The organism is Sphingobacterium sp. B29, assembly GCF_001952815.1.
Taxonomy (GTDB): domain Bacteria; phylum Bacteroidota; class Bacteroidia; order Sphingobacteriales; family Sphingobacteriaceae; genus Sphingobacterium; species Sphingobacterium siyangense.
Genome location: NZ_CP019158.1, coordinates 1,499,456 through 1,557,126 on the forward strand (window position 1 = coordinate 1,499,456; position 57,671 = coordinate 1,557,126).

The 57,671-nt window shown below is 39.8% G+C and carries 50 protein-coding genes and 1 pseudogene (2 of these 51 running past the window's edge); 26 read left to right on the forward strand and 25 right to left on the reverse strand.

What is annotated here, in order from left to right; all coding sequences use genetic code 11:
• The 9 genes from BV902_RS06295 to BV902_RS06335 form a co-directional block, all read right to left on the reverse strand.
• A protein-coding gene (locus tag BV902_RS06295) for a hypothetical protein (RefSeq protein ID WP_075991199.1) crosses the window boundary here: on the reverse strand, positions 1 to 607 show its start. The gene continues 686 nt to the left of window position 1, outside the view; the window shows 607 of its 1,293 coding nt (coding positions 1-607); its start codon is at positions 605 to 607; its stop codon lies off the left edge, out of view.
• Positions 608 to 875: 268 nt separating this feature from the next.
• On the reverse strand, positions 876 to 1,769 hold the full coding sequence (locus BV902_RS06300) for a discoidin domain-containing protein (protein WP_075991200.1): 894 nt from the start codon (positions 1,767 to 1,769) through the stop codon (positions 876 to 878).
• Between the two features lie 22 nt (positions 1,770 to 1,791).
• The gene (locus BV902_RS06305; protein WP_075991201.1) at positions 1,792 to 3,624 is read right to left on the reverse strand and encodes a RagB/SusD family nutrient uptake outer membrane protein; all 1,833 of its coding nucleotides are present in this window, start codon (positions 3,622 to 3,624) and stop codon (positions 1,792 to 1,794) included.
• Positions 3,625 to 3,674: 50 nt separating this feature from the next.
• Positions 3,675 to 6,674 (reverse strand): SusC/RagA family TonB-linked outer membrane protein, encoded by a 3,000-nt coding sequence (locus BV902_RS06310; RefSeq protein ID WP_075991202.1) that lies wholly within the window; start codon positions 6,672 to 6,674, stop codon positions 3,675 to 3,677.
• 10 nt (positions 6,675 to 6,684) lie between these two features.
• Entirely contained in the window at positions 6,685 to 7,050 is a 366-nt protein-coding gene (locus BV902_RS06315) for an STN domain-containing protein (RefSeq protein ID WP_075991203.1), read from the reverse strand.
• A gap of 217 nt (positions 7,051 to 7,267) precedes the next feature.
• Positions 7,268 to 8,413 (reverse strand): FecR family protein, encoded by a 1,146-nt coding sequence (locus BV902_RS06320; protein ID WP_075991204.1) that lies wholly within the window; start codon positions 8,411 to 8,413, stop codon positions 7,268 to 7,270.
• A 149-nt stretch (positions 8,414 to 8,562) separates the two neighbouring features.
• Positions 8,563 to 9,165: an RNA polymerase sigma factor gene (locus tag BV902_RS06325; RefSeq protein WP_075991205.1), complete on the reverse strand. Its 603-nt coding sequence runs from the start codon at positions 9,163 to 9,165 to the stop codon at positions 8,563 to 8,565.
• 463 nt (positions 9,166 to 9,628) lie between these two features.
• On the reverse strand, positions 9,629 to 11,032 hold the full coding sequence (locus BV902_RS06330; protein ID WP_075991206.1) for a M56 family metallopeptidase: 1,404 nt from the start codon (positions 11,030 to 11,032) through the stop codon (positions 9,629 to 9,631).
• Positions 11,029 to 11,403 carry a BlaI/MecI/CopY family transcriptional regulator gene (locus BV902_RS06335; protein WP_070564700.1) on the reverse strand — a complete coding sequence of 125 codons (375 nt, stop codon included), beginning with the start codon at positions 11,401 to 11,403 and terminating at the stop codon, positions 11,029 to 11,031. The genes BV902_RS06330 and BV902_RS06335 overlap by 4 nt, the downstream gene beginning before the upstream one ends.
• A 392-nt stretch (positions 11,404 to 11,795) precedes the next feature.
• Between BV902_RS06335 and BV902_RS06340 the strand changes: the two are divergent.
• Positions 11,796 to 12,350, forward strand: a pseudogene (locus tag BV902_RS06340) (2,3-bisphosphoglycerate-dependent phosphoglycerate mutase); the annotation flags it as partial.
• A gap of 195 nt (positions 12,351 to 12,545) precedes the next feature.
• Here the strand turns inward: BV902_RS06340 and BV902_RS06345 are convergent.
• Entirely contained in the window at positions 12,546 to 13,205 is a 660-nt protein-coding gene (locus BV902_RS06345) for a metal-dependent transcriptional regulator (RefSeq protein WP_075991207.1), read from the reverse strand.
• 116 nt (positions 13,206 to 13,321) lie between these two features.
• Between BV902_RS06345 and BV902_RS06350 the strand changes: the two genes are divergently transcribed.
• A complete protein-coding gene (locus BV902_RS06350; RefSeq protein ID WP_216640437.1) occupies positions 13,322 to 15,637 on the forward strand; it encodes a TonB-dependent receptor in 2,316 nt (771 codons plus the stop codon).
• 67 nt (positions 15,638 to 15,704) lie between these two features.
• Here BV902_RS06350 and BV902_RS06355 read toward each other — a convergent pair whose 3' ends face one another.
• Positions 15,705 to 16,229, reverse strand: coding sequence for a hypothetical protein (locus BV902_RS06355; protein WP_070564708.1), 525 nt, complete (start codon positions 16,227 to 16,229; stop codon positions 15,705 to 15,707).
• Positions 16,230 to 16,553: 324 nt separating this feature from the next.
• Between BV902_RS06355 and BV902_RS06360 the strand changes: the two genes are divergently transcribed.
• Together BV902_RS06360 and BV902_RS06365 are read left to right on the forward strand one after the other, a co-directional pair.
• Positions 16,554 to 16,793, forward strand: coding sequence for a hypothetical protein (locus BV902_RS06360; RefSeq protein WP_070564711.1), 240 nt, complete (start codon positions 16,554 to 16,556; stop codon positions 16,791 to 16,793).
• Entirely contained in the window at positions 16,771 to 17,067 is a 297-nt protein-coding gene (locus BV902_RS06365; RefSeq protein WP_070564714.1) for a hypothetical protein, read from the forward strand. Before BV902_RS06360 ends, BV902_RS06365 begins: the two co-directional genes overlap by 23 nt.
• A gap of 36 nt (positions 17,068 to 17,103) precedes the next feature.
• Here BV902_RS06365 and BV902_RS06370 read toward each other — a convergent pair whose 3' ends face one another.
• Positions 17,104 to 17,469 (reverse strand): response regulator transcription factor, encoded by a 366-nt coding sequence (locus BV902_RS06370; protein WP_075991208.1) that lies wholly within the window; start codon positions 17,467 to 17,469, stop codon positions 17,104 to 17,106.
• A gap of 489 nt (positions 17,470 to 17,958) precedes the next feature.
• On the opposite strand from BV902_RS06370, the gene BV902_RS27995 reads away from it, so the two are divergent.
• Positions 17,959 to 18,975: an HAD-IC family P-type ATPase gene (locus BV902_RS27995; RefSeq protein ID WP_237241990.1), complete on the forward strand. Its 1,017-nt coding sequence runs from the start codon at positions 17,959 to 17,961 to the stop codon at positions 18,973 to 18,975.
• 20 nt (positions 18,976 to 18,995) lie between these two features.
• The gene (locus tag BV902_RS28000; protein WP_237241992.1) at positions 18,996 to 20,471 is read left to right on the forward strand and encodes a cation-translocating P-type ATPase; all 1,476 of its coding nucleotides are present in this window, start codon (positions 18,996 to 18,998) and stop codon (positions 20,469 to 20,471) included.
• Positions 20,472 to 20,532: 61 nt separating this feature from the next.
• Here BV902_RS28000 and BV902_RS06380 read toward each other — a convergent pair whose 3' ends face one another.
• The 4 genes from BV902_RS06380 to BV902_RS06395 are packed head-to-tail and all read right to left on the reverse strand — an operon-like array spanning position 20,533 to position 23,730.
• Positions 20,533 to 21,471, reverse strand: coding sequence for a glycerophosphodiester phosphodiesterase family protein (locus BV902_RS06380; RefSeq protein WP_075991209.1), 939 nt, complete (start codon positions 21,469 to 21,471; stop codon positions 20,533 to 20,535).
• A gap of 3 nt (positions 21,472 to 21,474) precedes the next feature.
• Complete coding sequence (locus BV902_RS06385; protein ID WP_075991210.1) at positions 21,475 to 21,990, reverse strand: shikimate kinase; 516 nt, start codon at positions 21,988 to 21,990, stop codon at positions 21,475 to 21,477.
• A 5-nt stretch (positions 21,991 to 21,995) separates the two neighbouring features.
• The gene (locus BV902_RS06390) at positions 21,996 to 23,180 is read right to left on the reverse strand and encodes a BT_3928 family protein (RefSeq protein WP_075991211.1); all 1,185 of its coding nucleotides are present in this window, start codon (positions 23,178 to 23,180) and stop codon (positions 21,996 to 21,998) included.
• 7 nt (positions 23,181 to 23,187) lie between these two features.
• Positions 23,188 to 23,730, reverse strand: a complete 543-nt coding sequence (locus tag BV902_RS06395) for a DUF1599 domain-containing protein (RefSeq protein ID WP_075994647.1) — start codon at positions 23,728 to 23,730, stop codon at positions 23,188 to 23,190.
• Between the two features lie 305 nt (positions 23,731 to 24,035).
• On the opposite strand from BV902_RS06395, the gene BV902_RS06400 reads away from it, so the two are divergent.
• The 4 genes from BV902_RS06400 to cysM all read left to right on the forward strand — a co-directional run bounded on the left by BV902_RS06400 (position 24,036) and on the right by cysM (position 27,003).
• On the forward strand, positions 24,036 to 24,833 hold the full coding sequence (locus BV902_RS06400; protein WP_075991212.1) for a HipA family kinase: 798 nt from the start codon (positions 24,036 to 24,038) through the stop codon (positions 24,831 to 24,833).
• Positions 24,811 to 25,194 (forward strand): DUF3037 domain-containing protein, encoded by a 384-nt coding sequence (locus BV902_RS06405; RefSeq protein ID WP_075991213.1) that lies wholly within the window; start codon positions 24,811 to 24,813, stop codon positions 25,192 to 25,194. The genes BV902_RS06400 and BV902_RS06405 overlap by 23 nt, the downstream gene beginning before the upstream one ends.
• 121 nt (positions 25,195 to 25,315) lie before the next feature.
• Entirely contained in the window at positions 25,316 to 26,125 is an 810-nt protein-coding gene (locus tag BV902_RS06410) for a serine O-acetyltransferase (RefSeq protein WP_075991214.1), read from the forward strand.
• Between the two features lie 5 nt (positions 26,126 to 26,130).
• The gene (gene cysM / locus BV902_RS06415; protein WP_075991215.1) at positions 26,131 to 27,003 is read left to right on the forward strand and encodes a cysteine synthase CysM; all 873 of its coding nucleotides are present in this window, start codon (positions 26,131 to 26,133) and stop codon (positions 27,001 to 27,003) included.
• Positions 27,004 to 27,079: 76 nt separating this feature from the next.
• On the opposite strand, the gene BV902_RS06420 is transcribed toward cysM, so the two are convergent.
• The gene (locus BV902_RS06420) at positions 27,080 to 27,439 is read right to left on the reverse strand and encodes a bleomycin resistance protein (protein ID WP_075991216.1); all 360 of its coding nucleotides are present in this window, start codon (positions 27,437 to 27,439) and stop codon (positions 27,080 to 27,082) included.
• Between the two features lie 245 nt (positions 27,440 to 27,684).
• Here BV902_RS06420 and BV902_RS06425 point away from each other — a divergent pair, with 245 nt between their 5' ends.
• A complete protein-coding gene (locus BV902_RS06425; protein WP_075991217.1) occupies positions 27,685 to 28,659 on the forward strand; it encodes a YeiH family protein in 975 nt (324 codons plus the stop codon).
• On the opposite strand, the gene BV902_RS06430 is transcribed toward BV902_RS06425, so the two are convergent.
• The 3 genes from BV902_RS06430 to BV902_RS06440 all read right to left on the reverse strand — a co-directional run bounded on the left by BV902_RS06430 (position 28,656) and on the right by BV902_RS06440 (position 30,220).
• On the reverse strand, positions 28,656 to 29,120 hold the full coding sequence (locus BV902_RS06430) for a GNAT family N-acetyltransferase (protein ID WP_075991218.1): 465 nt from the start codon (positions 29,118 to 29,120) through the stop codon (positions 28,656 to 28,658). The genes BV902_RS06425 and BV902_RS06430 overlap by 4 nt on opposite strands.
• Positions 29,121 to 29,160: 40 nt before the next feature.
• Positions 29,161 to 29,619: a MaoC family dehydratase gene (locus BV902_RS06435; protein ID WP_075991219.1), complete on the reverse strand. Its 459-nt coding sequence runs from the start codon at positions 29,617 to 29,619 to the stop codon at positions 29,161 to 29,163.
• Positions 29,620 to 29,788: 169 nt separating this feature from the next.
• Positions 29,789 to 30,220: an SRPBCC domain-containing protein gene (locus tag BV902_RS06440; protein WP_075991220.1), complete on the reverse strand. Its 432-nt coding sequence runs from the start codon at positions 30,218 to 30,220 to the stop codon at positions 29,789 to 29,791.
• 178 nt (positions 30,221 to 30,398) lie between these two features.
• On the opposite strand from BV902_RS06440, the gene BV902_RS06445 reads away from it, so the two are divergent.
• From BV902_RS06445 to BV902_RS06475, 7 genes are all read left to right on the forward strand, one after another.
• Positions 30,399 to 31,205 (forward strand): alpha/beta hydrolase, encoded by an 807-nt coding sequence (locus BV902_RS06445; RefSeq protein WP_075991221.1) that lies wholly within the window; start codon positions 30,399 to 30,401, stop codon positions 31,203 to 31,205.
• Positions 31,206 to 31,351: 146 nt separating this feature from the next.
• Complete coding sequence (locus tag BV902_RS06450) at positions 31,352 to 31,756, forward strand: hypothetical protein (protein ID WP_075991222.1); 405 nt, start codon at positions 31,352 to 31,354, stop codon at positions 31,754 to 31,756.
• A gap of 173 nt (positions 31,757 to 31,929) precedes the next feature.
• Positions 31,930 to 32,811, forward strand: a complete 882-nt coding sequence (locus tag BV902_RS06455) for a DUF3347 domain-containing protein (RefSeq protein WP_075991223.1) — start codon at positions 31,930 to 31,932, stop codon at positions 32,809 to 32,811.
• A gap of 11 nt (positions 32,812 to 32,822) precedes the next feature.
• Positions 32,823 to 33,254: a hypothetical protein gene (locus BV902_RS06460; RefSeq protein ID WP_075991224.1), complete on the forward strand. Its 432-nt coding sequence runs from the start codon at positions 32,823 to 32,825 to the stop codon at positions 33,252 to 33,254.
• 12 nt (positions 33,255 to 33,266) lie between these two features.
• Positions 33,267 to 33,932 (forward strand): DUF3347 domain-containing protein, encoded by a 666-nt coding sequence (locus tag BV902_RS06465; protein ID WP_075991225.1) that lies wholly within the window; start codon positions 33,267 to 33,269, stop codon positions 33,930 to 33,932.
• Between the two features lie 4 nt (positions 33,933 to 33,936).
• Positions 33,937 to 34,401, forward strand: coding sequence for a DUF2231 domain-containing protein (locus BV902_RS06470; protein WP_075991226.1), 465 nt, complete (start codon positions 33,937 to 33,939; stop codon positions 34,399 to 34,401).
• Positions 34,402 to 34,411: 10 nt separating this feature from the next.
• On the forward strand, positions 34,412 to 36,688 hold the full coding sequence (locus BV902_RS06475) for a multicopper oxidase family protein (RefSeq protein ID WP_157625913.1): 2,277 nt from the start codon (positions 34,412 to 34,414) through the stop codon (positions 36,686 to 36,688).
• Positions 36,689 to 37,066: 378 nt separating this feature from the next.
• On the opposite strand, the gene BV902_RS06485 is transcribed toward BV902_RS06475, so the two are convergent.
• Complete coding sequence (locus BV902_RS06485) at positions 37,067 to 38,065, reverse strand: beta-ketoacyl-ACP synthase III (protein WP_075991229.1); 999 nt, start codon at positions 38,063 to 38,065, stop codon at positions 37,067 to 37,069.
• 303 nt (positions 38,066 to 38,368) lie between these two features.
• Positions 38,369 to 39,802 (reverse strand): MocR-like pyridoxine biosynthesis transcription factor PdxR, encoded by a 1,434-nt coding sequence (gene pdxR, locus BV902_RS06490; RefSeq protein ID WP_075991230.1) that lies wholly within the window; start codon positions 39,800 to 39,802, stop codon positions 38,369 to 38,371.
• Between the two features lie 219 nt (positions 39,803 to 40,021).
• Here pdxR and BV902_RS06495 point away from each other — a divergent pair, with 219 nt between their 5' ends.
• Both BV902_RS06495 and BV902_RS06500 read left to right on the forward strand, forming a co-directional pair.
• The gene (locus BV902_RS06495; RefSeq protein ID WP_075991231.1) at positions 40,022 to 41,179 is read left to right on the forward strand and encodes an aspartate aminotransferase family protein; all 1,158 of its coding nucleotides are present in this window, start codon (positions 40,022 to 40,024) and stop codon (positions 41,177 to 41,179) included.
• A gap of 135 nt (positions 41,180 to 41,314) precedes the next feature.
• On the forward strand, positions 41,315 to 41,728 hold the full coding sequence (locus BV902_RS06500) for an NUDIX hydrolase (protein WP_075991232.1): 414 nt from the start codon (positions 41,315 to 41,317) through the stop codon (positions 41,726 to 41,728).
• A 14-nt stretch (positions 41,729 to 41,742) separates the two neighbouring features.
• On the opposite strand, the gene BV902_RS06505 is transcribed toward BV902_RS06500, so the two are convergent.
• From BV902_RS06505 to BV902_RS06515, 3 genes are all read right to left on the reverse strand, one after another.
• Complete coding sequence (locus tag BV902_RS06505; protein WP_075991233.1) at positions 41,743 to 42,270, reverse strand: hypothetical protein; 528 nt, start codon at positions 42,268 to 42,270, stop codon at positions 41,743 to 41,745.
• 112 nt (positions 42,271 to 42,382) lie between these two features.
• Positions 42,383 to 44,161 (reverse strand): AsmA-like C-terminal region-containing protein, encoded by a 1,779-nt coding sequence (locus BV902_RS06510; protein ID WP_075991234.1) that lies wholly within the window; start codon positions 44,159 to 44,161, stop codon positions 42,383 to 42,385.
• Between the two features lie 14 nt (positions 44,162 to 44,175).
• Complete coding sequence (locus BV902_RS06515; RefSeq protein WP_172840650.1) at positions 44,176 to 45,555, reverse strand: AsmA family protein; 1,380 nt, start codon at positions 45,553 to 45,555, stop codon at positions 44,176 to 44,178.
• Between the two features lie 128 nt (positions 45,556 to 45,683).
• On the opposite strand from BV902_RS06515, the gene BV902_RS06520 reads away from it, so the two are divergent.
• The 6 genes from BV902_RS06520 to BV902_RS06545 form a co-directional block, all read left to right on the forward strand.
• On the forward strand, positions 45,684 to 47,078 hold the full coding sequence (locus BV902_RS06520) for a sensor histidine kinase (RefSeq protein WP_075991236.1): 1,395 nt from the start codon (positions 45,684 to 45,686) through the stop codon (positions 47,076 to 47,078).
• Between the two features lie 563 nt (positions 47,079 to 47,641).
• Complete coding sequence (locus tag BV902_RS06525) at positions 47,642 to 50,065, forward strand: zinc-dependent metalloprotease (protein WP_237241994.1); 2,424 nt, start codon at positions 47,642 to 47,644, stop codon at positions 50,063 to 50,065.
• Positions 50,066 to 50,084: 19 nt separating this feature from the next.
• Positions 50,085 to 53,423 carry a SusC/RagA family TonB-linked outer membrane protein gene (locus BV902_RS06530; RefSeq protein WP_075991237.1) on the forward strand — a complete coding sequence of 1,113 codons (3,339 nt, stop codon included), beginning with the start codon at positions 50,085 to 50,087 and terminating at the stop codon, positions 53,421 to 53,423.
• A 21-nt stretch (positions 53,424 to 53,444) separates the two neighbouring features.
• Positions 53,445 to 54,764 carry a RagB/SusD family nutrient uptake outer membrane protein gene (locus BV902_RS06535; RefSeq protein WP_075991238.1) on the forward strand — a complete coding sequence of 440 codons (1,320 nt, stop codon included), beginning with the start codon at positions 53,445 to 53,447 and terminating at the stop codon, positions 54,762 to 54,764.
• A 73-nt stretch (positions 54,765 to 54,837) separates the two neighbouring features.
• Positions 54,838 to 55,563, forward strand: coding sequence for a LytR/AlgR family response regulator transcription factor (locus BV902_RS06540; RefSeq protein WP_075991239.1), 726 nt, complete (start codon positions 54,838 to 54,840; stop codon positions 55,561 to 55,563).
• Between the two features lie 230 nt (positions 55,564 to 55,793).
• A protein-coding gene (locus BV902_RS06545; RefSeq protein ID WP_075991240.1) for a SusC/RagA family TonB-linked outer membrane protein crosses the window boundary here: on the forward strand, positions 55,794 to 57,671 show its 5' portion. The gene runs 1,233 nt beyond the window's last position; only the first 1,878 of its 3,111 coding nucleotides appear in the window; the start codon lies at positions 55,794 to 55,796; its stop codon lies beyond the right edge, outside the window.

Genomic DNA, 57,671 nt, shown 5'->3' on the forward strand with positions numbered 1-57,671 from the left:
TAACCAGCCAACTGTCGTGCTTACCTGTTTTTGGGGAACCATAACTGTAGCTTTTTACTTCCTTGATGGTATAGTCTTCGACAAAAATGTCGGAATCACTATTGTAATAAAATTGCGGGATGCGCGCTTTATACCCTAGATCTAAAGGTAGAGTTGAAATCAGATGGTCTGTCCAGTTAAAATCTACAAAAGGTCTAGTTGGCTGTAAGTTGATCTTTTTTTCCTTTTTAGTTTTCTTCGAATAATAATTACCTGTAATTGTTTCTGCAAAGTTGAGGTTTACTTTTGTTTCCTTGCCATCACTCGCGTAGCTGATGGACCGAAGTGTTTTTGCGTCGGCAATCGTTGTGCGGATCGAAGTCCAGGCATTGTCTTTCGGAACATAGGTATTGGTTAAGGTCAGCTGATTGTTGGCCGCTACGATATCGTAGGTCAATGATCCTTGTTTGTCCCAGGTGTTATCTTTAACATAATATACCGTATACAGTGATTTTTCTGGTTTGATATAGTTGGTATTGATATCGCTGCTACCAGGGGTGACGGTCTTTTGACATAATCCTACGGCCGGAAGTAAGCCTACTCCCAAAACAAAGGCATATAATTTCATATATGTGAACTATAGTTAATGAAAAACAAGTTGTTTTCTTGTTCGATTTATTTATCTAAGGTAATAAAAAAGTTTTTTATTTTTTGCTGGGGATAGCCTCGTCGAATAGGCTTATGCTATAGCGGAAATTTGACCTCGTATCCCTTTTGGAGCTTGTTCGAATATTGATGATATGCCGATGAAAAAATAAAACGGAGGTATTTCTACCTCCGTCGTCATGCTCTTTTGAGCACCAGTGATGATTAGAAAATAATCTTTGTGATAACAATCAATAGTTATCTTCAGCTTCTTTTTCTTTGTCAATGATAGAAGAGCGCATCCGGTAGACATTCATTTCACCTAGATGGGTGTAACTTTTTCCACCGTTTTTAAGGATCATTAGCCGGAAAAATTTGGACTTATAGTTTTTATCAAAAGCCAAACTTTGCTCTTCAGCAACATTTGATGTGGGAAGATTATCTTTTGATGTAAAAACTCTGGTCCACTGCTTGCCGTCTGAACTTATTTCTATTCCCCATTGTTTCGGACGCCCGGCTTCATCGCTATTGTTTTGTCTGAAGAAGTATTTTATGGCGCCAATCTCTTCTTCCTGAGGGAAATTGAGTTGGATCCAGTGCGGAAGCGGGGCTGTATTTGCAGACCATGCTGTATGCCAATATGTATTTTTATCACCGTCAAATAAATTCTTTTTTGGGCCCTCGCTGCTTTCCTGTGTATAGGTTTCTACCATATTATCGGTCACCTGTATTTTAGTTAACTCGTTCGGGAAATAGGTCACTTCCGAAGGCCTGACGATTGGCCTAACACTATTGCTGCTTATGATATCTCCGCCAATGCTTGTTTTCTTGTCTTGATTGAACAATTGGACGTTGAAGACATATTCATATTTATTGATCAGCCCATCTATACGCATCGTGTCGGCAAAAGAACTTATATTGATTTTATAGATTTTATCGGGATCTTTTGATCCCGCTTTTTTATATGTAATCTGTCCATAAAGATAATTGTTGTCTGAAGGAAGTTTCCATTTCAGGAGAGTCCCGCCAATACGTGGTTCTGCTTCAACCGAAACCAGTTGTGGTGGTTTGGTCATTTTTATTTCTTCTTTTTTACACGCTATTGCTAAAAAGAGTAGAGCGAATATTCCGATATTGTATTTCATCTTGTGCAATTCATTAAATTAATTAATAACCGGGATTTTGTACCAATTCCTCGTTTTTATTGATCTCTTCCTGTGGTATAGGCATTAAATAATTACGCTGACTAAAACTACGTGGAAAAACGACCGTTGTTATTTTGAAAAACTCTGTATCGGTAGCTCCTTGTATATTCATTCCTTTCGCCTGTTGGTTGAGGTATTGATCGGCGATCATCCAACGTCTTAAATCCCAGAAGCGATGGCCTTCCAAGTAAAGTTCAATGGTACGTTCTTGTCTGACGATGGAACGTAGTGTTGCCTGATTATTTGCGCCGCCAATTGGAGCCCATGCGACATCAATTGTTGGAATGCCCGCACGGACCCGAACGCGGTCAATATATTGTTTGGCAGTATTCAGATCCTGACCATATTCGATTAGCGCTTCCGCGTAGTTCAGATACAGTTCTGCTAGACGTATCACCGGCCATGGATAATTGACGGAGACCTGCAGTCTGCTTTGGTTCAATTCAGGTGCAATACCTTTTTTGTTGAGATATCCTGTTGGAGAGTAGTTATTAGACCGTCCTTGGATACCGCAATTGTCATTTTTCCTAAACTGAACAAGGATTTGATTGGCACTCCCCCTAACCACTTCATAGTAGCTGTTGTGATAGGCAATCCAGGCATTAAAGCGTGGTTCTCTGTTTAGATTTAACGATAATGTATTACCATTTGGCGTATTTGTTACGCCGTATCGGCCATTATAGTCGTAATTGGGATCTTTGTCAATCGGTAAACCATTTTTACTATAAAAGGATTCTATCAGGGTGAGGGTCGGGGATACACCATTATAGGACTCACCTTGTGCGCCACTGAGAAATGGAGTAGATTTATTTTGAAAATCGTAAAGACCTTCCCGACGTGTTTCCGCCCAAATCACTTCCTTGGTATTGGCTTTGTCAATAAAAGTAAGGCGTAAGTCCTTTTCAATAGGATTGGCTGGTAGTGCAGTATTGTAGGTACTGTTTTTATACAGCGAAGCTCCACTTTGTTCAGCTGCATCAATGGCTTCTTTAGCCGCTAGAGCTGCACGGCGCCATTTTTCTTTGTCGAAGGTTGTACTGATCAACGCTGTGCCATCCAAGTTTTTGAAATCGGCATAGAAGCTCTGTTTATCACCTCCACCACCATTAAAGAGCGGTGAAGCTGCATAAAGCAATACTCTAGCCTTTAGCGCCTTGGCAATAACCGAGGAAGCACGACCCCATTCATCCGCGGCGCGAAGAGCAGGTAACTGTCCAGCTGTCTCATCCAGCTTTTTGATAATAAAATCAATACAGGCATCATAAGTCGACCGTTTCGGATACGCTGAAGAAGGTGCGTTGACATCAAACTCTTGGTCTGCAATAACAACTGGACCGTACATGCGGACTAATAGGAAATGATAAAAGCCGATCAGGAAGTTGGCTTCAGCTTTATATTGTGCCGCCTCCTGTGGATCTATCCCGGGAACTTTATCTACATTGCGAATTAAGATATAGCATTGTCGTATTCCTTTGTAAAGGTTATCCCAGTAGGAAATGACAGGACTTGACGCTGTATATTGTCCACGGGGAAATCGAGCAAAGGTTTCATGTTCAAAAGCAGTTGTTACTTCGTCGGAAGTCATCAAATCAATGGAAGAGGTGCCTACCCGAGAATTTGGAATCCACGCATAGCAGGAATACAAATAACCTTTGGCTGAATTTGGATCACGAAAGGCGTCTGCTTCCGAAGGACGTTCATCAGGGACGATATCCAAGAATTTACTGCAGGAAGTGGTAGTCAAAAAAGTCGCGCATGCGAATAATGCAAGGTAGCCTATATATTTTCTTTTCATCTGATAAATCATTTTAAAATTCTATTGATAGTTTTAATCTCGAAGTTGTTTTAATTGAAACGAAGTTGGACTCCGAGATTGAATACTTGCTGTGTCGGATATCCCAAACCATTGCCTCCACCTTGTTCAGGATCCCAAAGTTTGAACTTAGAGAAGGTCAATAGATTATAACCACTTAGAAAAATGCGTGCAAATTTGTGCGAATATCCAATCTCAGCACTTCTGAGTTTTAGGAATGCCCCATTTCTCAGCCAATAAGAAGAAGCTTCAGTATTGTTGAGATTGTCCAATTTGCTCAGTCGTGGATAGGCTGCAAATATGTTAGGGTTTTCAGGACTCCAGCGGTCCTCGGCAATAAACTGCAATACATTGCGTACACCTTGATTTCCAAATGGATGGAAACCACTGATCATAAAAGAAGTTCTATCAACTCCCTGTAAGAGGAAAGAAAAATCAAATTTTTTGTAATTGATGGAAGTACTCAAACCATACACAATTTCAGGTGTTGTTGGATACCCCATTCGAACTCTATCATCGCTATTGATGAGATTTAGACCATCAATATCATTGGTTAGATCTTTATATTTGATGTCTCCCGGAGCGACAAAACCCCCTAGCTGTTGTAATGGACTGTTATCTATTTCGGCCTGATCAATAAATAAGCGTTCAGCAAGATAGCCTAGGTTTGTGCCAATAGAATACCCAATCTGCGAGAGGTTGCGGTATTTGGTAAAGGCTGGTTCATTATTTTTCAGTACGGTGTTATGTGCATATGTAAAGGTTCCACGCATAGATATTCCCCAATCTTTTTCACTTTTGTTCCATTCTAGGGAGAAATCAAATCCCCTATTTCTTACCTCACCAACATTGCCATACACTTTCGTTCCTGCAGTACCAAATACGTTAGGGATTGTTGCCGAACGATCAACGAAAATATTGGTTCTATCTTCCTGGTATAGGTCGAAAACAATATTGAACTTATTGTTAAGGATACCGAGGTCCACACCAATGTTTTTCTTCTCTGCAACTTCCCATGAAATCAATGGGTTTGCAAATTGTAAGTAAGTAGGTCCTGTATAATTCGTATTCTGATCGATACCTGTTGTAAACGATGCTCCGTCCAATTTGAGGTCCGAAAGATAAGGAAAACGTCCTCCGCCAATCTGATCATTACCAACCTTACCCCAGCTCCCTCTAATTTTTAAATTACTGACAGCAGGAAATAAATCTGTAAAGAACTTTTCGTTACTGAGTACATAGCCCAAACCAACGGAAGGGAAGAAGCCAAAGCGACTTCCAGTGGCAAAGTTTTCGGAACCATTGTAGCCAAAGTTGACTTCGGCAAGATATTTATTGGCGAAACCATATGTTGCACGTCCCGTAATGCCCTGGCGTCTACGCGGTAGCGAACTGATTAGATCAGCCGGATTATTGACATTGAAATCCGTGGTATTGTAAAGAAATAAACCTGATACGGTGTGATTACCAAATGTTCTATTGTATTCGATGGAGGGCTGGAAATAGATTTCGCGATCACCGCTAGTGCCCGTTTCGGTTCCCAGGGAAAGATTTTGTGGCTGCCCCACCATGACTAGATCGTAGGTATATCCACCTGCAGGATCGGGTGCATAGCTGTTAATCATGTACTGATTGTAGCCACTGGTTCTTTTTGTTGTTGTGTTGCTCCAGTTTTTAAAGGAAACCAAGGCTTTAAATTCTAGCCCTTTTGTAATGAAATCAAGTTTTTGCGCTCCATCAATTGTAGTCAGTAAGGTACTTTGGAAACCATTTTGATAGCCATTGACCATGCGGGCAAAGGGATTGATAAAACCATTGTTGACTGTACCACCAGCTTTTCCTCCGTATTGAACGTCTCTTCTGTCAGTACCGGTAAATGGAAACATAATCGGGAAGTCCACTGGATTGGCATTCATGATGTCGCCAAATACGCTTGGAGCATCTACACCGGCGCCGTAGTAGTCACGAAGTTGTGCATTGAGCTTTAAAGCTATTTTGGTGGTTGAAGTAAGGTTGACATTGATATTGTTCTGAAAGCTATACCGTTTGACAGAGACATTATTGTCAAAAGAGTTGAGGTCAAATTTACGCAATAAACCATTGCTAATGTTTCCGGTTGCACTGAGGAAATAACCTATTTTGCTGCCACCACCTTGCACATTTAGATTAAGCTCGTTGTTGATGGTATGGGACTTAAACATTTCATTATACCAGTCAACATTAGGATATACATAGGGATCCAGGCCTAATCTTGTGCCGTTTATTTTATCTTGGGAATATAAAATTTCACCAGTACCGCGACCTGTAACCGCTTCATTGAACATCTCCATATAACTTACACCATCAACAAATTTTGGGATGGAAGTAGGTCTTGAGATCTGGGATTGTGCACGTGCTGAAATACGCGGTTTATTAAGGTCTTTACCTGTTTTTGTAGTGATAATTAGGACGCCGTTTGCTCCCCTAGTACCAAATACGGCGGTGGCAGTAGCATCTTTGAGGACTGAGAAGCTTTCGATAACTTCTGGTGCCAATGCGTCCAGGTCGCCTTTGGAGATTGCTACACCATCCAATAAGATCAGGGGATTGGTGGCTCCGCTAAATGTCGATACACCACGAATGAAAAAGCTAGCCCCATCTGCACCGGGTTCGCCCGAACGTTGTACTGCGATTACCCCCGAAAGTCTTCCTCCCAATGCATTGGAGAGGTTGGCCGTTGGGATACGTAAGGTTTCTGGTTTTACTGATTCCAATGCTCCCACGACACTGGTTTTTTTCTGTGTTCCATAACCGACAACAACCACTTCACTTAAGCTCTGATCGGGACTTAGCTGCACATCAATGCGACGTTTGTCGGCAATGACAATTTCCTGATTGGCGTAGCCGACATAGGAGAATATTAGTGTCGAATTTGTGGGAACCACAAGAATGTATCTTCCATTGCCATCTGTTGTTGTACCGATTGACGGGCTGTCTTTAACCTTGACACTAATACCATAAAGATTGTTTCCATCATTTTTCACTGTACCCACGATCTCAACCTTACCGTTTTTTTGAACGGTGGGGGTGAGAGGCGTTTTTTTTTTCTCGGTCCGAAATTACAATGATGCCATTGTCAATTGTAAAGACCAAAGGCTGATGTTCCAATAATTTTTCAAGGGCCTGTTTTAGTGGCTTATTCTGGATATCTATATTTTGAATAGGCCTTACTTTGTCGAGTTGGCTTGTCTTTATGATAAAATCGACATTAGTCTGTTTTCTGATTTCTTGAAATGCTTCGGACAATGTAATCTGCTTGTGTTTAAGGGTAACATTTTGAGCAGAGGAGACATGTGTTAAAAAGATAAATGCTGTTAAGAGGACCGCAACTTTTGTAGATGTGTTGCATAATGATCCGATGTATCGCATAGCTTTAATAAAAAAGACAATGCAATACTTACTACATAAATAATAATGCATATATTTATAAATTGGTTAACTGGTTTGATGTTGAAATGAATTCTTGTTTTCCAAGTAAAAAATTAGTCGAGAGTGCTGGCAGGCATTTTCGGCTATTTTTTTGGAAGAAATGTTTAGGCTGGACTGGTTTCTTTCATAATCAGTGGTTATTAATGTGTGTTATAGTTTATTGCGATATGTACAGTTTATTGTTTCGTATGCTATACTTGATGGAACCGGAAAGCTGAAGTGCTCTTAATACATCGTTTAATCGTTTTTTTCTAGAAATTTGAGCGACATAGGTTTCCTGTGAAATGGGACCTTCAAAAATTACTTCAATGTTATACCAGCGCGAAATTTTACGCATGATTTCCTTTAAGTTGTTATTGGAAAAGTTGAAATCACCATTTTTCCAATCTAATACTTGATCCAGGTTTATTGATCTTACTGCGATATTTTGATCCGTTAACGTAGATTGTTGTCCTGGTTTTAGTAAGGTTGTATTGTTTTTGCAACTCACTCTTACAGACCCTTCTGCAAGGGATGTCTGTGTGGAAGATTCATCATCGTAGGCATTGATATTGAATTTAGTCCCTAAGACTTCGACCTTTTGAAGCGAAGTTTCGACAATAAATGGTTTTTGTTTATTTTTTGACACTTCAAAGTAGGCTTCACCCGTCAGTTCTACACGGCGTTCAGAGGTTGAAAATGCACTTGGATATTTAAGGCTGGAATTGGAATTTAGCCAAACTTTTGTGCCATCAGAAAGGGTTATCTGGAATTGCCCGCCCTTTGGTACATTCAAAAGATTCATAGCGATGCGTACATCGGTATTTCCCTCAATTTTATAATTAATTCCGCCTTTTTCTGTTTTTTCAATTGTTGTGCCGAGCTCTTCCGTTAATTTTCCATTCGCAACATCCTCCAGTACGATCGTTTTACCAGAAGAAAGCACAAGTGTTGCTTTATCGCGACCAGGTTCGATAATGGTTGCTGTATGATCATTATATGTGCTGCGGTTAAGAAATAAATAAGAGATAGAGATAATCAGTATGATGGCAGCTGCAACGCCTGTAGTTTTATACCATGTAGGACTTTTGATATTTTGTGGTTCGGTGTCAAGATCAATTTTACCAAAAACACGGTCTAAAATCATCTTGTCTATAAGTTCTTCCTTGTCCCGAGATTCAAGTTGGTTCTCGATCATCTGTTCAAGCGCCTCCTTGTTATTCGTATCCTGAAAATATTGAAATAGCTCCGCCGTCTCTTCTCTTGAAGCGTGGTTATTGAGATATCTTTCAAATAATAGTTTTATATGTTTTGAATCTTTCACTGATTGGCTATTTATATATAATACGGAAAATTAGAGCCTGTCCTCTGCTCTGATTTTAAAAAAAAAGTAAAAAAAAAGAAAAGGATTTAAAAAGGTCTGTTTGAATACCTATGGAAGTGACCTGTTTGTCGATAGAAACAGCGAGTGTCTTATTTTTGATTTAATACGGCACTGATAAGAGCAATTAACAGGGACGGTGTAATTTCCTTGCTCAAACAGAAGCTCTGAATCTGTTTTGTAGCTTTCACGATATGGTCACTGATCGTAGAAGTGGAGATACCTAAGGAACTACTGACCTCCTCATAGGTTTTCCCCTCTATTTTGCATAAGGTATAAATGAGTTTGCGTTTTGGAGATAAGTTTTCAATGGCTTGATTGACAATTTTTTTAGACTCTTTGTACGCATATTCCTCCTCAATGTGGGAATAGTCTGATGTTGAAATGGAAATAATCAACTCTTTTAGATTTCGATTTTTGATCTCTTTATGAAAGAAATCATACACGAGGTGTTTAGCAATAGTGAAGAGATAAGACTGAAAGGACTTGTCGGGGTCTATTTCACCGCGCCTCTCCCATAATTTCTGAAATACATCCTGAAGGATTTCTTCTGCACAGGCAGGTATTTTGACTAGGTTAAGTATATGACGGTAAAGTCTAGGGCTATAGCGATAGTAGAGCACCTCAAATGCCTTATGATTGCTCGACTTAAGAGCGCGCAGTAAGGCCAACTCATCATTTTTACATGCCTCCATAATTTAAACTTGTATTTAAAACCAAATTCCTCCTGATCAGAATTTAATAATTGGGTATCATACCGTATAGTAGCAGTATTATCTTAATGATAGCAGATGAATACAACAAGTATATTAGAAGTATATTGTTGGTATACTACTGGTACTCTTCTACAATGTTACCGATTTGTTATTTGGTTTTTATACAATTTTTTTACGCAAACGATTGCTTTAAAAATAAACTACAGTAGAATTTATCGTTTTTGTAAACCCGAATCCAATCCTTAATTATATTTTGGAAAATACTGATGTTTGTTTTTAACTTGATTTTAGATTATATCACTATCTATAAGAAGAGTTGGTACATTAAATTTTGAATGATCTAAACAACATTCTGGTTTATAGGTGAGTAATTGTGAGGGGTAGACATATCGCAATAAGAGGAATTGTATTCCTCTTATTGTATTCCTAAGAATTCTGCTATCTATTTTTTGTTTACAGATTTTACTTCTACTTCGGGTTTCATTTTAAGGACGATCTTTACGGGCGTTTCCTCCTTAACTTGAATATCTTTTTGATCTTGATTTGAACTGACAGTCGCATTCGCAGAAAGATTGATACGTTTTGGTTGACGCGGTTGAATATTCTCGACCTTGACTTCCTCAATTTTAGGTGCTACTTGCACTTCTTCGACTATCGGTGAAACTCTTTTTGATGGAGTAGACTCTTTTTGAGGCTCCGCAAATTTGATTCGCTCAACATGTACCTCATCGATTATTTTTGGGGAATTTTGAGGTGGAGCAGGTCTTTTCCGAGGTTCCGGGGAACGTACATTACCTTCTTGTTGGGAAGAAGACCTGCGCTGGGATATCATTGGCGGAACCATTTCTTTTGTCGGTGATTTAGGAGATCTTCCACTAGTTTTAGGAGCGTCCGGTCGCCTTGATGCAGCGGGCCTTATTGCGGTGTTGGTAGCCGCCGCTTTTTTTGTCGTGGTCGGCGTTGTTTTCTGTGCTTCCACATGTGTTGAAAACAATGTAGATATCGCTACTGTCAGTAATAAAGTAAGCCCGGGCATTAGCAAGAGTTTACTTCGGGTTGTTCTTTTTTGTAACATAATTAATCGTTTTTTTGTTGTTAAGAAATTAAAATTACTGGCCGGTAATGTGTTTATATCAGGGGTGGACATGCTCCACTCGATAATCAAATGTTGGTATCTTAACTTTTCATGAATCTTGACTACGGCATTATCTGCAAGGTATTCATGAGTTTGTCGGATCGATTTCTGAATGAGATAAATGAAGGGATTGAACCACAAAAATATACCCAAAATCTGTATGAAAAGTACATCCATCGAATGGCGTTGATTGGCATGGGCCCGTTCGTGAGTTATAATTGACTGATCAATACCGCCCTGTTGATAGGCATCTTTGGGAACATAAATTTTTTGAAAAAAGGAAAAGGGTGTTTTTAAACCATGTATACAATAAATGGACTGTTCATGGGTTGGTGTGGCACTTCGGATATAATATAGGAATTTGCGGTATAACCATACTTGTCTCAGAAGTAATGCAATGGTGACAATTACATACATCAGCAGAGCGACATCGTACCAATCGACGTGATAATTATTGAAGAGCGCTGAATCTGTTGCGGGCTGTTTAATGATCGGCCCCGCAGGGGTAACATCACTGTTTCTGTCGTTCAGTAAGTTGAAAACATCAAATGGGACAGCGATCTGTAACAATGGAATGATGACAGATAGGGGGATAATCCCGAGTAAATAACAACGGTTGAATAGCAGTAGTTTTTGGTTGCGTAGTATTGACCAATAAATAAGATAGAGTAAACCCGAACAGGCTATCAGTTTTCCAATATATAGCATCATGTCTCTTTGTTTTTAATTTCGGAATCAATTATATTTTTCAGTTCCTCCAATTGCTCTTTGCTCAGCTGAGATTGTTTAGTGAAAAAAGAAGCAAATTTTAATGCTGAATTGTCGAAGTAGCTTTCTACGATATCATTTACATGTGCTAAATAATAGCTGTCTTTATCGATTAGTGGATAATACTCTCTCGAATTTCCATAAAGCACATAAGATATCGCTCCCTTTTCAGTCATTCTCTTCAATAATGTAGCAACAGTTGTTGGCGCCGGTTTAGGTTCAGAATACGCTTCCATAAGATCTTTCATAAAAGCTTTTTTCATGTCCCAGATGTAGCCCATCAATTGTTCTTCCGTAGCTGATAATTTATTCATACTACAAATATAGAATATATTCTACATTGTGTAGAATTAAAGTATGTTAAATAATTTATTATTTTTTTATTTTGTTGATTTATAAGTGTTTATTTTTTTTTTTTTTGAGGATGTAGATAATTTTCACCGTAAAATTAGTTGCTGTTCCCAGATATAACCGATAAGCTTTTACAAATAATAGGGGAACAGAATATGTCAGTATATTGGTTTAACTAAGGGACCTGTCGTTTGATATTGACGTACTTCGATCCCAGGTTTAGATGATTAGACAAGGACTTAGTGGTATAAATAAAACAAAATAGAATGTATCGCTATTATATATGATGTTGGTGCGTAGTGAGAGACCGTTTAGAAAAACTTTGGATAAATAATGGCAAAACTTTTTTTTAGTCCGGCATGGACAGTCGCAATGGAATTTAGAAAATCGCTTTACGGGATGGCAAGATGTTGATATTACTGAATTGGGACAACAGGAAGCTCGGCAGGCAGGATTGGCTTTGGCAAATGAACCAATTGATATAGCATATACCTCGACACTTATAAGAGCGCAGCATACGTTAAGGATTATTTTGCATGAAATGGGCGATCCTCACATCCCCGTTGTTATAGACGCTGCTTTGAATGAACGAGGTTATGGAAAGCTTGAGGGCTTGAATAAGGCCGAAACAGCCGAAAAATATGGTGCTGAACAGGTGCATATCTGGCGCAGATCTTTTGATGTGCCTCCGCCTGGAGGTGAGAGCCTTAAAGATACATACGAACGTGTTATTCCATATTATGAACGTTTTATAGCACCCAAACTGAAAGAAGGTAAAAATGTACTCGTTGTTGCGCACGGCAATAGCTTAAGGGCGCTGATTATGTTTTTGGAACATCTTTCTCCGGAACAGATATTGGAACGGGAGATTGCTACCGGGCAACCGATCAAGTATCAAATTGAAGAATAAACGCTCAATTTTTACAAATTGATAGTTGAACTGTAGAGACTGATAATTTATCGTATTTCTATAGATTCTCCGGGTTTAGCATTTTAAATATTCACTTGTTTTTGTTAGTTGTGTCTAACATTTTTTTTCTTAACAAAGAGAAATAACAGTATATTTCATTTCAAAAAATAACATTTTGATCTCATTCTCTCCTAGTTAGGCGATAAGTCGTACAAGTAGTGTTGCGGTGACTTTGCTGCTTAGGACTTCTATTGGCCTGTCTTTGTATTCCACTGTGATGCTAGCATCAAACGGTTCTATTGATTTGATTGTTAAAGTCGTACCGAGCTCGAGATTTTTCGCTGTCAAATATTGTAAAAGCTCCTTAGAAGATGGCTGAACCGCCATTAATGTAACTATATCACCTACTTTACAACTATTTAGAAACACATAGTTTTCCAAAGGCATAACCCCATTAGAATCGGGAATTGGCGACCCGTGGGGATCTACCGTCGGATAACCCAATAACTCATCCATTTTACTGAAAAATTCGGGCGAATGTATATGCTCAATCTGTTCAGCAATCTGATGGACTTCATCCCAGGCAAACCCCATTTTCTCAACCAGATACATTTCAGTAAGTCGATGTTTCCGGATAATAAGGGCGGCTTCTTTCTTTCCTTCTTCAGTTAGCCGCAATGGTTTATAGCTTTCATAATGAACGAAACCTTTGTCGGCTAGTTTTTTCATCATACTATTTACTGTGGGCATCTTGATGTCGAGCCTTTTACTTATTTCATTGACATTCGCATCACCCTTTAGGTAAGTGAGGTTATACAATGCTTTTAAGTAATTCTCTTCGGTCTGTGAAATCATAAGACAAATTTATTAAATATTAGCCGTGTCTAATAATTATGTTATAATTATTTTGTTAGTATAATCTAACTTATTAGATTTGCTTATCTAAATTTATAAACATAAAAAAGCAAAACATGATGAAAGGGTACAGTGCTCATTTGACAATAGCCATGGTGCTTACAGGATTTATTTCCTTTGGACAGACAGGTAAGGTTACTGGTAAGGTTTACGATAAGAATGGTGTGCCGTTAGGAGCAGCATCCGTTGTTATTCCAAAATTACAGATAGGTACCAAGTCGAACAATTCGGGAAGGTATATCGTTGAAAGTATCCCCCATGGTACCTGGGAAGTGGAAGTAAAACACATTGGATTTAAGGAATTCCGTGATTCAGTAAAAGTCGGTCCAGGGGTATTGACCAAAGATATTCAGTTAGATGGGGCTGAACTTTTACTGGATGAAATTGTAGTAACGGGTACCAAAACATTTAAACGCAAAACAGAGAGTCCTGTAATGGTAAATGTTTTAGATAGCAAGACTTTGGACAATCTACAAGTGTGTAATCTTTCGGAGGGTTTGAAGTTTCAACCCGGATTGCGCGTAGAAACAGACTGTCAGACCTGTAACTATACGCAATTGCGGATGAATGGACTTCAGGGTGGTTATTCACAGATTCTGATTAACGGTCGGCCAATTTTCAGTCCGTTGATTGGACTCTATGGTATGGAGCAACTACCGGTCAATATGATTGAAAAAATTGAAGTCGTTCGCGGGGGTGGCTCTTCATTGTATGGTTCAAGCGCAATTGCCGGAACGGTGAATGTGATTACAAAGCTCCCACGGGCAAACAGCTATGAAATCAATTCTTTCTATCAGCGTATAGGTGGGAGGACAAATGATTTTAACCTCGGGGGTAATGCAACATTGGTCAACGAGAAAGGGAATGCCGGAACTTCATTCTTCTTTAACAAGCGGGATCGTGGTTTCTACGATGCAAATGGTGATAATTTTTCTGAAATGCCCAAAATTGAAAATACCTCTTTAGGAATTAATTCATTCTATCAGTTTTCAGATAATCAAAAATTAGAAGTCTCCTTAAGCAACCTGAATGAATATCGGTTCGGTGGTGAAATGACCGATAAACCTGCGTATTTAACACAGCAGTCAGAAGAGCGACATCATAAAATTTGGATGGGAAGCACGGATTATCAGATTAACTTCAATCAAGATAAATCGGCATTCATCGTCTATACTGCTTTTCAAAATACCAATAGAAAACATTATACCGGCGTATTTCCAGATGATCCTGAGGCGATTGAAAACCATCTCAAGCATCCACCTTATGGGGATTCTAAAACAACAACACTTCAGGGAGGTTTTCAATTGAATCATGAGATCCGCAATTTCTTTAATGGTCGTAATGTATTGACTATTGGGTCGGAGTATGTTTCTGACAAAGTTTATGACGAAATTCCGAGTTATAATTATCTCGTGGATCAGCATACCAAAGATTGGGGAAGCTTCTTTCAAAGTGATTGGGATTTGGCTGCTAAGTTTAATGTATTGTCGGGTGTTCGGGTTGACAAACATAATTTATTGCATAAAGTTGTTGTCAGTCCGCGAATAGCACTCCTTTATAAATATGCCCCTACAACACAATTTCGATTAAGCTATGGAACCGGCTTTAGAGCGCCACAGGCATTTGACACCGACCTGCATATTGCGTTTGCTGGTGGCGGCGTATCGCGTGTACAGTTATCCCCTGATTTAAGGGAGGAGCGTTCAAAAAGCCTGAGTGGTTCGATAAACTACGACAAAGCAACTGAAACGTGGATAGCAGGCTTCACCTTGGAAGGATTTTATACGCATCTGAATAATGCATTTGTACTTGAGGAAATCGGTGCAGATAATTTTGGGAAGATTTTTGAAAAGCGAAATGGAAACAATGCAACAGTAGCCGGAGGAACATTGGAATTACGTGCAAATTATGCTAAGAAGATTCAGTTGGAAACTGGATTGACAGTGCAGCAAAGCAAGTATGATAGTCCGGTGTCGTATTTGGAAGGAGTAGCTCCAATTCGATCATTTTTGCGAACACCCAACGAATATGGTTTTGCCAACCTCAATATTACAGCAAGTAAACCCTGGACAGTCAATTTAAACTATGTTTACACGGGAAATATGCGTATTGCCCATGTCGGGGGAGCAGATAATTTTCCTGACGATCAAATGGTACGGACAGGAGCCTTTTCGGAGCTCAATAGTAAAGTAGCTTATGCATTTAACTTACCGAAATACAAAAATATCATTGAGCTTTATGCAGGGGTAAAAAATATTTTTAACGCGTATCAAACTGATTTTGATACCGGGAAAAATCGCGATAGCAATTACATTTATGGGCCCAACATGCCAAGGACATACTTTGTCGGTGTAAAGATAAAAACACCTTAATGGTGAAAACAAAAAATCCTGCACACCGATGATGAGCAGGATTTTTGTTATTTGTATTCGCGTTATGCTATTTCAAAACGAATTTAAATCCTAAAGAAAAACGCGATGGCTCGAAATTAGAACCATGAGAAAGATTCCACCAAGGTTTCCAGTCGAAATGCATGGCCAATGGTGCAGAAGGTATTTTGAACTCTAGACCCAAAGCTGGACGGATCGCAAAATCAGTATGTGTTTTTCCATCTTTCCAATGGTAGTCGTCATACCAGTCGTCGTGCCATTTACCATAATCAATAAATGATACTTGTGGACCAACACCAATGTACCATGAAAGACCTCGAGATCCAGGAATACGTTTGTTGTATGAATAATCTACGCCGATAACAGTAATATTGTCTCCAAATAATACTTGTGCATTTCCAGCGTCATTTCCACCAAAATTGTGTTTTATCTGTGGACCGAATAATGTTTGACCATCGCCGACGTCTATTCCAAGACCAATGGCTGTCCGATAGGGAGTTTGTGCGTTTGCTTGCTGATGAGCAACAAATAGTAGCGTAAAAAGTGTTAGAAAAGGTAGAATTACTTTTTTCATGATAATTTAAAAAAATATAAGTTGTGTGTTTCCGATTAGAAAGCTTTCGCTGTTCAAACAAATAGTTTGCCAAAGATTTTTTTGATATTTTGACAAACAATAAATGATTTGTAACTATCTCTTTTTTAGTAGGTTTTTTTATGGATAATCTAAAAAAAAAATCAACCATATATATTAAAGTATTGTTCTTATAATAGAGAGCTGCTTTTTTAAGGTTTAATAGTGCTCAGGCTATTTTTTATTGATGGCTATTATAATTTTAATCGGTGAGGTGTTATTAAATGTTATAAAAAGCAGCATTTAAAATACTACAAAATACAGCAGATGGAGAAACTACAAATTAATACGGAAAGGATCGAAGAATGGATTGCAGCGGGATATGATGTTCTTCAAGATGGAAAATTAATAAAAGTCGAAGGTGATCTGCAGGAATTTCTAAAACAGTTTGCTGATGATACAGCAGATGGAGGACCAAAAACATATCTGTTGAAGGAGCTGCTTACCTGGCCAGAGGAAGATTTAAAAAAAGTAGAAATGGGTTATGGAACAGATGAAAATAGCTGAAGATAAAATTGTACCATTGGATTTTGATTCAGAAGAATTACCTTTTGAAATTCGTGAGCTACGTCCCGTTGTATTTAGAGAAGAAACGTCGTATTGGTGTTTACTGGGGCCCGATCCGCATCAAGGCATTTTCGGAAACGGTGAAACGGCTTTAGATGCTTTAGCCGACTGGCTAGAAAATTTACAGGTACGTTTAAAAACTGGGGACGAAAATGATGAAGTAGCGAATTATGCTCGGGAAAGTCTTCGGGCATCGAATCGTGATGTCTGGTAATATTCCGTAGTTATATTAAAAGTCTCCCCATACAGATTAATTACGATTGTTAATCGTCAGTCGTTTGACCCGCAACAGGAGTTCTTCTGGGCTAAACGGTTTCACCATAAAATCTGAAGCGCCAAGGTCAAAAGCTTCAATGACGACTTCCTCTTGTCCCATGTTGGAAAGTACAATAACCGGGATTTTTTTCTCGAGCTTTTTTATGGAAGAAAGGACTTCTATCCCCGAAGCAAATGGCATCATAATGTCGGTAATGATCAGATCGAGATCCATTGTATTGAGCTTTTCAATTGCATCTTTTCCATTGTTGGTAGTGATAACCTCGTGACCTGCCTTGATCAGTTTGTATTGAACTGTCCGTAATATCAATTCATTATCTTCTGCAATTAAGATGACCATCTTGTTTTTATTATTAATATACTATTATGGAGGCCACAGCAAGTTTAGATGCTATTCCATATCTAACGATAGGTAAGGAAATATTTTTACAATATATGTTTAGTTTCCAGCTTCTATTTGTGTTATACATGATCTGAAAACATAGGTAGCAAAGAAGGACTTCAATCGCAAGAAGCTGTCTTGGCATTACTGGAAAAATGATCGTAAAATTGCTTTTGGCTAATATGAAATTCAAAGTCCCCAAATGAATTTCTGCGCAAATATATCATTGTAATAGAAATATGCAATAAAAGAAAAGTATTAGCAGGTAAATTTTATGCTAATATGTTGCTGATAAGTCATGTAGCCTTTCTTTTTTACAAAAAGTAAAAGCTGTAAATAAAAGATTGTAACATGATGTTACATGTGAAGGAGATGATCGTCGACAGATGATTTAACTCCTGGATACAAGAATTATTCATTATATTTAGGTAACCTAGTTCATTCGATATGTCATATAATATTCCCGATAATCTGAAGGGTCTTTCCACAACCGAGGTTAATGCCTCTCGCGCTAAATATGGTTGGAATCAATTGAGCGATAATCACAAGAGTACCTGGTTTGAACTGCTTGTGGATATTTTGAAGGAGCCTATGCTGATTCTGTTGATTATCATCTCGATTATTTATGTTTTTGTGGGGAATTACGGAGAGGCTGTATTTATGTTTGTCGCTATTGTTGCTGTTACGGCTATTTCTTTTTATCAGGATAATCGTAGCAAAAAAGCCCTGGAGGAATTGGAAAAGCTGAATGAACCATTAAGCACCGTGATTCGAAATGGGAAGGTTAGTGAAATTCCAACACATGAGATTGTTGTGGGGGATCTCTGTATTACAGAGGAAGGTCGAATTATAAACGCTGATGGTCGTATTCTACATAGTAACGATTTTTCTGTCAATGAATCTTCGTTGACGGGGGAGAGTTTTTCCGTCTTTAAGGACAGTAAATCTGAAGATAATCTGGTCTACGGCGGGACGGTTACGGTCTCAGGCCTGGCTGTGTTTGAAGTTACTGAAATCGGTAAAGAGACCCGTGTTGGGAAAATAGGTGAATCGATCAAAAATATCAAGGAAGAAATTTCACCGTTGCAGGTGCAAATCCAAAAGTTTGTAAAGGCAATGGCCATTGTCGGTATCCTAATTTTTTTAATCGTATGTCTATACAGTTTTATTGACAGTGGTAATTTAGTGGCGAGCTTGCTCAATGGACTTACTTTGGCCATGTCTGTATTGCCGGAAGAGATTCCTGTTGCGTTTACAACTTTTATGGCGCTTGGTGCATGGAAACTCATGCGGGAGGGGATTATAATCAAAAGAAGCAGTATTGTTGAAACTTTGGGTAGTACAACGGTGATTTGCACAGATAAGACCGGGACCATTACAGAGAATTCCATGCAATTGAAATACCTCTATAATTATGCTACGGATTCATCTTATGATCAGGAAAGGTTTGATGAATCGATTTAAGCGAGCTTATCGATTATGCGATGTGGAGCAGTGAGCCTGTGCCTTTTGACCCCATGGAAATTACGTTGCATAAAATATATGAAAAAACGCAAAAACAGGACCTCAGAAAGGAATATGCATTATTTCATGAATATCCTTTAGATGGTAAACCGCCGATGATGACCCATCTTTTCGAAAATACAGGAAAAGATCGCATTATTGCTGCCAAAGGGGCGCCGGAGGCTATACTTAGCGTATCCAAGCTGCCCGATAGTGAGAAAGATAAAATTAGGGCTATTGTTAAATCCTATGGAGAGCAGGGCTTTCGTCTATTGGGTGTGGGGAAAGCGAAATTCGAAGGCAATAATTTCCCCGCGAAGCAACAGGATTTTGAGTTCCAATTTTTAGGGTTGACCGTATTTTATGATCCCCCCAAAAAAGGTATCCAGGAAGTGTTCCAAGATATTTATGATGCCGGGATTAAAGTCAAAGTAATTACTGGCGACAATGCCGATACGACTAAAGCAATAGCGGCTCAGGCCGGAATTCGTATTTTGTCTCCACCGATCAATGGCAGTGAAATAGTCAATAGGTCCGGGGATGAAATTATGTCGATAGCGGAGCAAACAACTTTATTTACCAGAATGTTTCCGGATGCTAAATTGGCTATTGTAAATGCCCTTAAAAAGAAAGGTGAGGTTGTGGCGATGCTTGGCGATGGAGTAAACGATGGCCCAGCATTAAAAGCGGCCCATATCGGCGTTGCTATGGGCAATAAAGGTACTGAAATAGCAAAATCAGCCGCGGCGTTAATTATCACAAATGACGATCTACAAAAGTTAATCATTGGTATAGCAGCCGGAAGAAGGATTTACGCAAACATCAAGAAGGCGGTTCAATACATCATTTCTATTCATATCCCCATTATTTTGACCGTATCACTACCTTTGTTTTTAGGCTGGGTATTTCCGCAGATTTTTAGCCCTGTGCATGTGATCTTCCTCGAATTGGTCATGGGGCCCACCTGCTCGATTGTATATGAAAATGAACCTATTGAAAAGGATACGATGAAACGACCTCCTAGAGCTATGGGCGACACTTTTTTGAGTATAAATGAGCTCGGAATAAGCATTGTTCAAGGCCTGATAATCACTATAGGAATTCTATTTGTTTATCAGTTTACTGTTCAGCAGGGGGGAACAGAGGAAAAAACGAGGGCTATGGTTTTCGCCACTTTAATCTTTGCCAATGTTTTGCTGAGTTATGCTAACCGATCTTTCCACTATAGTATCCTTGAAAGTTTTAAAAACCGAAACTTGCTGCTCGTGGGTATTTCGATCGCTGTGCTTCTATTTTTAGCCGTGATATTATATGTCGCTCCGGTCGCCCAATTTTTTACTGTAGCAGCCCTGAGCGGATATGAATTGGGGATAGCGCTCTCCGTGGCTGCAGCATCCGTGTTATGGTTTGAGGTCTATAAATTGATCGGGAGAATTGTACGTGCTAAAAAAGATTGAAGGGATATATCGAGATAATCCAAGTATTAAACGAATAGAATTAGGCGCAAGTCCAGGAATCTTACTGAATAAATTTCGAAGTAATTCCTCTTTTCTTGATGTAGAAATTCAGCGCTCGCCCTGCCTCTGTAGGTCGATCTGTACTTAATATATCTGCACCGCGATCAATAAATCCGGCATAAACTTGAAAGCCTTTTTTGTCGGCCTGTCTGTCTAAGTTTCCCAGTGTACCCAATATGCACATGATTCCATGGTCATGTAGTACTTTGGTTAATGCTGGGTCTGCTTCACGTGTTCCGACGAAGGCTAACAAGCGATTGTCGGGGATATCTTTTTCATTTAGACGAGCAAGGTCATCCAGGTTATTGACCGAGGCCGAAATCATGATGTCGCTAGCCAGACTGTGCACTTTGGCCGCCTGGTTGGCACTATACGTGATGATGACTACGCTAGATTCTGCCCTTTGTTTGCGAATAGCATTGATAACGGCTTCATAAGGGACATCATTTTTAATGTCTAAGGTGAAGATTACCTTTCCTTTTCCCCAAGAAAGTGCTTCTTCGAGCGTGGGGATCCTATATGGCGTTATCTTTTTGTTATTGTCCAATAGACGAAGCTTTTTGAGCTCAGTTAAACTGCTGGCGTTCACAGGCCCTCTGCCGGTGGTTGTTCGGTTTAACGTATTGTCATGCATTAATATCAGCGCTGAGTCTTTACTGATGCGAACATCACATTCAACAAGGACTGGCTGCAAGCTCGCATTATAGGAAAATGTTTCGATTGCATTTTCGGGGTATCCAGATGCGGGGCCACCACGATGCAAACTGACCAATGGATAACGATTATCATCATAGGTCAAAAACTGATATAATTCCTCCACATTTTGGAGCTGTATACGTTTACCCACTGGCAAGCCATCCGTATTGGCTCCGTTACGAAAGCAACTGCTTACGATAAAGCAGATCAATAAAAGGAAGTAGTGGCGTATACGTATATTCATTGTCTATCTATTGTGCTGATTAATCAGATCGGCTAGTGCCTCGACACTGGTATTTAATTGGTCGATTGTCAGATGCGCCTGCGTATAATAAGGTTCTCTTTCGCTCAACTTCTCTTCGATAAATAGCCGTAGTTCCTCAGGTGATTTTCCGATTAGAATGGGCCTTTTGTGTAGTTTAGATTGAGAAAGACGGTCAAAAAGTGCTTTGGGTGACATCTGTAAATAGACGGCATATCCATTCGCCCTGATCCATTCCATGTTGTCAAAGAAACAGGGGGCACCACCACCGGTAGATATGACGGCAGCATTCTCAGAAAATTTACGCAATTGCTCGCGTTCTAATGCCCGGAATGCGTCTTCACCATGTTGACTAAAATATTCGGTAATGCTCATGCCAATTTGTTTTACGATCTCCTCATCTGTGTCGATAAAAGGGAGTTCGAGTTTAGTGGCAAGTTTCTTACCCAGGGTAGTTTTTCCACTTCCCATATAACCAATCAAAAATATAGGTTTAGGCATAGGTACTATTTGTCTTTACTTAGAAATTTATCTTCAATGGTTTTGGCATCCGGAAAGTTATTATAGTGCCATTTTCCGACGACGTTGCCTCCTTTTAGGAGCAGTACACCAGGATTTGCCCTGACCATGCTTTTTAGAGGAATGAGATCGGCATAGAATATCTCCGCAATTAATTGCATTTTATCACTCAGATATTGGGCGTCTTTGGATGCCGAAGCAGTCAATAGCACAACACGAAGCCCATTATAATCTTTTGTTAATTGGATGGCGGCCTGATTGATCTTTTGGATAGCATCAATATTGGTCGAAGAAAGATCCTTTGCAACGATAACAAGATTGTAATACGGATTAGCAATGATTTCTTGCGTATGGTCCGCTCCGTCAGCATCCGTAATCAAGAGATCAGGAATAGGAATATCATATCCCTTTTTGACCAATTTACTCTCAGGTTCACCTATAATTTCCCACGATTCATCTTCCCATAGCTTGTCAGCCATATAGACCTTGTCATTGACCTTTTTTGTTTCACCCGTCTTTTTGTTTTTCATGGTATAGATTTGCTCAAACAAATCGCCTTGTTTGCCTTCAGGGAGCACCATTAATGAAGGTAAGTTGTTGCCAACTTTGTAGGGTAAGAAATCAATAAACGGGAGGTAGTTTACGGTATAGATACCAATACCTAAAGAGATAATCGCTGTAATCACAGTAGCAACGAATTGATTGCCTGATCCTTTGATAATTGATCGTAATTGCTTTCGGTTAAAAAATATAATAAGGATCAACGCCAAGAGCACCAGATCTTTAGAAAATGATTGCCAAGGAGTAAGTGGGATGGCATCCCCAAAACAGCCACAAGAGGTCACAACCTCAAAAAATGCCGAATAGAAGGTTAGAAAAGTGAAAAATAGAATCAGTAGTAGCAGGCCCCAGGCAACGGTATTCGCATAGACCCCCAATAATAACAGTGCTCCTAACAAAATTTCAAAACCACAGATTACTACAGCGATGGCAGTAGCGTATTCATTAAAAGCTGTGAGATGAAAGACCTCAAAGTATTCCTGAAGCTTATAGCCAAACCCTGTCGGGTCATTTGCTTTAATAAAACCTGAGAATATGAAAAGAAGTCCCGTAAAAATCCGGCAAAATCCTAAAAGATAATTTGTTTTGGTACGCTGCTGTGTAGCTGTCATAATCCGATTATTGTTGTGCGATTCCTAATTTAATTAATGCAAAAACTGCGTAATTGAGCATATCCTGATAGTTGGCATGGATGCCTTCAGAGACCAGGGTTTGTCCATCGTTATCTTCAATTTGTTTGACGCGATGTATTTTCATTAAGATCAGATCTGTCATGGAAGAAACACGCATATCGCGCCATGCCTCACCGTAATCGTGGTTTTTGGCAAGCATGAGATCTCTGGTCTCGGTAACCTTTTCTGTATATTTCTGATTCACAAAGGTTGGATCCAAATTTTCTTCACCATCTTCACCTAAATCAGTCTGAATCATGGCCATGACACAGTAGTTGATAATACCGATATATTCGTCAACAATTCCTTCGCCCACTTTGGAAACCTTTTTGATTTCTAGCGTGCGTATACGTTGCGCTTTAATGTAAATCTGATCCGTAATGGAAGATAGGCGCATAATCCGCCATGCCGTTCCATAATCTTTTGTTTTTTTAATAAATAAATCCTGACAATGTTTGATAACACTGTTATATTCCTGAATGGTATCCATATCGTTGATTGAAGAAACTTGATGAGACAAGTTGTGATTACACCACAAATATAATTAGAAAATAATACTTCCAACGGTCAAATGAATGTACAATTTGTGCTTTATTGCTAAAATATAAACAATAATTTTGGATATTACCACAATTAAAAGTTCGCAGGGGCTAGGGGCAACAGCATCGTGCAAGTGCATGGCGTGAATTTCTCGTTTCCTATATCCCCAAACGTTTAAATATCGGTAACTTTAGATAAGTTTGATCAGTTTGCAAGGTGTCTTGCCAACTTTGAAGATAGTAAAAATATAAATTCATGGATTTTCAACAACCTGTTATTAGAGAAGTAGAGATCATCCGGTATGTTCAGCCATTTCGGGAAGGAGGGTCTTTACCCGCATTAGTCGATGCCGATGATGGCTTTAGTTATGTTATAAAATTTAGAGGGGCAGGTCAGGGACGAAAAGCATTGATTGCGGAATTGATCGGTGGAGAGCTGGCGAGATTGCTCAAATTAAGAGTTCCCGAAATTGTATTTGCGGAGTTGAACGAATCCTTTGGCCGTACAGAACCCGATGAAGAAATTCAGGATCTGCTCAAATTTAGTGTGGGCAAAAATCTGGGACTTCATTTTCTGAGTGGAGCAATCACATTTGACGCGAATGTCGATGCTATCGGCGCGGAGGAAGCATCGAAAATTGTTTGGTTAGATTCACTCTTGATGAATGTAGACCGTACTGTGCGGAATACAAATATGCTGATATGGCATAAAGAACTTTGGTTGATAGATCACGGCGCTTCCTTATATTTTCATCACAGTTGGGATAATTGGGAAGAACAATCCCTAAAACCATTTGTTCAGATTAAAGATCACGTACTGCTCAAAAATGCAAGTATGGTGGAGAAAATAGATCAGGAATACCGTTCCGTTTTTACGGAGGCGGTATTTCGCGGAATATTGGCGGTGGTACCCGATGAATGGCTGGAAGATGCCGAACGTGAGCTCTCTGCAGCCGATGCGCGCGAAGTGTATGTTTCTTTCCTGAAACGGCGTGTAGCCAATTCATCCATTTTTGTAAAACAAATAGAAGATGCCAGAAAAGACCGTATATGAGTATGCTGTGGTACGTTTGATACCACGGGTGGAGCGAGAGGAATTTATCAATGTAGGCGTAGCTCTTTATTGTCGTAAGTATCGTTTTGCGAAGATGGTTTATCTTGTTAATGAACAGAAGGTACGGTCGCTTTGTCCGGATATTGAATTGGAATTGATCGAAAATCATCTTTCATCTTTCCAACGAATCTGCCACGGCGAAAAAGATGCCGGCAAACTTGCTGCACTGGATATCACCGAACGCTTTCGATGGCTGACCGCAAAGCGGAGTACCCTGATTCAATGTTCGGCATCACATCCCGGATTATGTGAGGACCCCGAAGCAACATTGAAGGAGCTGTTTGAGCGTCTGGTTCTGTAAATTAAAAGATGTGCACCCTTGATCATGGGACAATACGTGATGGTCAAAGGGGCTAAGTTTTGATAATAAGGCTTAATCTATCAATATTGTATAGTATATTTGTTTTAATAAACTAGTGAAGATGCATGATTTTTATCAACATATCTATGAACAGCAACTGGCTGTTCTAGAAATGCCTTCTAACAAGAAGATCTGCGGCTGGGCTATCCGAATTGTGGATGTGCTCTTTCCCGAACGAAATTCTAGCGAGATGAAATCGGTCGATGATGTGAAGCTCGCTTTTGAACAATTTGAATTAGAACTGGAGCAACTCCTGAGCAAATCCAAAGCTTGTCAAAGCTGCAATCACTCAGAAGTAGCGCACAAGTTTTTTGAACGGATTCCACAGCTTTATGAATTGATGTGCTGGGATGCAGACGCATTGATGGATGGGGATCCAGCAGCACAGAATAAAAGAGAAGTCGTACGTACTTATCCCGGTTTCTTTGCCATCTGTATCTTCCGAATGGCCAATGAACTGCATCGCTTGGGTGTTCCTTTGATACCGCGCATATTGACGGAACATGCCCATTCTAAAACAGGTATTGATATCCATCCCGGAGCAACGATAGGCCATCATCTGCATATTGATCATGGCACCGGATTAGTCATCGGTGAAACCTGCACCATTGGTAATTACGTGAAGCTTTATCAGGGTGTAACCTTGGGCGCGCTGAGTGTTGATAAGGTGTTTTCCAATGTAAAACGCCACCCGACAATCGGTGATCATGTCATTATCTATTCAGGGGCCACCATCCTCGGCGGTGAAACACACATCGGCCATCATTCGGTCATTGGCGGGAATGTTTGGTTGACAAGTTCTGTAGAGCCTTATACCACCGTATATCATCAGGCCACATCAAAATTTATAGATTCGAAACCAATAATATAGATACCATGGGAAATATCATAGATACCATAGGAAATACGCCTTTAGTCGAGATAACACAATTTCATATAAATCCCAAGGTGCGGATATTTGCGAAAATGGAGGGGAATAATCCTGCTGGTTCGGTGAAAGATCGTGCGGCACTAAATATGATCCGCTCGGCGATGGAGCGCGGTGACATTACAAAAGATAGCAAATTGATTGAGGCAACGAGTGGAAATACCGGAATCGCACTGGCTATGATTGCAGGTATATATGGACTTAACCTTGAGCTTGTGATGCCGGCTTCTTCAACACGGGAGCGAACACTTACGATGGAGGCTTATGGCGCTAAAGTCACCTTATTGGAATCCATGGAAATATGCCGCGATTATGCAGAAGAAAAGGCCGAAAAAGAAGGTTATTTTATATTGAATCAATTTGCAAATCCGGATAATTACGAAGCACATATCAAGACAACGGGACCTGAAATCTGGCGTGATACAGACGGAAAGATTACACATTTTGTAAGCGCTATGGGTACTACAGGTACAATTATGGGAAACTCCATCTATCTGAAGGAGAAAAATGCAGCTATTCAGATTGTAGGTTGCCAGCCTACTCCGGAATCCTCGATACCAGGTATACGGCGTTGGCCCGAAGCATATCTGCCCAAGATTTTTGATCCGAGCAGGGTAGATCGTGTCATCGATATATCCCAACAGGAAGCAACCGAGTTTGCGCGGGAGCTTGTCAAGCGCGAAGGTGTTTTTGCCGGAATGAGTACCGGTGGAGCTTTTGCCGGAGCACTTAAAATTGCAAATGAAATCGAAGCAGGCCTTATTGTCTTTATTGCCTGTGACCGAGGTGATCGTTATTTGAGTTCAGACCTTTTTGGCTAAGAACCCATACGAACAATACCAAGCCCACTACGGATCTTCGCTTATTTTTAGCAATCTTTAGTGGGCTTTTCAATGTCTAAGCATCGGCGCCAAAGGTTAGTAGATTGCTGTCGGGATCTAAAATCGAAAACTCACGCTGACCCCAAGGCTTCATCTCAAGTTTACCATTGGGATGAATCTCAACATTATTTTCTTTAAAAGATTCATACAGACAATCAATATCGTCTGTGCGTATATAAACCATACCATAATTTTCTTCGGGTGGAAGTTCTTGGAATTCAAAAAAATGAATTTCAATATGGTCCTTTTTTAGCATCAGGTAACCGTCGTAATCGACTGGTCCACATAATGAAAATCCAAGTTTATGTAGATAAAAATCCTTTGTGATGGTTTTGTTACGCATGGGCAGTTTGGGATGAATGGCTGTCAGTTTCATCGGTATATAATTATTAAGTCGAGTTTAATCCATATGTTTAGTAACCTATTTGAAATATAATCATTTATCGTAATATTTTAATGTTCTAACAATAAGGATTATTTCATTTTTATAACGTATTTTTTAGCTATTTTGGCTAAAATGTAGTTGTTTGTTATAACCAATTGTTATGACTCATTTATAATTGTGTATTTTAAAATAATTGAGAGTTATTCAATTTTGTGCCAAATCAATGTATCATTGTCATGGACAAAAAAATAAATACGACAATTCGTTATAAGCAGCTACTCAATCGAAAGGTCTCCGTTCGGGAAATCATTTTTATGCTCTTATTTGTATTATGTCTTACCCCATTTGTTTCAGCTCCGCTTGCCTTACTTTTGGGTATTATTGTGGCACAATGGATCGGTCATCCCTTCCTGGCAGTCAACCACAGGGCAACACAGATTTTGTTACAGATTTCTGTCGTTGGACTTGGCTTTGGAATGAATATCGATACGGCTATCCAAACGGGTAAGCAAGGGTTTGTGTTAACCGTTATTTCTATTCTCGGAACATTATCATTGGGCTATCTATTGGGTAGGTTACTCAAGTTGGAAAAGGTAACCGCTTATTTGATTTCTGTCGGCACTGCCATTTGTGGTGGAAGTGCTATTGCGGCGGTTTCACCGACGATAAAAGCCAACGAGAAGCAAGTAAGTGTGGCGCTAGGGACCATATTTGTACTGAATGCCATTGCTTTATTTATATTTCCTGTTGTCGGTCATCTGCTTGATCTCAGCCAGACGCAATTTGGTTTATGGTGTGCGGTTGCTATACAGGATACCAGTTCTGTCGTTGGTGCAGCAAGTAAGTATGGTAATGAAGCACTACAGGTCGCGACAACCGTAAAATTAACTAGAGCTTTATGGATTATTCCGATCGCCTGTTTAAGTGCTGTAGCATTCAAGACCAAAGGGACGAGCATTAAAATACCATATTTTATTGGTCTATTTGTATTGGCGGTTATCTTAACAAGTTATATCCCTTTTTTTCAGCATATAGGAGACTATGTCGTTCCCATTTCAAAGATGGGGCTTACCTTAACTTTGTTTTTAATTGGAGCAAGTTTGTCTAGGGAGGTTTTGTTGGCAGTAGGTTTTAAAGCAATACTACAAGGAGTAGTGCTGTGGTTGGGATTATCAATACCGGTACTTGTCTATATTTATTTTTGTCTTTAGGCATTTAACGTATACTTCAGCATAATCATATCTTTCAACAGTTGACCATTTTCATAAATAGGCAGCTCATAATTTTCGATGAAAAAATCTTTACGGATAGCGTATTTAACAAAGCCATTTCGTTCATAAAAACGAATTTGAGCCAGACCACAATCTGCGGTACCCACAATCAGGTTCGGGTATTGCTGGTAGTTCTCCTTGATAAAATCAAGCAGTTGACTTCCGAGCCCCATGCCTTGAAACTCTGGTGATACGGCGATGTTTTTAATTTCTAATGTTTCCGTATTGACCGGATATAAACAGAAAACAGCGATAGGTTTTACCGTTTCATAGACAACATAAACCATCGATTCATAGAGGTATTTGTCGATTGCATGAATGGTTTCGTCTGCTAAAAGCAACAAATCATAAGGATAATCCTTATGATTTGTAATAAGTTTTATTTGAAAGCTATTGCGCATGTATAAGAATTCGCCAATGGCCTATAGTCTAATGTTCGAATTAATTGAAATGATATAAAAAGATAACATCACCCACGTAAGCCGGTTTTGCACTGTCTTTGATTTTCAATGTAGCTTCAATGGTAACTTTAATAACCCCTCTTAAATTGACCACTGATTTTACTTGTGTATGTAGCTGTACAGCATTGTCAACCAAAACGGGTTGTGCAAAACGTAGGTTTTCAATCCCATAATTGATTTCCATTTTGACATTTCTTACTTCAGCAATTTGTTTCCATAAATAAGGAATGAGGGACAAGGTCAGATAGCCGTGGGCAATAGTTGATTTGAAAGGACTATCCGTTTTGGCCTTTTCGCTATCTAAATGAATCCATTGGTGGTCTAGTGTTGCATCCGCAAATTGATTAATTTGTTTTTGATCAATAACATGCCATTGGGATTCGCCTAATGATTTTCCTTCAAAGGCTTTGTACTCTTCATAATTGTTAATTATTGTCATATGTAATCTTTTTATCGCGTTTTGTTGGTATCGTTCCCCGCTTTTAATGGAGAAGGGAAGATGAATTAGTGGCTAAATATAACTATACTTTTAAGAATCCTAAGCATATCCTTTATTTAAAAGATGATCGCATGAAAAGACAAGCTAAGTTCGTTCGTCATTAATACGGTTACCCGAGTTGTGTCGTTGCATAAGTGTTTTCAACGTAGGATCTGAAATTTTCGAGTATGGCCTGCCATCCATTACGCTGCATATCAATTGGATTTTCCGTTTCTGCATCAAAAATTATCGTGATATCCGTAGCAGACTTTTTTGCATTGAAGTTGACTTCAACATGACGGCCATCAGGCATAACATAGGCTATTTTTTTAAAGGGTTCAAGTGCGGTATAGCTGCCTTCAAAATCAAAGCCCATAGATCCGTCTTTTGCCTCCATGCGGTTTTTGAACTTTCCGCCAATGCGTAAATCATTGATTGAACTTGTACAGTGCCAATCGTCTGAAGCATGGTTCCATTGCATGATATCCTCGGCTGAGTTATATGCATTCCAGATCGTTTCTACGCGTACGTTGATATGGGTTTCAATCTTTATCTGTTCCATAAAATGTTTGATGTTTTCTAAGTTAATAACAGGAAAATTTGGGTTTTGTTATATCTGTTGTCAGATAATTATCAATATATAATAAAAAGTGTAAAGTTGAAACTTATTTTGGTGCAACCAAAAGGTTTTGATTGAGTTTTGTTAACTTTAAGCTATTTAACACTTAAACACGATTTATATGTCCTCCAAATTGCTTATTATCTTCTTTTTTCTGTTTTCACCGAGTTTGATTTTTGCGCAGCAATATAAAACGACAACCGACGTTGCCTATTGTAAACCCGATGAACCAGATTCTTATAAGAAAGAACGTTGTAAATTGGATATCTATATCCCGACTGATCGTAAAAATTTTGCTACCATCGTATGGTTTCATGGAGGTGGACTAGAGGAGGGAAATAAATTTATTCCACTTGAACTCAAAGAGAAAGGTGTAGCGGTTGTAGCGGTAAATTATCGGCTAAGCCCCAAAGCGAAAGCGCCGAGTTATATTGAAGATGCTGCTGAGGCTGTTGCATGGACATTTTCACATATTGCCAGCTATGGTGGAGATCCCTCAAAAATTTATGTGTCGGGGCATTCTGCAGGTGGATATCTGGCTTTAATGGTTGGTTTGGATAAGCATTACCTTCAAAAATTTGGTGTTGATGCAAATAATATAAAAGGACTGGCGCCGATTAGTGGGCAAACAAATACGCATTATACAATTAAAAAGGAACGTGAGCAATCTATGGTGATCCCCCAGATTGATCAGTTTGCACCACTTTCTTTTGCACGGAAGGATGCGCCGCCAATTCTCCTGATCACTGGCGATCAACAATTGGAAATGGCCGCACGGTTTGAGGAAAACGCACATTTAGCAGCGATCTTAAAACAGGTTGGGCATACCAAAACCTCGTTGTACCAACTGCAGGGTTTTGATCATGGGGGAGTGTATGCACCCGGCTGTCTGTTGATGCTTAACTGGATCAAAAGACTTGAAAAATAGTTTTTATGTGGTCAGACGGAGAATCGGAAATACAGCAAATCAAAATATTATAAACAAAATAAGAAATATTACAATTGTACATTCGTAAATTCTACCGAAATTTACCTCCAAAGTAGCACATCTCTACTTTTCAAATTTAATTCGTTATGTGGGCAAAACGCAATATCGTATTTATAATCTGTATGCTGGGGCTTTTTTTAGCACCCTATAGGTTATTTGCCTGCCACGAACCGTCCGAAAAGCCAAAACAGGAAGAACAATCCTGTTGTCTTGATGAAAGACAACAGGTAAAAGACGTCGGAACAGAAGATTGTTGTAAAGATGAAAGAGCTGAATCGCCAAAATCAGATCACCATGGGGATGACTGTGGTAAACATTGTGGCGAAAAATCATGCCGCACCTCCCTGCAATGTAATCCTATTGTTTCAGTTATAGAAGCTCAGCTTATTTTACCCTTGCATGCTGATGCATTAAACGCTTATGCGCGTTATAAACAACCTTATTGCGCAGATGCCTATTTTTCCATTTGGCAACCTCCTCAGATCGCTTAAAGTTAGACTGATAGCCCATGCTATGTCTTTTTGGATCGGTTTCTCTATCCAAAATCTCGTTTATTTAACTTATGAAAATCCCTTTGAATCTATCGGATTCAATACGCAAATACAGTAAATCGCTGTAGAAAGGTTTTTCGTCAGTATTCTTTTATATACTACATATCATAATCATGAGATTAATTTCATTACTTGGTTTGGTAATCCCTGTATTACTATCCACCCAACATACACATGCACAAATTAAAAATGCAAAGACAGCGACTGTAAAGATTTTTGGAAACACTCCGGCTGTTAAAACGATCATTGAAAAAGAAGGCAAGGACAGACAATTTGCTAAAGTTGACTGGAATCAGACAACCAAGCTAGCAGTTGTTACCTACGACTCTTCAAAAACAAGCGCGGATGAGGTCCTTAAGCGTATTGCATTGGCGGGGTTCGACAATGAAAAATTTCTGGCTCCAGATGATGCTTATATTCAATTGGCAAAAGCTGAACAATATGAACGAATCCTAAAACCAGCATTAAAAAATGGCACTGAACATCAGGTCGATCATACGAATCATAGCCAGGGCTTACAAACGATAATTCAACCTTCGGCGAGCACAAAATCAGCCGATGAAAAGACCGCATTTGCGCAGTTGACAAATCCTTATTTTGCGCTAAAGGATGCTTTGGTGAAGACGGATGCGGTGGTAGCTGCAGCTCAGGCAGAGGCATTTCAAGCAGCAATCAAAGCTGTCGATATGAATAAACTTAGCCACGATGAACATACCGTATGGATGAAGGTTATGGATAAGCTGGCAACCGATGCGGCAGGTATAACTAAAAATAAAGATGTGGCTAAGCAACGTGTGGCTTTTGCATCTCTTTCAACTACGTTGTATGAGCTTCTGAAGGTGAGTAAAGTGGATGGACCTATTTATTATCAGCACTGCCCCATGTTTAATGAAGGCAAGGGAGCGCATTGGTTAAGTAAGGAGAATGCCGTGAAAAACCCATTCTTTGGCGTACAAATGATCAGTTGTGGAAGTACAGTAGAAACGTTAAACTAATCGGCTGCGTTATGAATTATTTCCTAGCTATCCTATCGGTTGTTGTGTTGTTTTTAACAGCCTGTGGTAGTTCACAAACGAATACCAAAGCTGAAGATCGAATAGTTTCGACTGATCCTGCTATCAATTTGCCTGTACAGTCCGTTCAATACAAGGTAGGCGATCTTGTGCCTACAGCACAAGTTTGCATGGTGAATGATGCTTTTATGGGGAAAAAACAATTGCTGGTCAGACACGAGGGTAAGGATTATTATGGCTGCTGTGAAATGTGTAAAAAGCGCATACCCCAAGAAGCTGCGATACGTGTAGCCATTGATCCTTTTTCAAAAAAAGAAGTGGATAAGGCAACGGCTTCCATCGCAATTACCGGCGATCAGGGTGAAGTTTCCTATTTTGAAAACGAAGCAAACTATCGAAATTACATTAAAAATCTAAACCTATAAATACACTTAATTATGAAAAAGTTTATGCCAATTGTGGCGATCGCTCTGATATTCGTTGCATGCAAGAATTCAACATCGAAAAATACACATGCAGATCATATGGTCACTGTTGCTGCGGATACCGCAACGATAGCTGTCGACAAAAGCAAAGGCGATACCGCTTTGAATAAAGAAGAGACCGCTGGCGTAAGTAATACGGCAGCAAAAATAGAATCATCCACCGAGAAAGTTGATCTAAAAACAGCTAGCAATCCTTTTGCAGGCTTATACAGTGCCTATTTCGAACTGAAAGATGCATTGGTTAAGGATAATGGAGCTGCTGCACAGACAGCTGCGAAAGGAACCCAGGCTGCCATTGAAAAAGTTAATAGCAAACAATTAGATGCTGTTCAAGGAAAACTTTGGAAGGAATACCAACGGAAATTGGCTTTCGATGCAGAGCATATTGCTGGAATTAAAGAAAATGAACATCAGCGTGAGCACTTTGTGACCTTTTCCAAAAATATGTATGTGTTGATGAAATCTGTCAAACCTGAAGTTACGGTATATTATCAGCACTGCCCCATGTATCGTGATGGAAAAGGAGCCAATTGGTTGAGCACACAAAAGAAAATTGAAAATCCTTATCTAGGTCAGTCAATGCCCACCTGTGGATCTATCGTAGAAACTATACAATAAAACAGTGAAAAGCTTATTCGAAGGACTGCCTAGTCTACATCCGCTATTGGTGCATTTTCCGATTGTACTCTTGTTGACGGCGTTGATCAGTCATATAGGTGCCTTATTGTTTAAAAAACATCGACGTCCTTTCACTGTGCTGACTTTTGGATTGTTGTTATTGGGAACACTTGGAGCTTTTGCTGCAATTCAGACCGCAAACCATATTTCAGGCGATGCCGATGAAGGAGCCTTTGCGGTTTTTGAGATCCATCAACGTTTTGCCTGGATCAGCTTTTGGCTTGCAAGTGGCACAACGGTCCTGCATTTTGTTGGATTGCGGAAAGATACAGGTGCCTGGATAAACTATTTGATATTGATTTTGTTGATAAGTTTATCGGTGACACTATTTGTCACAGGACATCACGGGGCTAGACTGGTCTACCAATATGGCGTAGGACCGATGGGAAATGGAATACTAATCAATTAAATGAATGAACATGCGTAAAAAGAGTAATATATTAACGGTTGTTTTATTATTGATGACACAACTGACAGTGCTGGCCCAGAAAGTGGTTCGTCATGACCTTTATGTACGGGATACCATTGTCAATTATGCCGGAAAATCAAAACGGGCAATCGCTGTAAACGGACAGATTCCGATGCCTACCCTGACTTTTACTGAAGGAGATACGGCGGAAATTGTTGTTCACAATGAGTTAAAGGAGAGTACGTCGCTACATTGGCATGGTATTTTTCTGCCGAACAAAGAAGACGGAGTGCCACACCTGACGCAGGAACCTATAAAGCCGAATTCGACTTATACTTATCGCTTTCCGATAATCCAGCACGGTACACACTGGTATCATTCGCATTCCGGTCTGCAGGAACAGATCGGTATGTATGGTAGTCTTATTCTCAACAAGCGTGCAGATGATAAGACTTTTCGCAAAGGAATTGATGATTTACCCACGATTCCGGTCATATTGAGCGAATGGACAAATTATAACCCCGATAACATTCAGCGGATGCTACACACGGCCAACGATTGGGCCGCGATAAAAAAAGGCGCTACACAATCGTACGTTGAAGCTATTAAAGAAGGAAAGTTTAAAACTAAAGTTACGAATGAATGGAAACGTCAGCTGGCAATGGATGTCAGTGATGTGTATTATGATAAGGTCTTGATGAACGGGGCTCATTCCACGGATTTAAAATCGGTGAACGGTAAAGCTTTGAAAGCAGGAGATAAAGTGCGTTTGCGAATTTCCAATGGTGGTGCTTCGTCTTATTTTTGGCTGCGCTATGCAGGTGGCAAAATTACCGTTGTTGCCAATGATGGGAATGATGTGGTACCGGTGGAGGTCGATCGATTGATGATTGCCGTATCGGAGACTTATGATGTCGTTGTAACAATTCCAAATGAAGGAACAGCTTACGAATTTATGGCAACAACAGAAGATCGAACACAATCTGCAAGTTATTTTGTCGGAAATGGTATTAAACAGTTGATTTCTCCACTTCCCCGCCTTAAATATTTTGAAGGCATGAAGATGATGAACGATATGATGAAGATGAATGGGGACCTCAATGATATGGGCATGAAGATGAGCTTGAATCAGATGGATATGAATGTGGTGATGTATCCCGAAATTACAGGTGATGGAAAGAAAAAAGAAGATCACAGTAAACATAGCGGTATGGATCATGGACAAATGAAGATGGAAGAAGATCCCAATCGTTATAATGCCAATGCATTGGGCGATATTGTAACGCTAAACTATGCGATGCTGGAGTCTCCTCAAGCGACAGAACTGCCTAAAGAAGCGCCGATAAGAGATCTTAAATTTACGCTTACGGGAAATATGAGTCGTTATGTATGGAGCATGGACAATAAAATTCTCTCTGAAACGGATAAGATACCTGTAAAAAAGGGCGAGGTATTGCGCATTACCATCTATAATAATTCGATGATGCGTCATCCAATACATCTGCATGGCTTTGACTTTAGACTGTTGAATGGAAAAGGATCAAAAGCGCCATTGAAAAATGTGGTTGATATCATGCCGATGGAGACGGATACGATCGAATTCTTAGCAAATGAAGAAGGTGACTGGTTTTTTCATTGCCACATTCTGTATCATATGATGGCTGGGATGAATCGCGTGTTTGCTGTGGACGATTATAAAAATCCCAATCTTCCAGACAAAGCCAAAGCCTACAAGGAATTGCAAATGGAAAGTAATATGACCCATTTTATGGCGCAAAATGATTTTGCGACCAATGGAAATGACGGTCAGGCCATGTTTCAGAATGCGCGTTGGCAGCTTGGTTCCGAATGGCGATTAGGGTATAACGATATGCATGGCTATGAGGTGGAAACTCACCTGGGTAGATACTTTGGGAAGATGCAATGGTTTATGCCATTTGTAGGTTTTGATTATCGTTATCGCCGTATGGGGGAGGATGAACATGAGAAAAATATCTTTGGGCAGGCCAATAAAAAAGATAGTCGCAAAGCTTTGAGTATAGGTTTTATGTATACTTTACCTATGTTGGTCAATTTTCAGGCGGAGGTGTATCACGATGGTATTGTCAGATTGCAGCTGATGCGAGAAGATATTCCGATCGCTAGAAGAATCCGTGGTGATTTTATGGTCAACTCGGATCTTGAATATATGGCCGGACTAAATTATGTCATCACCAAAAATATGGCGTTTAGAACGCATTATGATAGTGATATGGGCTTTGGTGTGGGCCTGTCATTAAATTATTAAAGCGTAGATCTTATTTGAGTTAGGGGGCTTTGCACTACAAAGCCCCCTTTTCTTTTGTCATTAAAAGAGAGGATAAATGGAGGACATCTTCTTAAATGATACAAACTTTATTGGGACTTCATTGGAAATTAAATCGGACTTTAGGCGCTTTTATCCGAATGAGGTCCCTATAAGGTCCGTATAAGCTCCCTATAAACTCCCCATTATTTATTCCTTTCTTCTTCACGGTGCTGCCTGTAAAAAGAGGATAGGTTCGATTCTTCTTGCGCAATGGCGAACCTGTTTTTGGTAGCGGAAAATAAAGAAAAACCCCAGAAATAATTGCTTCCTGGGGTTTCATTTTAGTGTGAATTTATGACGACTAAAGTTTTTGATCGCTTAAATCATCCATTTAAATATGCTGGCTCCCCAAGAGAAACCTGCACCAAAGGCGGTTAACATGACTAAATCACCGGTATTTAATTTTTTAATATTTTGCCAGATACATAGTGGAATCGTGGCAGCAATGGTATTTCCTAGGTATTCGATATTACTTAACGCTCTATCTTCTGGTATATTAAGACTACGCCCAACGGCATCAATGATGCGCTGATTAGCCTGATGTGGGATTAACCAATTGATATCTTCAATCTGTAGGTTGTTGCGTTGCAAAACCGTATTACATGCATCGCTCATAGACTGAACAGCATGTCTAAATACAGTTTTACCATCTTGTTTCAGGAATCTGTTGTCGTTAACAGGAAGATTGCTGTCGATTGGATACAAAGAACCGCCGGCTTCAATTTTTAAAAATTCTTTTCCCGCTCCATTGCTACATAGATAGGCATCCATAATTCCACCTTCTAAAGATGGCTCAAGCCATATCACACCAGCGCCATCACCAAAAAGAATATTGGTTGAACGGTCTTTTAAATCGACATAAGTACTGATGTTGTCGGCTCCGACTACGAGTACATTTTTATAACGTCCAGTCTCAACGAGAGCAGAAGCCATATCTAAGGCATATAAAAATCCAGAGCAAGCAGCATTGACATCAAAAGCCCAAACATTGGTAAGACCTAATTTTTCTAAAATGATATTTGCTGTTGCCGGCATCGGCATATCAGGTGTAGAAGTCGCCACAATTAAGGCATCTACATCGTTCAGATTTTTATGATATTGTGTTGCCAAATCTTGTATAGCTTTTACAGCCATGTCTGATGTGGCAAGATTTTCATCTAAAATTCTCCGCTCCTTAATACCTGTGCGTTTGATAATCCACTCATTGGATGTATCGCAAAACTGCTCTAAATCTGTATTCGATCTTTTATTCGGTGGAATATATCCGCCAATACCAGTTATTGCTGCATATGGCCTGCTGGGTATTCTCTCAGTCATAAATTAATGTACTCTATTCTCTCTCTTTATATAGCTATCCTATTAGGAATTACTCGTGTGTTTTTTGCGCCGTAAAACTACGGTTAATTTATGCGATTAATAAGTGAAAAAGTTGATTTTTGACAAAATAATTACGTTTATCAGCATTTTTAACTGTTTTTTACGTATTGCCTATACTAATCTTTTAATCGGTCTTTATGGGGCGGAATTAAATATTGAATGCGCTTGTTTTTTCGAAATTTTAATCTAAAGAAGTTCGTCCAAATTGGAAAATAGTCTAGTTGCTTTTTGTGTTTCAAACCATTACGTGGAGAGTTTTGCCTGTTCCAAAAGTTCAGCCAAAATGACTATTCCTTCTTCGATCAATTCCTCTGATAAGGATCCGTAGCCAAGCCGTATTCCGCCAAAAACATTTTCTCTGCTGTAGTTTTCGGGATGCGGTATATCTACTGATCTTTCCTTTAATTTTTGGAATAAAAATGCCCAGTCGATTTGATGTTTAAAAGATAGCCAAACCGCCAATCCCCCTTGTGGAGAGGTGTAGTTCACATGATCCTGCAGATGTTTGTCCAATTGGGCGATCATAAAATCACGTTTCCTTTTGTAAAACTGTGTTGCTTTTCGGATATGTCTACGAATTGTTCCATCCTGAATGAGTTCCAGTACAGCTTGCTCCATAATATTGTCACCTTGGATATCGATGATGTAGCGAAGTTCGGTAATCTGCTGGAGCAACTGCTCGTTTCTCGTTGCAAGATAACCGATACGGAGTGCTGGTGCGACAACTTTGCTCAGCGTACCAATGTATACTGTATTGATCAGCTCCTGTTGTGAAGCGAGCGGATAATAGGGAACTTGTTCAAAATGAAATTCGTAGTCGTAATCATCCTCAATGATCGTGAAGTTATATTGGTTGGATAATGCTATTAATTGTGATCTCCGTTCTTTGCTTAAAGTGACAGTGGTTGGATATTGTCGATGTGGTGTAAGGTATAGCGCCTTAATGTTGCTCTTTTTCAATAAATGAGGTAGCAATTTTTCAACGATAAGACCATCGGTATCTACGGGAATAGGAATCAATTTCGCGCCGGCTTTTTCAAAGATCTTCCAGGCTGAATGGTATCCAGGGGACTCTACAAAGATATAATCATCGCGCTGCAATAGGCATTGGGCGACCAGGTACATGGCCATTTGGCTTCCACGACTGATGCATAGCTTATTTTTATCGATGTGCATGTTGCGTTCGATGTTGAGCATATTGGCGATTTCTTCACGAAAATCTAGATGACCTCGGGGATCGGCATATCCCATCATTTTCCAACGTGCGCTGCGTTTAAAAATTTGGCGATAAGCGCGTCCGAGCTGTTCTACCGGGGCAATCTTACTGTCTGGATTACCGTCATCGAATATAATACGTGTTGGAGGCTGAAGATCAGATAATTCGATCTTTTGTGCAACATATAGGTTCGAGCCATAAGGTAATTGGGCCGCTACAAATATACCTCTACGTGCTTGACTAACCAGCCAGCCTTCACTCAACAGCAACTGTATGGCATCAATTACCGTGTTTCGGTTTAATTTTAGTTGGGCTGCAAGAGATCTGCTACTCGGTAAGGCCGTTCCTTTCGGCAATCTACCTGATTGAATATCAGCAGCAATGTTATCCGCTATTTGGATGTAAATCGCTTTTGAAGAGGATCTGTCAATATCTATCGTTAAATTCCAAGGTCTAAGCATGAGGCTGTTGTATCGGGTAATTGTTCAAATATACAATTGTTCTGCAGGATTAAAATACATTCGATAGATGGCGCATGAGCAGTGCTGCGCTATTCTATTTAAGATGAGTTATTTTGTTTATTGCCTGTGTCGGCTGGACTAGGAATAAATAACCATCTTGGACTAGGAATGAAAGGGGATTTAAGTGGATTTTTGAGTTTTACTAATTCTAAGTCATTCATGAAACCATTTCCCGTTTTTGAGAAAGTTGATATTGCGATCGAACGAGCTCTTGGTTGCTTTGTCTATGATAAACAGCAGCAGGCCTATCTAGATCTCTATGGTGGTCATGCCGTTATTTCTGTTGGGCATAGCCATCCGCATGTTGTTGAGGAAACTATACAACAGATGAACAAGATCGGATTTTATTCAAATGCAGTTACAAACGATCTTCAGGATCGTTTGGCCGAACGCTTAGGCAGTGCCTGTGGTTATCCGACGTATGCTATTTTTTACAGTAATTCGGGAGCTGAAGCAAATGAAAATGCACTGAAGTTAGCTTCGTTCCATACGGGAAGGAGGAAAGTATTGGCGATGTCCAATGCGTTTCATGGGAGAACCTCAGCTGCGGTTGCGGCAACGGATATCCAGTCAATTCGTGCACCATTAAATGAAAGTGAACAATTTGTCTTTACACCTTTCAACGAGATCTCCAGTTTGAAAAAACAATTGGAAACGGAAGAATATTGTGCGGTCATTATTGAACCTATTCAAGGTGTCGGGGGAATTCATCGGGCAAGTACTAGTTTCTTACAGGAAGTAAGAGCAATTTGCACGAAAACTGGGACCATGCTTATTTTGGATGAAATTCAATGCGGTTATGGGCGCACGGGACTTTTCTTTGCACATCAGCATGCAGGGATAGAAGCTGATCTAATTACGGTGGCCAAAGGGATTGCAAATGGGCTGCCGATGGGGGCAACAATTATTTCGCCTAAGATAAAGCCGGTCATAGGGCAATTGGGAACTACTTTTGGTGGTAGTCATGTGATCTGCGCGGCAGCTCTGGCTGTACTTGATGTAATTCAAAAGGAGCAATTGATTGATAATGCCGCGGCTGTAGGTGAATTTTTGTTGACAGAATTAAGAAAAATTCATGGCGTGAGTGAAGTTAGGGGGCAAGGTTTGATGATTGGCGTAGAGTTTGAAAACGATATTCGACATCTGCGCAAAGAACTGCTGTTTTCTGAAAAGATTTTTACAGGATATGCAGGACGCTATACCCTCCGTTTATTACCGCCGCTTTGTTTTACCATGAATCATGCGGAGACTTTTTTGAAGAGTCTACGGAAGCATGTGCTCAAAGAGAAACTAGCCCATGATGTTTCGGGATATTGATTAGCCTCTCTATTGATTTTGTGCAAAGTTTTAATGAAGGATTCTCCAAATTAGCTGTCGCGCTTTGATAAATGTCGTAAAAGAAGTAATTTCACATCTAGCGTATTTAATCAGTAATAGCTTATAATACATTTCATGACAACAACAAAATGTTTGCCTACAGCGGGTTTAGTGAGTATTAAGGAAGATAAATTATTATTAGCGTATAGCAACAATAGAAAGGCATGGTATCTGCCGGGTGGAAAGATTGATGCGGGGGAGGAAGCCCTGCAGTCCCTTCGTCGAGAGATTTTGGAGGAGCTAAATATCAATCTGGATCCGGATAAAATATCCTATTATTGCCATGTTACAGCCCCGGCATACGGGCTTGTGCCAGAGGTTATCATGGAACAAGATTGTTTTCTGTATCCATTAACAGAGCAGATCGAACCCAGTAATGAGATTGGTGCCGTTCGTTATTTTTCACAGCAAGAGTACCAGGAAGAACCGATCCAGGTCATTGGCGTTTTGCATGTGTTTGACAAGTTGAAGGCTGACGGATTGATTTAAAAACCCTGTCGCTACTAGATGCCGTAGCCTTCATTGAGACAGCTTATACCTTTTGTGTCTTTTAAAGGTATAATTTTCTGGCTTTTGGTATCCATACGCCATGCCTTGACGATTTTGTCGAAATATTCTTTGCTTTCATCGACCCGGCTAATGGCTATAATTTCACTGTTTGGTTTGTCTCCTTGCTTGCAGTTGCATAAGCTAAGCTGCTCGTTGGACTTCAGTTTTTGGATATTGATGGTATCCAAAATCTTGTATTTGACTTTACCTTTGCTATCATCGGGTAACAATTCCTCTAAAATACAAACACCATTTTTGGCATTTGTAAAATAGCCGGCAGCAAAGCGATAGTCCCCCTGTGTATTCTTGTCGGTTTCAATAAGCGCGCCAGTTGCGTAGGTATAAGATTTTAATTCAGCAATTTCATTGATCTCACGGAATACTTTCCCATATAAGGGGTTTTTCTGATCGTTAACGGTATTGAAACTGGACCAACTGCAGATGGATAGAACCGCAATCGGTATAATTAGTATATATCTCATAGTTTTCAACAATTAAAAACGTTATTAAGTTAACAAATCTTTCTGTTAACTTAATAACGTTTTTAATTGAGCACTATTGTGTCGACTGAATTTACTAAAACTAATTGCGCGTTTATTTAGCTTGTGTTTCTTGCACTTTTTGAGATTCTTTATATACTTTACTGTCCTCGTCATCCATGTCCATGTCGAGATCCTCTTCTTTGTATTTTCCCATTTTTAAGTGAAAGTTGTCTGGAGTACCCGTAATTCGCATAGGTATCCCAAAGATTCCAAAAGGAGGTAAGCCCAGTCTAAAACCTAGGTTCATACGTCCGTCTAAGGTCACTTGACCTTCAAAGCGAGGCCTGAATCCCATCATTCTCATTTTCGTGCGTTCGATGGTCATCACATTATTTTTGATATGGGATTTAATAACAACTTTTTTTACTTCGCCATCCTTCAATTTTTCTTTGGAAGTAGATTGACTAATTCCATTGAGTAATTTGAAGCCTCTGAACTTAATCTGATTTAGCGTTAAGGATCCCTCGCCGACGATAGAAGGCATTACTGGTTGCATATTGCCATTCAATAGGCCACCCAATTTGTAATCCAATGAAACAAGACCATAAGCATTTTTGGCAGAGCTAACCATTTCCCTGAACATCGGTATCTCTTTGTAAGCGCGTTGAATATCAAAGCTGTCGGCTTTCACCGCATAATCAAAACTTGCTCTACGTGGATTTATGGGACGATAACTTCCGTTCATATCTACTTTCAGTCCCGCAAGTTCAAAGTTTGTCTTATTAAGTGTCATCTTACCTTCTTTTACCTGTAGGTCTCCTTTGAAATCTTTGATATTCATTTTGTTATATGATATGGCGTTGATAAGCCCTAAGACCTGAACGTCCAAATTTTTGGGGAGAAGAACTACACCGCTTTCGGAGGAGCTTGCTGTTGTAGACGAACTAGGGCTGGCAAAAACCATGAAATCATCCACATTGATTTTCTTGCTGCTGAGTGTAAATTGACCTTTTAACGGTGCTTGACTACTTGTCGCATAATTAATAATATTGTTGAGGTATCCTTTGATGGAAATATTATTCTTAGCATAGGCAACCAGGAATTTATCGAAATTCATTTTCTCCTGATTAAAACTGAAGTTCCCACTTCTAATTGCAATAGGCTGTGGAAGCATGTCGGATTGAACTTGGATATTTCCAATACTTAACCGACCGCTATTTTGGAGTCGGTTATAATGACCATTGGTGGCATCACTCTGTAAGCCTTTTAAACTGAAATCTGTATAGATAAAGCCATCGACATTGGTGCCATCCAATGCAAAGAGTTTATAAATAGGGCCGAGATTGAGCTTACCCTTGGACTGTATGTTGTATTTGATGTTATTGAAGTTCTTGAGGTCTGCATTCAAGAAAAAAGGTTCACCCGCAAATGTAAATGATACCGGTAGGATTTTGACATTCAGATCTCGAAGTGAACCTTTTTCGCTATTGACAAAAGCTTCGACCTGAATATTTTCCATCGGGATAGGATAATCATTTGATTTGATTAACCCATTCTTCATGACGATAGACGTATTGGTTTCGGGAAAAATGTTTCGTTTGAGATCCACATAACCTTTTGCTATCAGGTTGACATCCACCAATCCTGCCAATTCGACTTGTTTAATTGGGTAGAAATTTTTGATATCTGCTAAATTAAATGATGCCTTTAAATCCGAATTGACTGCAATTTTATTAAAATCTGTTATTGAAATAAATCCTTTTATATAGTTGTTAAGTGCTTGAACAGAAATGTCATGGATTGCTATTGACGCACTTTTTAACTGGCCATCGGGATCCTTTGCTTCCAGACGATAAGCAATTTTGTCCAATCCCTGTGGGAGCTTAGCCAATTTAAATTTACCATCTACGAGTGTATTTTGATATCAAAAGTAGGAATGGATGCGACGTATTCCTGTTCGCGTTTTTGGAGTCCTACCTTACGAATAGCTTTGGCGTATGTTCCGTCGATTTTTGCGTCAAGATTCCATTTCCCACCGAAAGAAAAATCGGGAAAATGTAGCGAGGCATGGAGTTTATCGAGATTAAGATCACTTTTTATGTTGGCATGCACGGTTACAGGGTGTAAACCCGCAATGTTGCCCTGTGCATTGAAATAGCCTGAAGCAACTTTAAAGTCAAATTGTTTAAGATCAATTTGTAGTGAGTCTGGATTCAGTGCCGGTAAGTCTATCCGTAATTTTGCATTCCAGTCCGTTAGCGGATTGGTGGATTGTTTATACGCGAGAAAGCCATTGTTGACCATGAGCCCAAGTGAAAGATTAGGCATTTTGTTGTTGTCGACAATATAATCACCTTCTAGATTAACAAAAACCTCAGATGTACCTTTCACGGAGAGGTCCTTGATCCAAGAAGCATAGCTATTTGGGACTAATGAAAGTAATTCGGCCAAGGTGCTTTCCTGTGATTTTAATTTAAAATCTAGGTGATAACCATGGGAAATAAAAGACAACAATCCACGGAAACGAACTGGTAATTGATTTATTTTAATATCATTTCGTTCGAAGACGAAGGATAACGTATTGGTATTGATCCGTGTTAGCAAATTGGCATCGATCGACTTTTTGTCCACATATAGTTCGTTGTCAAAAGAGAAGGAGAAAGATGCAATTTTTGCACGTGTGTTCAAGTCAAAAATATTTGACATCAGATCTCCCTTACCCTCATATTCGAGATCTTCTGCCTCTATCTGAAGCGGAATGGAGCGGTCTTCATAATGGAGATTTGTTTTTTCAAGTTTAATTAATTGAAAAGCCAAAGCGCTACTTTCTGCATTATCTTGTGTTTTTGTTGAATCTGACGGGGTGGATTTATAAATAGAATAATTGGCATTTCCCAAAGAATCAACCAAGATGTTGATCTTTCCGCTGTTCACGATAAACTTGTCGATGACAATTTTAGATTTGAGAAGACTCATAAGGTCCACGCCAAAACTGACTTTTTTCGCGGCAAGCAGCGTATCGTTTTTAAAAGGCTCGGCCCCTTTTAGTAAGACATCATCCATCGATGCAGTAAGCAAAGGGAATTGATCAAAGAAGGTTAATCTTACCTTTGAATAATTTAACTCACCAGTAATATGCTCGTTTACGAGTGATTTGACCTTGCTATTGACTTCATTTTCGAATATATAGGGAATAGATAATATGCTGATAACGAGTAGTACGATGATGCTTGTAAAAACGATAGCGATACGTTTCACAACTTTTATAAATGTTGCTTTTGACACTTTGTAATTTTTTGTGGTTACAAAAATCAGAAAATTATTATTAATCTTTATTAAATGCCCCATTTATTTTGGTTAGCTCTTGGAATATGTCGTGTTTCATTGACAAAAGGCTGGGTTAGAGCTTTCTTATGAACTTGTTTGCTAAAGCTTTGAAAATTTTGATGTATTTTTGCGCCGTGAAATTTCGATTTAAAAATGCCGAACAGAAAAATAGTATTATCCTGATTGTCTGTTTGTTGTTGCTGCTGCTGGTAGGAGGGGGATTGCTCGGTGTTATCCATCATAAAGTTGATCGTCTTAAGAAAAGAATATTGATCGATTTTGCGGATGAGAATATGTTTCTTGTCAAAAAGCAATTGGAATTGCTACAGCAGGATCTGTACCTTTCTGAGAAAAAAATATTGGAACAACCCACGTTTGATTCAAAGGAAAGTGGTGATTCCTTATTGGTCATTATCCCGGTTGGTCAACCTGATTATATGAGCGATAGGATGCTAACATTGTTACGGACACGAACAATAAATCATCGGCTATATCATATCTATATGGATATCGAAAAGCTGAATGCTTACTTTGCAAAGCTCAATTTCGGAAGGCGGGCTTATTTTGAGATCTATGATGACCGCGGCATCTGTGTGTATTCTCCCGATAATCGAAAGTGGGGAAAGAGAAATACTGCCGCTGTGTCAAAACAGGGGCAAATTGTTCAGTCAGATTTTCTGCAGCTGGACGTGATGGTTAATTCCTATCCCTGTAACATTCTGTTTGTTGGTGGCGAAATCAAGGTGTATGTTCTCTTGTTGAGTATCGAAGAGGAAATTCAGGAATTGTTGACCTATAGTATCTTGCTCGGTGTAGGGTTGATGTTGGTGGCGATGGTATTGATCTATTTCAATGTTATGGAGCGACGCAAGATTCAACAATTGAAATTGTTGGCCCTGAAGCAGGAAAATGAATATACGCAGATGCGTCTTGTACAATTGCGACAACAGATCAATCCACATTTTCTCTTCAATACATTTGGGTCGCTTCAGTACCTGATCGGAAAAGACGATGAACTGGCTAAGTCTTTTATTGGAAAGATGACCAAGGTTTATCGTAAAATGTTGCGTACAGATGAGGCAGAATGGTCTACACTAGGGGAGGAACTGGAATTGGCCAAAGCCTATTTCTTTTTGCAGCAGGTGCGGTTCGGCGCGGCATTGCAGGATATGGATATAAATATTCCAAGAGAATTATTAGAACAGAAAATTCCACGTTTGGGTTTGCAAATGCTGATTGAGAATGCGATAAAGCATACACGCATTTCGAAAGAGAATCCGCTTACTATTCGTTTAATCTATATACCCGAAACCAACCTGCTGGAGGTTAGCAACAACTGGCAGCCCAGACAGGGAGCAGAGCTTGAAGGTGAGGGGTACGGGCTCAATTATTTGTCATCCATCTATAGTTACTATGCCATGGCAGGTTTTCATTTCGGGATAGAGTCGGGGCAATTTATTGTGCGATTACCACTCGCATAATGCTGTATATGAATAATGAAATTGGAGGTGTCTACGTATTCATGTTTTTATAGTGCGTGTTCATCACTCTGAATTGCGTGTTCATCCCTTTATGTATTATTCTGTACAATATTTTTAACAAATTTGGCTCTTAATCCAGCGGTTTTAGTTTGTGATTAGCCTAATCTTATCCCATAAAATGCCAAGGTCTTTATAAAGTGCAACTTATGATTGACCTCCATGGAATAGATGCAATTACTTTCTGATACAGAATCCGAAGCTAAAACAGGCTTAGGATCAACAATGGATATTCGGTTGATGTTACGTCGTCACCAGTAAAAAACAAATAGAATGCCACGAGCTCATTTATGCCTTTGAAAGCGAGCTCAAAAATAATTATTTGATGAAAAACACTTATACTAAGCTAGCCATTGGTCTTTTATTTTCGGCGGGTCTAATGCAATCTTGTTCATTATTGCAAACAGTAGGTTTAAGAAAAAAAAGAGACGGTTACTTCTGCCAAAGATTCTACGGCAAAGAAAGATTCTACAGCTGCATACGACAAATTGTTGAAAGATGCGCGTGTGGATAGTGGAATGTTTACTGTGATCCGTAAAGAAAACAACTACTACTTTGAAATTCCATTGAAAAAGATGGGGCAAGATATATTGTTGATCCAAAAGCTATCTTCTGTACCGTTGGCCTTGAATGAGGCTGGGGTAAACAAAGGGATGAATTATGAAAATAAGGTCATTCGTTTTACCCATCGTAAAGAGAAAAAAGAAGTGTGGGTTTCGGAGATTAAACCGCAGGTCGAAGTACCTAAGGGTGACGCAATAGCCGCTTCGGTATATGATAATTATCGTCCTTCTTATATTGAATCTTTTAAGATTGAAAACTATTCAAAGGATTCAAGTGCCGTGGTGATCAAAGTCAATAAAGTATTTGACGGTTCAGAAAAAAGCTTTACGGATGTGTTTACGTCTTTGGGTTTGGGAACTTCACCTAAAACGAGTATATCTACCGTTGAAGACATTAAATCCTATGCGAATAATATCGTTGTGAAGTCTGTATTCTCTACCAAGGTCACTGAAGGTAATGAATCTGTACCGGTTTCTTTAGAAATTACAAGTAACCTTTACGAATTGCCTGAAAATCCTATGGTTGCGCGCTTTGCAGATCCAAGAGTAGGTTTCTTTACTTCACCACGTTGGTATTTTAATGATAAACAACAGGAACTGGATAAGAAAAATCTAGTCAATCGCTGGCGTTTAGAACCGCGTGACGAAGATAAAGCGCGGTATCTGAAAGGGGAGTTGGTCGAACCAAAGAAACCGATTGTCTTTTATTTAGATCCGGCGACACCAAAACAGTGGCGACAAGCGATCATCGATGGAGTTCATGATTGGCAGGTTGCCTTTGAAGCTGCTGGTTTCAAAAATGCAATTCTGGCCAAACAACAGCCGGATAGTGTCAAATTTGATCCCGATGATGCGAATATTTCCTCTATTGTTTATGCAGCATCTGCTCAGGCTAATGCCATGGGACCTTCAGTGGTCGATCCGCGCTCGGGGGAGATCCTTGAAGCCGATGTGATCTGGTGGCACAACGTCATGACGATTTTAAATAGCTGGATGCGTATACAAACAGGTATAGTAGATACATCGGTACGATCCAATGTGTTTTCGGATGAAAAAATGGCACATGCCATTCGCTTTGTTTCTTCCCATGAAATTGGCCATACCTTGGGTCTTATGCATAACATGGGCTCCTCGGCAAGTTTTCCTGTTGATTCATTGCGTAGTAAAAGCTTCACCACCAAAATGGGGGGGACTGCTCCTTCAATTATGGATTACGCTCGTTTCAATTATGTGGCACAACCCGAAGATGGTGTGGAACAGATTACTCCCGTGATCGGTGCTTACGACAAGTATGCCATTGGCTGGGCTTACCGTTGGTATGGCAAAACGCAACCTTGGGATGAAATTCCTTTGTTGAGAAAGGAAATTGACAGCCATGTACATGATCCTATTTACCATTACGGTGAACAGCAAGATTCTAAAAATATCGTTGATCCGCGGGCTCAATCGGAAGATCTTGGTGACGACGCGATGAAAGCTGGTGAATATGGCATGCTGAATCTGCGTCGTATGATGCCTAATATTATCAACTGGACCACTAATGTAGGTGATGATTACTACCGTGCCGGTAAATTATATATGGGTGTAGTCGGACAATGGTACGCGTATGCTGACCATGTCTTAAATAATATTGGGGGTATATACCTGGAGAATGCTGTTTTGGGCGATCAAAAAGATGCCTATAGTCCAGTACCAAAAGACAAACAAGTACGTGCTTTGGAATACCTCAAGAAGAATGTCTTTTACATGCCTGAGTGGTTGTTCGTCCCAGAGCTGATGGCAAAAACTTTTCCATTGAAAGATTCACCAATAGGACCATTTGAGTATGCTCCTTATAACTTACAACGTGAATTTCAGTATGCCATGTTGTATAAACTGGTCAACGATGAACGTTTGCTGCGTATGGTTGAGATGGAAAATCTTTTTGGAAGTAGAAAAGCATGGAGTGCACCTGAGTTTCTAACTTCTGTACGTCAGACGATCTTTGCTAAAACCATCAGTGGACAATCGTTGGATCTTAAAACACGGATGCTACAACAAAACTATGTGGATGTTCTGATGGTATCTACAAACAAATCCATGGAGAAATTAAATGCGAAGAAACTGGCAGGCATTGAGCAGCTAGTTGAAGCGACACAACCTGATCTATGTTTACATCCGCAACATGCATCCTCTTCACAAACGGGACTTCGGAATGTACATGTCACTGGCATGATACGTACTTCCGATATGTTGACCTATAAACGTGCTGAACTATATGAGATCTACCAGTTGTTGAAACAAAAGCAGCGGACAGGTGACGCGACTACAAAATCGCATTACATGGATCTTTTACTACGTATTGCAAATACCTTAGAATTAAACTAATATATTAACATCTACCAAAATGAATAAGTTTTTAATACCGTTGACCTTCATGTGTGTGCACGTTGCGCATGCGCAGGAATCCAGGGAACTGAAAGGAAAGGTTTTGGATGCGGTCACGTTAAAACCAGTCGTAGGGGCGACGGTTGTCGTTGAAAGTTCGGCAGTAGCAGAAGATATCGGTGTACCTAATCAGGTGCAGCAGTCGGCATTGGGTTCATTGACCGATGCCGCTGGTGAATTTCGCTTAAAAGTGCCTAGTAATTTAAAATATGTAACGATTAGCTATGTCGGGTACCAGCGTATTCAGGTGCCGGTATTTCAGGATCATAAAACAATCTTGCTTCAGCCAAGTGGTGAGTCCTTGGATGAAGTGATCGTAACAGGTTATACGGATATCAAAAAACGTAAGAATACGACGGCTTACAATAAAATCAATGTAGCGGACATCAAACAGACGGGGGTTGCATCGATCGATGAAATGCTTGCTGGTCAGGTGGCAGGTTTGCAGTTGAGCAATTTTAATGGCGGCCCCAATAGTGCTCCACAGATCCGTATTCGTGGTACTGTATCACTCAATGGCACACAAGATCCCTTATGGGTGATTGACGGACTGCCGATTGAAGGTACGGCAATGCCAAACCGAATAGAGAAAGATGATCTTAATAGCTTGACAAATCTTCCTATTGCAGGCATCAATCCCGATGATATCGCCGATATTACCGTTTTAAAAGATGCTGCGGCGACTTCAATTTATGGTGCCCGGGCCGCAAATGGGGTCATTGTGATTACCACAAAAAGAGGTAAATCTGGTCCCGCAAAATTGCAGGTGTCAGCAAATACCTTTGTGACGCAACGTCCGGATTTCGGTAAACTCAATCTGATGGATGCTAATGAAAAAGTGAATTTTGAGTTATTGATGGCCAATCGTACGGATCTCAATTATCGTACGGATAAGGGCGCTGTTATGCGGATACTAAATAAAGCAAATGCATTGGATGCTTATCGCACCGGTGGTTTAGCAGCTTTATCACCGGAAGTACAGCAGTCGATCAGTCAATTGCGCACGCAACAAACGAATTGGGGGAATGAATTATACCGTCAGGCGGTCAATCAACAGTATTCCGCGTCTATTTCAGGCGGTAATGATGGGCATCGCTATTATTTGTCAACAGGTTTGTACGATGAAAAAGGTGCTACAAAAGCGGTAGATCTTCGTCGTTATTCATTGACATTAAATAACGATTTTACAATCAACGATCGGTTTAAAGCTGGTATTAATATATTAGGATCAGTTTCGAATAGACAAAATCCGATTCAGGATCGTGATGCTTTCACGAACCCAAGTTATTATGTGCGTTCGGTTAATCCATATCTTTCAGTTTATGATCAATCTGGGAAATTTAACTATGATCCAGATATCGAGGGCTTTGAAAGAGATACTTATATCCCATTTAACGCAATTGAAGAGCGTGATAATACCAAATACACGTTAACAAATAAAGCACTGAAAGCAATCAGTTATTTGGAATACGCTATTTTACCACAGTTATCCCTGAGAACAGAGCTTGGTTTGCAATTTGATGAAAATAAAACTGAAAAATTTGCAGATCAGGAAAGTTATAACACCCGAAAATTGCGTGCTGCGACCCGCTACTACGATGCCGCCAGCAAGACAAATAAGTATTTTTTGCCTACTGGTGGGACAATAGAAAATTCCAATAATAGCGTTTTCCAATACAATTGGAAAACTTATTTAAAGTACAACAAAACCTGGAACGATCGCCATGAGCTGGAATTGATGGGAGGAACGGAACTGAGACGGAGCAAGAGTGAAATCGTAACAACGAAGGGATTCGGGTACAATCCGGCAACATTGACGACGCAAACACTTGTTTTTCCAAATAGCAACTACCAAAATGACTCAAGGTTTGTACAGTATAAAAAAGGATTTGTAGAAAGCTCATATGCCTCGTTCTATGGGAATGCGACCTATACTTTTGATCGGAAATACAATGTATATGCAAGTATTCGACAAGATGGTTCTAATATGTTTGGTGTTGATCCCAAATATCGTTTTCTACCGATTTGGTCTGTTTCGGGATCATGGAATGTGCTAGAGGAAGAGTTTATTAAAGGAAAAACCGCTTTGTCTGATCTCCGAGTGCGCGCGTCTTACGGTACGCAAGGAAATATTGATCGCAATACTTATCCTTTTATTGTTGGTTTTTATAATAACATTACCATGTTGCCAGGAAATAATGAAGGAACTGTATTTGTTGAGATGCCTGCTAATGATAAACTTCGCTGGGAAAAGACCCAATCTTATAATGCTGGGATTGATTTAGGCCTATGGAAAAACAGATTAAATATTACGGTTGATTATTATAACAGAAAGAGTACCGACTTAATCGATTATAGTGCAATACCTTTGGAAAACGGTTTCCAAAACGTAAAAGTTAATTGGGCCTCAGCAAGAAACCAAGGCGTGGAATTGACGATATCAAGCCGTCAGATCCAAACGGATAAATTCTCCTGGTCAACGGACTTTAATATTGCACACAATAGTAATAAATTATTAAAAGTACTCGCTGATCCAAAAGCCTATGCGCTTGAAACACAGGAAGGGCGTCCAATTAATGGCCTATACGTATTGGAAACGGCTGGTTTGGATAAAGATGGGGTGATGCAGTTCAGAAATCAGGATGGATCCGTTTCGAGCTTTGAACAGTTTTTTGGATTATATGATCCATGGGCGGAGTTTTTGCCAGGTTATATTTCGCAAACCGATATGACCGCTGCAGAATACCGTTCTAAATTTAAATACAAGGGTAGTAAAGATCCGAAGTTTATCGGCGGAATGACCAACCGTTTCCGTTATGCTAATTTTGATCTCGCAATCTCTGCTGTGTTTAATTTGGAGCGTTGGGTAAGCCGTACACCGACTTATAATCCGGCTCTGGTAGACCGTGGTCAGAATTATACAACAGATCTTTTGAAGGCACTGCAAGAGGGTGGTAATATGCCTGCTTTGGGAAGCATAAGTTCTGAATTCAATGATCGCTGGATGGCCTATGCTTGGTTGGAAAGCAATGATCCAATTAAATCATTCAATCTCTATGATATCTGGGCAAAGAAAATGAGCTATGTCCGCATCAATAGCATTCGTTTAGGTTATACACTCCCTGCTGCATTAAGTAAAAAAATTGGTACAAGCAATTTACGCGTGAATGTAGAAGGACGTAACCTATTTGTCTTTGGAGCAAATTATGACGGATATTTTGATCCTGAAACTTACGGTAATTATTATGCACAACCGATCAGCAAGTCTTTTGCCTTCGGTCTGTCAGCGAGTTTTTAATTCTTTTAATTGATTTATAACATGAAAAAGATAGTTTATTTTGGAATGATCATGGCAGCCAGTGCATTGAATTCCTGCGATAAATATTTAGATATAAAACCGGTAGGGACGGTTATCCCTACTTCGGAAAGTGATTTTAGAGGTTTAATGACAAGCAGTTATGCAAACTTTCCTGCACATAAGTCCTATTTGTCCTTGCGGACAGATGAGCTATTGTTGGATGAAAGTTCGACTGATGCCGCTAGAACCAAAGATATTTATCTTTGGAACGATCAAAATCCTGATCCGACAACAATTGCTTATCCCTATCTGACATTTTATAGTAGTATTTTTTATACCAATCAGGTCATTAGTACAATCGATGAAAAGTTGGCTAGCAATGCAGCAGTGGACCAAATCAAAGGAGAAGCTTATCTGATGCGTGCTTATGCTCATTTTGAGTTATTAAATCTCTACAGCGAGGTCTATTCGGCGAGTAATGCAGGGCTTCGGGGCGTTCCTTTATCGACAAAGATTGACCTGGAACAACGTTTTGTACCTGCGACCATTGGAGAGTCTTATGCGCAGATCCTGGCTGATATGGGAAAAGGGACAGCTTTACTGACTGTGGATGATCAGGCAAAAGGTGTTAATTATCGCTTTAGCAAACGCGCTGCTTTTGCCATGGCCTCACGCGTTCATTTATATCGCGGTGAGTGGCAAGAAGCAATTGATGCCGCTAAAAAAGCTTTGGTTATAAATGACAAATTGGTTGATCTCAATGCTGCTGGAAGCCTACTTCCGAATGATTTTGAATCAGCGGAGATGATTATGGCTTTGGAAAAAGTATCTGTTCCTGGAGTACGTACAAGTTCCTTTATTTCACCGGCCTTGTTAGACAGTTATTCTGCAGGCGATTTGAGAAAAGGTCGTTACTTCCAAAAAAGTGGGGGCGATTATGTATCCCTCAAAGGTGGGGACAACCGTTTTAATGTGAGTTTTAGAAATGCTGATCTTTATTTGACGTTGGCCGAATGTTATGTTCGTCTGGGAAATACAGCAGAAGCATTAAAATATCTGTCTGCTTTAAAGAAAAACAGATTTACCGCAGATGCCTATGCCAAAGAAACTAAGGCTGACGCAGGTTTGTCAAAGGAGCAATTACTAGATGCGGTTCTGCTGGAACGCAAGCGTGAACTGGCGCTAGAGGGATTACGGTGGTATGATCTAAAACGGACGACAAGACCGGCGATCACACACAGTAGTTTCGGCAGAACGGTAACACTGCAGCAGAACGATCCTCGTTATGTGATACGTTATCCACAGGAAGCAATCAATAATAATCCCGATCTGTTGAAATAATCTATTTTTTTAAATCCTATATATATTAATCCATTTTCTTTTTAGGAAATGGATTTTTTATTACATTCAACCCATGGGATGGAAAATACTGATTGTCGAAGACGAAGACTGGGCTTTTGTAGGCTTAAAGGAGATGTTGACTGCGCGCTATGGAGAAAGTGAACTGACCTTTACCAATGCAAAAGAGGTTCAGGAAGCGGTGGTGACAATCAATAGAAATCAATTCGATCTGATTTTTATGGATATCCACCTGATGGATGGGCTGAGCTTTGAAATTTTTAAGCAGGTATCTATCGATGTGCCGCTTATTTTTACGACGGCTTACGAACAATATGCCTTGGAGGCCTTCCAAAATAGAGGGTATGCCTATTTGTTAAAACCTTTCGACAGCGACGAGTTGACTGAGGTCATGAAACGTATCGAACCGCTGCTACCTAAAGTAGAACCTCGGCTCAAACAGCGTTTTTTAGTGAAATATGGTAATTTTTTAAAGTCGCTGGCCATTGCTGATATTGCTTATTTTATGGCAGAAGACAAAGAGTTGTATGCTGTAGAAAAAGGATCTGGAATTGCATATATTATTGAAGATACCATCACTCATCTCGTTACACAGGTAGATCCAACAGTTTTTTTCCAGATCAATCGTAAATTTCTTGTTCGAATAGATGCGATTCAATCCATGTTAAAAATTAGTCGAAATAGAATCAAATTAGCGTTAATGCCCTCAACTCCAGCGGGAATTGTAGTCATTGTTAGTGAGGAACGATCTCCGAAGTTTCAAAAATGGCTTGATCAATAATAGTAAGTTAGCTTACTAAATGACTTTTATAAGCTTAGTTTTTAATTTTAAGTACTTTATTTATAGTGTTTTGTGTTTTAGCGAAACAAAATCTATTAATTCAATAGATTTTGTTATATATTTGCGTTCCAATAAAAACTACTTATTCAGTAGATTTTATTGGAATGCAAGGAGCCACTGTGTTTTTTGTATTTAATCACACTTAACTTATTTAGTAAAGCATTCTTACGATGTACGCAAAACTTAAATACATTCCTATTGCTGCGATAGCATTATCAGGTGTCAATATGAACAGGTTGTATGCTCAGCAGCGGGCTATACAAGGAAAAGTTGTTGATGCCAATACCGGTCACCTACTTCCTGGAGTAAATGTTCGCATTTCGGGGCAAAATCAAGGAACCTTAACGAATTCAAAAGGAGAGTTTACAATCAATGTCACAGGTGACGTATTACCTGTATTGGAGTTTTCTTTTGTAGGTTATGAATCTCAACAGCTAAAAGCAACAAGTACAAACTTAACATTGTCCTTGAAACCCTCCAGTACAGATCTGGAAGAAGTGGTGGTGGTGGCTTACGGTACTGCCAAACGTACAAACATAACGGGGTCGGTCAGTACGGTGAGCAGCAAAGCTATTGAAAATAGACAGGTATCAAATATTACGAAGGCCCTGGAGGGACAGGTACCGGGCTTACAGTCCGTAGCGTCCTCGGGACAGCCAGGTACTGAAGCAGCCATCCGTATTAGGGGTATCGGCTCCATTAATGCCTCCAGTTCACCTCTGATCGTGTTGGATGGTAGTCCTTATGCCGGGGATATTAACTCCATCAATCCGAATGACATTCAGTCTATCTCTGTTTTAAAAGATGCAGCATCAAGTGCACTTTACGGATCCAGAGGGGCGAATGGTGTGATTATTATTACTACTAAGTCTGGTGTGTCTTCCGACAACACCAAGATTAATCTCAATTTTACACAGGGCTATTCAACCCGTGCAGTTCGTGACTATGACCAGGTATCGACCGATGAATATTTTCAGCTCTATTGGGAAGCTTTGAGAAACAAAAACCTGTCAAATGGCCTTACAGCAGAGCAAGCGGCGTCCAACGCAAGTAAGACCGTATTGACAGATTTAAATATCAATCCGTATGGCAGTCAATACCCGCAGCCGGTCGGAGTAGATGGTAAGTTGGTTGCCGGAGCTAAGACACTATGGGATGATCCATGGACCGACGTATTGCAACGTACGGGAGTGCGTACACAAGCAGATCTAGGGTTTAGTGGTGGTAGTGCCAAAAGCACCTATTATATTTCGGGTGGTTATCTGAACGATCAGGGGATAGCGATTGAATCTGGATTTAAAAGGTACAACCTGCGCGCAAATCTTGACAGCAAAGTGAAATCCTGGTTAAATGTCGGTCTCAATATAGGTGGTAGCAGTACACAACAAAAATATCCGCAGTCTGAGGACAGCAATACGGCAAACATTATAAATTTTACGAGACTGGTGCCATCTTTTTATCCATACTATGAGCGCAATGCGGATGGTTCATTTGTGCTTGATGGAGCCGGAAATAAGATTTACGATTTTGGAGAATATCGTCCAAGTGGTGCAACACCACGTAATAATTTAGCTGCTTCTCTTCCTTTGGACAGAAATGATATCCGTCGGGAAAATCTATCTGCCCGGACTTATCTGGAAGTGTTGTTTTCCAAAAATTTAAAATTTAAGTCGACATATAATGTTGATTATATCAACGGGAATACACACGACTATACCAATCCTTTGTTGGGAGACGGTGTGAATACGGGCGGGTATGTTTATCGTTCAAATGTGCGTACCGTAGCGCAGACCTGGAACAATTTATTGACTTATGAGAAGCAGTTTGGCTTACATTACCTCAATGTATTGGCCGGTCAGGAATACTATGATTTTAATAGTAGCAATATCAACGGTAGCAGACAGCAATTTGTGCTCCCTTACTTTGATGAACCTGCTGCGGCATCACAACTCAATAACTTCACGGGATCAAGTGCTGGGTATAGGCTATTGAGTTTCTTGGGAAGAGCGGAGTATAATTATGATAACAAATATTATTTATCGACTTCG

Bases quoted from the DNA above. Each gene is read 5' to 3' on its own strand.
- BV902_RS06300 (WP_075991200.1), bottom strand. From the start codon at position 1,769: ATGAAATACAATATCGGAATATTCGCTCTACTCTTTTTAGCAATAGCG.
- BV902_RS06305 (WP_075991201.1), bottom strand. From the start codon at position 3,624: ATGAAAAGAAAATATATAGGCTACCTTGCATTATTCGCATGCGCGACT.
- BV902_RS06315 (WP_075991203.1), bottom strand. From the start codon at position 7,050: ATGCGATACATCGGATCATTATGCAACACATCTACAAAAGTTGCGGTC.
- BV902_RS06325 (WP_075991205.1), bottom strand. From the start codon at position 9,165: ATGGAGGCATGTAAAAATGATGAGTTGGCCTTACTGCGCGCTCTTAAG.
- BV902_RS06330 (WP_075991206.1), bottom strand. From the start codon at position 11,032: ATGATGCTATATATTGGAAAACTGATAGCCTGTTCGGGTTTACTCTAT.
- BV902_RS06335 (WP_070564700.1), bottom strand. From the start codon at position 11,403: ATGAATAAATTATCAGCTACGGAAGAACAATTGATGGGCTACATCTGG.
- BV902_RS06345 (WP_075991207.1), bottom strand. From the start codon at position 13,205: ATGATTTCACAGACCGAAGAGAATTACTTAAAAGCATTGTATAACCTC.
- BV902_RS06350 (WP_216640437.1), top strand. From the start codon at position 13,322: ATGATGAAAGGGTACAGTGCTCATTTGACAATAGCCATGGTGCTTACA.
- BV902_RS06355 (WP_070564708.1), bottom strand. From the start codon at position 16,229: ATGAAAAAAGTAATTCTACCTTTTCTAACACTTTTTACGCTACTATTT.
- BV902_RS06360 (WP_070564711.1), top strand. From the start codon at position 16,554: ATGGAGAAACTACAAATTAATACGGAAAGGATCGAAGAATGGATTGCA.
- BV902_RS06365 (WP_070564714.1), top strand. From the start codon at position 16,771: ATGGAACAGATGAAAATAGCTGAAGATAAAATTGTACCATTGGATTTT.
- BV902_RS06370 (WP_075991208.1), bottom strand. From the start codon at position 17,469: ATGGTCATCTTAATTGCAGAAGATAATGAATTGATATTACGGACAGTT.
- BV902_RS27995 (WP_237241990.1), top strand. From the start codon at position 17,959: ATGTCATATAATATTCCCGATAATCTGAAGGGTCTTTCCACAACCGAG.
- BV902_RS28000 (WP_237241992.1), top strand. From the start codon at position 18,996: ATGTGGAGCAGTGAGCCTGTGCCTTTTGACCCCATGGAAATTACGTTG.
- BV902_RS06380 (WP_075991209.1), bottom strand. From the start codon at position 21,471: ATGAATATACGTATACGCCACTACTTCCTTTTATTGATCTGCTTTATC.
- BV902_RS06385 (WP_075991210.1), bottom strand. From the start codon at position 21,990: ATGCCTAAACCTATATTTTTGATTGGTTATATGGGAAGTGGAAAAACT.
- BV902_RS06390 (WP_075991211.1), bottom strand. From the start codon at position 23,180: ATGACAGCTACACAGCAGCGTACCAAAACAAATTATCTTTTAGGATTT.
- BV902_RS06395 (WP_075994647.1), bottom strand. From the start codon at position 23,730: ATGGATACCATTCAGGAATATAACAGTGTTATCAAACATTGTCAGGAT.
- BV902_RS06400 (WP_075991212.1), top strand. From the start codon at position 24,036: ATGGATTTTCAACAACCTGTTATTAGAGAAGTAGAGATCATCCGGTAT.
- BV902_RS06405 (WP_075991213.1), top strand. From the start codon at position 24,811: ATGCCAGAAAAGACCGTATATGAGTATGCTGTGGTACGTTTGATACCA.
- BV902_RS06410 (WP_075991214.1), top strand. From the start codon at position 25,316: ATGCATGATTTTTATCAACATATCTATGAACAGCAACTGGCTGTTCTA.
- cysM (WP_075991215.1), top strand. From the start codon at position 26,131: ATGGGAAATATCATAGATACCATAGGAAATACGCCTTTAGTCGAGATA.
- BV902_RS06420 (WP_075991216.1), bottom strand. From the start codon at position 27,439: ATGAAACTGACAGCCATTCATCCCAAACTGCCCATGCGTAACAAAACC.
- BV902_RS06425 (WP_075991217.1), top strand. From the start codon at position 27,685: ATGGACAAAAAAATAAATACGACAATTCGTTATAAGCAGCTACTCAAT.
- BV902_RS06430 (WP_075991218.1), bottom strand. From the start codon at position 29,120: ATGCGCAATAGCTTTCAAATAAAACTTATTACAAATCATAAGGATTAT.
- BV902_RS06435 (WP_075991219.1), bottom strand. From the start codon at position 29,619: ATGACAATAATTAACAATTATGAAGAGTACAAAGCCTTTGAAGGAAAA.
- BV902_RS06440 (WP_075991220.1), bottom strand. From the start codon at position 30,220: ATGGAACAGATAAAGATTGAAACCCATATCAACGTACGCGTAGAAACG.
- BV902_RS06445 (WP_075991221.1), top strand. From the start codon at position 30,399: ATGTCCTCCAAATTGCTTATTATCTTCTTTTTTCTGTTTTCACCGAGT.
- BV902_RS06450 (WP_075991222.1), top strand. From the start codon at position 31,352: ATGTGGGCAAAACGCAATATCGTATTTATAATCTGTATGCTGGGGCTT.
- BV902_RS06455 (WP_075991223.1), top strand. From the start codon at position 31,930: ATGAGATTAATTTCATTACTTGGTTTGGTAATCCCTGTATTACTATCC.
- BV902_RS06460 (WP_075991224.1), top strand. From the start codon at position 32,823: ATGAATTATTTCCTAGCTATCCTATCGGTTGTTGTGTTGTTTTTAACA.
- BV902_RS06465 (WP_075991225.1), top strand. From the start codon at position 33,267: ATGAAAAAGTTTATGCCAATTGTGGCGATCGCTCTGATATTCGTTGCA.
- BV902_RS06475 (WP_157625913.1), top strand. From the start codon at position 34,412: ATGCGTAAAAAGAGTAATATATTAACGGTTGTTTTATTATTGATGACA.
- BV902_RS06485 (WP_075991229.1), bottom strand. From the start codon at position 38,065: ATGACTGAGAGAATACCCAGCAGGCCATATGCAGCAATAACTGGTATT.
- pdxR (WP_075991230.1), bottom strand. From the start codon at position 39,802: ATGCTTAGACCTTGGAATTTAACGATAGATATTGACAGATCCTCTTCA.
- BV902_RS06495 (WP_075991231.1), top strand. From the start codon at position 40,022: ATGAAACCATTTCCCGTTTTTGAGAAAGTTGATATTGCGATCGAACGA.
- BV902_RS06500 (WP_075991232.1), top strand. From the start codon at position 41,315: ATGACAACAACAAAATGTTTGCCTACAGCGGGTTTAGTGAGTATTAAG.
- BV902_RS06505 (WP_075991233.1), bottom strand. From the start codon at position 42,270: ATGAGATATATACTAATTATACCGATTGCGGTTCTATCCATCTGCAGT.
- BV902_RS06520 (WP_075991236.1), top strand. From the start codon at position 45,684: ATGAACTTGTTTGCTAAAGCTTTGAAAATTTTGATGTATTTTTGCGCC.
- BV902_RS06530 (WP_075991237.1), top strand. From the start codon at position 50,085: ATGAATAAGTTTTTAATACCGTTGACCTTCATGTGTGTGCACGTTGCG.
- BV902_RS06535 (WP_075991238.1), top strand. From the start codon at position 53,445: ATGAAAAAGATAGTTTATTTTGGAATGATCATGGCAGCCAGTGCATTG.
- BV902_RS06540 (WP_075991239.1), top strand. From the start codon at position 54,838: ATGGGATGGAAAATACTGATTGTCGAAGACGAAGACTGGGCTTTTGTA.